42 protein-coding genes (2 of these 42 running past the window's edge) are annotated in these 57,671 nt (G+C 35.1%); 26 read left to right on the forward strand and 16 right to left on the reverse strand.

The annotated features are described in order from the left end of the window. Positions 1-220, forward strand: the final stretch of a protein-coding gene (locus tag K4L44_01025; protein QZE14482.1) for a CTP synthase. Its footprint begins 1,388 nt before the window's first position; the window shows 220 of its 1,608 coding nt (coding positions 1,389-1,608); the start codon falls outside the window, past its left edge; its stop codon occupies positions 218-220. Positions 221-233: 13 nt separating this feature from the next. Next, positions 234-2,165, forward strand: coding sequence for a membrane protein insertase YidC (gene yidC / locus K4L44_01030; protein QZE14483.1), 1,932 nt, complete (start codon positions 234-236; stop codon positions 2,163-2,165). A 70-nt stretch (positions 2,166-2,235) separates the two neighbouring features. Here yidC and K4L44_01035 read toward each other — a convergent pair whose 3' ends face one another. Further along, positions 2,236-2,601: a YccF domain-containing protein gene (locus K4L44_01035; protein ID QZE14484.1), complete on the reverse strand. Its 366-nt coding sequence runs from the start codon at positions 2,599-2,601 to the stop codon at positions 2,236-2,238. A gap of 122 nt (positions 2,602-2,723) precedes the next feature. Here K4L44_01035 and K4L44_01040 point away from each other — a divergent pair, with 122 nt between their 5' ends. Beyond that, positions 2,724-3,368, forward strand: coding sequence for a chloramphenicol acetyltransferase (locus K4L44_01040; GenBank protein QZE14485.1), 645 nt, complete (start codon positions 2,724-2,726; stop codon positions 3,366-3,368). A 24-nt stretch (positions 3,369-3,392) separates the two neighbouring features. Here K4L44_01040 and K4L44_01045 read toward each other — a convergent pair whose 3' ends face one another. The 3 genes from K4L44_01045 to K4L44_01055 form a co-directional block, all read right to left on the reverse strand. Next, positions 3,393-3,824, reverse strand: a complete 432-nt coding sequence (locus K4L44_01045; protein QZE14486.1) for a hypothetical protein — start codon at positions 3,822-3,824, stop codon at positions 3,393-3,395. A gap of 9 nt (positions 3,825-3,833) precedes the next feature. Beyond that, the gene (locus K4L44_01050) at positions 3,834-5,633 is read right to left on the reverse strand and encodes a long-chain fatty acid--CoA ligase (GenBank protein ID QZE14487.1); all 1,800 of its coding nucleotides are present in this window, start codon (positions 5,631-5,633) and stop codon (positions 3,834-3,836) included. Positions 5,634-5,761: 128 nt separating this feature from the next. Continuing rightward, positions 5,762-7,900, reverse strand: a complete 2,139-nt coding sequence (locus K4L44_01055) for a radical SAM protein (GenBank protein ID QZE14488.1) — start codon at positions 7,898-7,900, stop codon at positions 5,762-5,764. Positions 7,901-8,128: 228 nt separating this feature from the next. On the opposite strand from K4L44_01055, the gene purT reads away from it, so the two are divergent. The 6 genes from purT to K4L44_01085 all read left to right on the forward strand — a co-directional run bounded on the left by purT (position 8,129) and on the right by K4L44_01085 (position 23,637). Then, positions 8,129-9,301, forward strand: a complete 1,173-nt coding sequence (gene purT, locus K4L44_01060) for a formate-dependent phosphoribosylglycinamide formyltransferase (GenBank protein QZE14489.1) — start codon at positions 8,129-8,131, stop codon at positions 9,299-9,301. Between the two features lie 208 nt (positions 9,302-9,509). Beyond that, positions 9,510-13,445: a response regulator gene (locus K4L44_01065; protein QZE14490.1), complete on the forward strand. Its 3,936-nt coding sequence runs from the start codon at positions 9,510-9,512 to the stop codon at positions 13,443-13,445. Between the two features lie 306 nt (positions 13,446-13,751). Next, positions 13,752-16,838: a SusC/RagA family TonB-linked outer membrane protein gene (locus K4L44_01070; protein QZE14491.1), complete on the forward strand. Its 3,087-nt coding sequence runs from the start codon at positions 13,752-13,754 to the stop codon at positions 16,836-16,838. 11 nt (positions 16,839-16,849) lie between these two features. Beyond that, positions 16,850-18,448 (forward strand): SusD/RagB family nutrient-binding outer membrane lipoprotein, encoded by a 1,599-nt coding sequence (locus K4L44_01075; protein QZE14492.1) that lies wholly within the window; start codon positions 16,850-16,852, stop codon positions 18,446-18,448. A gap of 1,597 nt (positions 18,449-20,045) precedes the next feature. Then, positions 20,046-22,073 (forward strand): putative porin, encoded by a 2,028-nt coding sequence (locus K4L44_01080; GenBank protein ID QZE14493.1) that lies wholly within the window; start codon positions 20,046-20,048, stop codon positions 22,071-22,073. A gap of 127 nt (positions 22,074-22,200) precedes the next feature. Beyond that, positions 22,201-23,637, forward strand: a complete 1,437-nt coding sequence (locus K4L44_01085; GenBank protein QZE14494.1) for a transporter substrate-binding domain-containing protein — start codon at positions 22,201-22,203, stop codon at positions 23,635-23,637. Positions 23,638-23,672: 35 nt separating this feature from the next. Here K4L44_01085 and K4L44_01090 read toward each other — a convergent pair whose 3' ends face one another. From K4L44_01090 to K4L44_01100, 3 genes are read right to left on the reverse strand one after another with little or no spacing between them, the layout of a single operon-like run. Then, positions 23,673-24,308, reverse strand: a complete 636-nt coding sequence (locus K4L44_01090) for a CoA pyrophosphatase (GenBank protein ID QZE14495.1) — start codon at positions 24,306-24,308, stop codon at positions 23,673-23,675. Continuing rightward, positions 24,309-25,568 carry an ABC transporter permease gene (locus tag K4L44_01095; protein ID QZE14496.1) on the reverse strand — a complete coding sequence of 420 codons (1,260 nt, stop codon included), beginning with the start codon at positions 25,566-25,568 and terminating at the stop codon, positions 24,309-24,311. Beyond that, the gene (locus K4L44_01100; GenBank protein QZE14497.1) at positions 25,565-26,557 is read right to left on the reverse strand and encodes a flippase-like domain-containing protein; all 993 of its coding nucleotides are present in this window, start codon (positions 26,555-26,557) and stop codon (positions 25,565-25,567) included. Before K4L44_01100 ends, K4L44_01095 begins: the two co-directional genes overlap by 4 nt. Before the next feature lie 150 nt (positions 26,558-26,707). On the opposite strand from K4L44_01100, the gene rsmA reads away from it, so the two are divergent. From rsmA to K4L44_01140, 8 genes are all read left to right on the forward strand, one after another. Further along, positions 26,708-27,490 carry a 16S rRNA (adenine(1518)-N(6)/adenine(1519)-N(6))-dimethyltransferase RsmA gene (gene rsmA / locus K4L44_01105; GenBank protein ID QZE14498.1) on the forward strand — a complete coding sequence of 261 codons (783 nt, stop codon included), beginning with the start codon at positions 26,708-26,710 and terminating at the stop codon, positions 27,488-27,490. Positions 27,491-28,267: 777 nt separating this feature from the next. Further along, positions 28,268-29,791, forward strand: coding sequence for a bifunctional phosphoribosylaminoimidazolecarboxamide formyltransferase/IMP cyclohydrolase (gene purH, locus K4L44_01110; GenBank protein ID QZE14499.1), 1,524 nt, complete (start codon positions 28,268-28,270; stop codon positions 29,789-29,791). 23 nt (positions 29,792-29,814) lie between these two features. Continuing rightward, the gene (locus K4L44_01115; GenBank protein ID QZE14500.1) at positions 29,815-30,837 is read left to right on the forward strand and encodes a rod shape-determining protein; all 1,023 of its coding nucleotides are present in this window, start codon (positions 29,815-29,817) and stop codon (positions 30,835-30,837) included. Between the two features lie 129 nt (positions 30,838-30,966). Continuing rightward, positions 30,967-31,791, forward strand: a complete 825-nt coding sequence (gene mreC, locus K4L44_01120; protein ID QZE14501.1) for a rod shape-determining protein MreC — start codon at positions 30,967-30,969, stop codon at positions 31,789-31,791. 47 nt (positions 31,792-31,838) lie between these two features. Next, a complete protein-coding gene (locus tag K4L44_01125) occupies positions 31,839-32,294 on the forward strand; it encodes a hypothetical protein (protein ID QZE14502.1) in 456 nt (151 codons plus the stop codon). Positions 32,295-32,308: 14 nt separating this feature from the next. Next, positions 32,309-34,153, forward strand: coding sequence for a penicillin-binding protein 2 (mrdA, locus tag K4L44_01130; GenBank protein ID QZE14503.1), 1,845 nt, complete (start codon positions 32,309-32,311; stop codon positions 34,151-34,153). Continuing rightward, entirely contained in the window at positions 34,140-35,561 is a 1,422-nt protein-coding gene (gene rodA, locus K4L44_01135) for a rod shape-determining protein RodA (GenBank protein ID QZE14504.1), read from the forward strand. The genes mrdA and rodA overlap by 14 nt, the downstream gene beginning before the upstream one ends. Positions 35,562-35,789: 228 nt before the next feature. Beyond that, the gene (locus tag K4L44_01140; GenBank protein ID QZE14505.1) at positions 35,790-37,085 is read left to right on the forward strand and encodes a lysine 2,3-aminomutase; all 1,296 of its coding nucleotides are present in this window, start codon (positions 35,790-35,792) and stop codon (positions 37,083-37,085) included. A 37-nt stretch (positions 37,086-37,122) separates the two neighbouring features. Here K4L44_01140 and K4L44_01145 read toward each other — a convergent pair whose 3' ends face one another. Then, positions 37,123-38,109 carry a hypothetical protein gene (locus tag K4L44_01145; protein QZE14506.1) on the reverse strand — a complete coding sequence of 329 codons (987 nt, stop codon included), beginning with the start codon at positions 38,107-38,109 and terminating at the stop codon, positions 37,123-37,125. Positions 38,110-38,331: 222 nt separating this feature from the next. Between K4L44_01145 and K4L44_01150 the strand changes: the two genes are divergently transcribed. After that, positions 38,332-39,279 (forward strand): TonB family protein, encoded by a 948-nt coding sequence (locus K4L44_01150; protein QZE14507.1) that lies wholly within the window; start codon positions 38,332-38,334, stop codon positions 39,277-39,279. A 511-nt stretch (positions 39,280-39,790) separates the two neighbouring features. On the opposite strand, the gene K4L44_01155 is transcribed toward K4L44_01150, so the two are convergent. After that, positions 39,791-41,020, reverse strand: a complete 1,230-nt coding sequence (locus tag K4L44_01155) for an NCS2 family nucleobase:cation symporter (GenBank protein ID QZE14508.1) — start codon at positions 41,018-41,020, stop codon at positions 39,791-39,793. Between the two features lie 69 nt (positions 41,021-41,089). Continuing rightward, positions 41,090-42,811 (reverse strand): single-stranded-DNA-specific exonuclease RecJ, encoded by a 1,722-nt coding sequence (gene recJ, locus K4L44_01160; protein ID QZE14509.1) that lies wholly within the window; start codon positions 42,809-42,811, stop codon positions 41,090-41,092. A gap of 535 nt (positions 42,812-43,346) precedes the next feature. Between recJ and lysS the strand changes: the two genes are divergently transcribed. The 5 genes from lysS to K4L44_01185 all read left to right on the forward strand — a co-directional run bounded on the left by lysS (position 43,347) and on the right by K4L44_01185 (position 49,270). Beyond that, positions 43,347-45,068, forward strand: coding sequence for a lysine--tRNA ligase (lysS, locus tag K4L44_01165; GenBank protein ID QZE14510.1), 1,722 nt, complete (start codon positions 43,347-43,349; stop codon positions 45,066-45,068). Positions 45,069-45,090: 22 nt separating this feature from the next. Continuing rightward, complete coding sequence (locus K4L44_01170) at positions 45,091-46,086, forward strand: NAD(P)H-dependent glycerol-3-phosphate dehydrogenase (protein QZE15929.1); 996 nt, start codon at positions 45,091-45,093, stop codon at positions 46,084-46,086. 29 nt (positions 46,087-46,115) lie between these two features. Beyond that, positions 46,116-47,462 carry a glucose-6-phosphate isomerase gene (locus K4L44_01175; GenBank protein QZE14511.1) on the forward strand — a complete coding sequence of 449 codons (1,347 nt, stop codon included), beginning with the start codon at positions 46,116-46,118 and terminating at the stop codon, positions 47,460-47,462. 59 nt (positions 47,463-47,521) lie between these two features. After that, the gene (locus K4L44_01180; GenBank protein QZE14512.1) at positions 47,522-48,433 is read left to right on the forward strand and encodes a DMT family transporter; all 912 of its coding nucleotides are present in this window, start codon (positions 47,522-47,524) and stop codon (positions 48,431-48,433) included. A 69-nt stretch (positions 48,434-48,502) separates the two neighbouring features. Continuing rightward, the gene (locus K4L44_01185) at positions 48,503-49,270 is read left to right on the forward strand and encodes a transporter (GenBank protein QZE14513.1); all 768 of its coding nucleotides are present in this window, start codon (positions 48,503-48,505) and stop codon (positions 49,268-49,270) included. A gap of 16 nt (positions 49,271-49,286) precedes the next feature. Here the strand turns inward: K4L44_01185 and K4L44_01190 are convergent, their stop codons facing one another. The 4 genes from K4L44_01190 to K4L44_01205 are packed head-to-tail and all read right to left on the reverse strand — an operon-like array spanning position 49,287 to position 53,270. After that, positions 49,287-50,711, reverse strand: coding sequence for a hypothetical protein (locus K4L44_01190; protein QZE14514.1), 1,425 nt, complete (start codon positions 50,709-50,711; stop codon positions 49,287-49,289). Continuing rightward, a complete protein-coding gene (gene coaD / locus K4L44_01195; GenBank protein ID QZE14515.1) occupies positions 50,692-51,183 on the reverse strand; it encodes a pantetheine-phosphate adenylyltransferase in 492 nt (163 codons plus the stop codon). The genes K4L44_01190 and coaD overlap by 20 nt, the downstream gene beginning before the upstream one ends. 11 nt (positions 51,184-51,194) lie before the next feature. After that, a complete protein-coding gene (locus K4L44_01200) occupies positions 51,195-52,460 on the reverse strand; it encodes an aspartate kinase (GenBank protein ID QZE14516.1) in 1,266 nt (421 codons plus the stop codon). A gap of 27 nt (positions 52,461-52,487) precedes the next feature. Then, positions 52,488-53,270 carry a patatin-like phospholipase family protein gene (locus K4L44_01205; protein ID QZE14517.1) on the reverse strand — a complete coding sequence of 261 codons (783 nt, stop codon included), beginning with the start codon at positions 53,268-53,270 and terminating at the stop codon, positions 52,488-52,490. Positions 53,271-53,434: 164 nt separating this feature from the next. Between K4L44_01205 and K4L44_01210 the strand changes: the two genes are divergently transcribed. After that, a complete protein-coding gene (locus K4L44_01210) occupies positions 53,435-54,445 on the forward strand; it encodes an FAD:protein FMN transferase (protein ID QZE14518.1) in 1,011 nt (336 codons plus the stop codon). Positions 54,446-54,449: 4 nt separating this feature from the next. Next, positions 54,450-55,172, forward strand: a complete 723-nt coding sequence (locus K4L44_01215; GenBank protein QZE14519.1) for an HAD family hydrolase — start codon at positions 54,450-54,452, stop codon at positions 55,170-55,172. Here the strand turns inward: K4L44_01215 and K4L44_01220 are convergent. Together K4L44_01220 and K4L44_01225 are read right to left on the reverse strand one after the other, a co-directional pair. Next, the gene (locus K4L44_01220) at positions 55,167-55,658 is read right to left on the reverse strand and encodes a hypothetical protein (protein ID QZE14520.1); all 492 of its coding nucleotides are present in this window, start codon (positions 55,656-55,658) and stop codon (positions 55,167-55,169) included. The two genes, K4L44_01215 and K4L44_01220, sit on opposite strands and share 6 nt — an antisense overlap. 147 nt (positions 55,659-55,805) lie before the next feature. Beyond that, entirely contained in the window at positions 55,806-56,717 is a 912-nt protein-coding gene (locus tag K4L44_01225) for a proline dehydrogenase family protein (GenBank protein ID QZE14521.1), read from the reverse strand. A 392-nt stretch (positions 56,718-57,109) separates the two neighbouring features. Between K4L44_01225 and K4L44_01230 the strand changes: the two genes are divergently transcribed. Beyond that, a protein-coding gene (locus K4L44_01230; protein QZE14522.1) for an OmpH family outer membrane protein crosses the window boundary here: on the forward strand, positions 57,110-57,671 show its 5' portion. The gene runs 8 nt beyond the window's last position; 562 of the gene's 570 nt are visible here — the first part of the coding sequence; its start codon is at positions 57,110-57,112; the stop codon falls past the right edge of the window.

Genomic DNA, 57,671 nt, shown 5'->3' on the forward strand with positions numbered 1-57,671 from the left:
TCGTTATGAGTTTAATAACGAGTACTTATCTCAGTATGAAAAAGCTGGTATGATTGCAACGGGAGTAAATCCAGAAACAAACTTGGTTGAGGTAGTAGAGCTTCCTGAACATAAGTGGTATGTTGGAGTTCAGTATCATCCAGAGTATAAGAGTACTGTATTGAATCCACATCCTCTATTTGTTAGTTTTGTGGATGCTGCTCAAAAAGAAATTAAATAATTAGAATAAGTATATGGACAAGAACACGTTAAAGGCATTTGCGCTGATTTTTCTTATCCTGATTGGTGCGCAGTATTTTATGTCGCCGTCGGAAGAGGAACAGGCAGAAATGCAACGTCAACAAGATTCCATCGCAGCCCTAGATACACAGACTACTGTGAAAGGGGATGTGGTTAAGATGGAAGAATTAACCCCTGCCTTAAATGATTCTGCTCGCATCGCGATGCAGAAGTCACAACTAGGCTCTTTTGGTGATGCTGTAGTTGGGAAAGAGGAGTTTGTTACATTGGAAAACAACTTGATGAAAGTGAAGTTGTCGACCAAAGGAGGACGTGTATATTCAGTAGAATTAAAAGACTATAAACGTTTTGATGGTTCGCCTTTGATTCTGTTTGATGGCGATATGAACCGTTTTGGTTTACGCTTTAATTCCATCCAGAATGGTGCTCCTATTGAGACAAATAAACTATTTTTCACCTCTTCTGTACAAGGGACATTGGTTGCTTCAGGTCCTGACGTTCCTAAAGGCAAAGAGGCAAAATTAAAGTTTAACAAAGAGAATCCAGGTAAGAGTGTAGAGACTAATATGACACTAAAAACTGCAGAAGGTGCAGTGATTCAGTATCAATATAGCTTGCCATATAACACTTATCTATTAAACTATAAGATCGCAACGCATAATCTTCCTAAGGTAGCTACTGGACAGAACGGATTTATGCAGATCGATTGGAGTTCTCATATTCCACGTCAAGAAGCAAGTTCTAAATATGGAGAGGATACACACACTACCGTGATGTATCGTGAGCTTCTTAAAAAAGGACGTGGTGACGTAGATGATCTAGGTGTGTCGAAAGATAATAACGAAAAGATCGAGGGTAAGGTAGAGTGGATTGCTTTTAAGCAACTTTTCTTCTCATCTATCTTGGTTAATCAATCAGGTTTTACTCATTCGGATATGTCTATTAAGACAGAGGTGAATGACTCTACTGCCTATTTGGCACGTATGAATGCTGAGATGGATCTTCCTTTTGATGCGAGTAAGGCAAATAACAACTATAACCTAACATTCTATTTCGGTCCAAACAAGTACTCAATCTTGAGTCAGCAGAGTGATTTAGAATTTGATCATCTAATTCAGCTTGGATGGGGTATTTTTGGATGGGTTAATAAGTATCTTGTAATTCCAGTTTTCAATTTCTTAAGTAAGTATATTGGAAGTTATGGTGTTATCATTCTACTGTTGACTATCATTATTAAGTTGATTATTTTCCCATTTACTTTCAAATCATATAAGTCTCAGGCTAAGATGCGAGTGTTGAAGCCAGAGATTGATGAGATTCAGAAAAAGTATGGTAAGGAGAAAGCGATGGAAGCACAACAAGCAACCATGGCATTGTATAAGAAAGCGGGAGTAAACCCTATGGGTGGATGTATTCCAATGCTTTTCCAAATGCCTATTGTGATTGCTATGTTCCGATTCTTCCCGGTATCGATAGAGTTGCGTCAACAATCATTCTTGTGGGCTCATGACCTTTCAACTTATGATTCTATCTTTCATCTTCCTTTTACTATTCCTTTTTATGGGGATCATGTTAGTTTGTTCTGTCTATTAATGACTGTTACAAACATTCTCTATATGAAATATAATAGTGAGATGACAGGCTCGTCTAGTGCAATGCCAGGAATGAAAGGAATGATGTACATGATGCCAGTGATGTTCTTGTTCATGTTTAACAATTATGCATCTGGTCTATCATACTACTATTTCCTATCACTTTTGATCACTTTTATTCAAATGTTTTTTGTAAAACGAATGATCAATGAAGATGCTATTCGTAATCAGATTGCGAAGAATAAGAAGAAGAAAGTGAAGAAATCAAAATGGCAGACGAGAATGGAAGAGATGGCTCGTCAGCAACAAGAGACTGCTAAGAAAAGAAAATAGTAATATCCCTTGTTTATTAGATATAAAAAAACCTTCATCATATGATGAAGGTTTTTTTGTATCTAATGCTTTAGTTAATATCATAACTAAATGGAAGTATGGCCAATCGGGCTAATTTGAAGTGCTGTCTTCCCCAAGGAATTCCTATGATGGTAATGGATAGAAGAATGCCAAAGAAAATATGGGTAAGACATATGCTCCAGCCTCCAAGAAGTATCCATACAATATTAAGGAGTAGATTTAAACAGCCATCATTGGGCTTATAGCTTAATTCCGTTCCAAAAGGCCATAGTACGACTGCTGCGTATTTAAAACATTGAAGCCCCCAAGGAATTCCAATAATCGTTATACAGTAGAATATCCCAGCTAAAAGGTATTCTATTGCAGTGATAAATCCTCCAAAGATTAGCCATATAAGGTTCCCGATAATTTTCATCGTGATATAGTTTTAGTTTTTCTATATAAATATAGTAATAATCAGTATTTTATCCATAAATTAATTGTTGTTGGAGTATTTTTGTATTATCGTTGTGAAGTGCAATGTTAAAAAAAGACATAATGAATAAGGGGATAAAAAGAGAGGTTGATATCTCTCAATGGAACCGAGCCGAACATTTCAATTTCTTTTCTACTATGGATAATCCATTATATGGTATCTGTTTAGAGGTAGATGCAACTTTAGCTTTTAAACGATGTAAGAATCAAAAGATCTCTTTTTTCTTATTTTATATGCATGCGATGGGAAAAGCTTTACAAGAAGTGGAGAGTTTCCGTTATCGTATTGAGGATGGAAAATTGTTTTGTTACGATTTTGTGGAGTTGGGCTCTACCATCGGAAGAGAGGATGAGACTTTTGGGTTTGCCCTATTAAGGTATAATGAGAACTTTGATGTTTTTTGTGCCGATGCTTCCAAAGAGATTGAGCAGGTAAATGCCACTCCTGGTATCTGCCTTGATGCCAATCATGAAATGAATAATGTGGTGTTTTGCTCTACTATCCCTTGGTTGCGATTTACAGGTTTAACGCATGCAATGAATCATGATCCAAAAGATTCTGTTCCAAGAATAACATTTGGGAAATGTTCGAAGGATGGCGATTCTTTTAAACTACCTGTTGCAATCTATGTACACCATGCATTGGTGGATGCGATACATATTGGCAAGTTGGTGGATCGTTTTCAACACTATCTAGACTGTCCATAATGACAGTCTAGATGGTGTTGAAAGCTATTTTTTTAAGATGAAATCTTTCTCGATATATTTTGAGTATTGAGAAAGTGCTTCTTTTAATGATTCTTTTCTTGAATCCGATAGGAATTTAATACTATATACTCTTCTAGAGTTTTTGGTTTCAATAAATAGTGTCTCTTCTTCAATTCCCCATTGGTTCATATGGTTTAGATGGATCCATTCGGGTTTTAACTTCCCTTTCCACTTAATAACAATACTCTTTGGTTGAAGAATGATGTTACAGGTGTTTAAGTTGAAGAAGTTCGTATAAAGGATTACTCCGATCCAAATACAAAGTACTAGCACCGCATTTATTTCCCAATTGGTACTTCCTAAAACAAGAATTGCAATGGTGGATATTAAGGTTAGAATCCCTCCAATAATCTTCTGTTTTTTGAGATGGGGATTCATATTTATGATTGCTTTCATATGGTTTTATTAACTGTACATTTTGGTTATCAGAGCCTGGTATTTCTGACTCAATTGTTTACGTTTTAATTTTAATGTTGCAGATAATAGTCCATTTGCAGGAGTCCACTCTTCTGCTGTAAATTCAATTTTCTTGACCTGTTCGTGTGCCGAAAGTTTTTTGTTTAGTATGGAGATCTCTTTTCGTACTGCTTTAGACACGGTGACGTTTTGAAGAATTGTATCATCTGAAGTGTATTCTATACTGTTCTTTTTACACCATGTCTTTAAATAGGTGAAGTCTGGTTTAATGATTGCTCCTGCAACTTTTTCGTTTTCCCCGACAACAAAAGCTTGTTCTATAAAAAGACTTCCTTTTAGAACATTTTCTACGGCTTGTGGTGCCACATATTTTCCAGCAGACAATTTGAAAATCTCTTTTTTACGATCGGTAATTTTCATAAAACGATCCTCTACCAATGTTCCAATATCTCCAGTATGAAACCATCCATCTTTGTTAATTACTTCTTGTGTTTGTTCAGGGTTTTTATAGTACCCAAGCATTACACCAGGCCCTTTAATGAGTATTTCTCCATCTTCTGCTAGCATAAATTGAGTTCCATTGTTCAATACAGGACCCACTGTACCTAGTTTAACTAGCTTATCGTCATTGGGGTAGTTTACAAAAACAACAGGAGAAGTTTCTGTTAATCCATATCCTTCGTATACGCGCAGGTCAGCAGTCCAAAAGAACTTATGTATTTTTGTTTGCAGTGCTGATCCTCCAGAGACCATATACATCACTTCTCCTCCTAAAATCTCTCTCCATTTCTTATAAACAAGCTTGTCAAAGATTTTAAATTGAAGCTTCTCAATAGGGTTATATTTAATTCCTACCTCGAACTTTTGAGTGAACTGAACGGCTTGATCAAAAATAAACTTAGTAGGTCCTTTTAGGTCGTCTCCTACACTAAGTACGTTGTCATAAATCTTCTCTAGAAGACGAGGAACCGTGTTGAATATATGTGGTTTTACCACTTTAATATCATTGATTAGAGTTCCAAGGCTTTCAATATAGTATAAGGATAGACCACTGATTTGGAAGTTGTAGGTAACCATACGTTCGTAGACATGTGAGAGAGGGAGGAAACTAAGGGCCCTGTTGTTGATTCCCATACCTCTATCTCCCTCTTGAAATATCTTAGCACATGCTTTGGCATTACTTAAGATATTCTGGTGAGAAAGCATGACTCCTTTGGGTGTTCCCGTGGTTCCACTAGTATAGATAATAGAGAGTAGATCATCAGGAGTTATTTCATCTTTAATCTTTTCAATTTTGTCTTTATATGATTTGAAGAGTGATTCGGATTCTGATAGTAATGACTCCCAGTATAAGGTGCCTTCTATCTTGTCATTGATGCATATCGTTTGAATTATTTGCTCTTTTTTTGTGAATACCTCTGCATATTTACGATGTGTTGATTTATCGTTAATGAAAAGCATTTTTATATCTGCATGATCTAATATATATTCCACTTCATTGGTGTTCAATGTAGTGTATATTGGAACGTGAATAGCACCAATAATGGATGCCCCCATATCGATCATATTCCATTGTGGAGAGTTTGAAAGAATGGTTGCGATTTTATCACCTTTGCGTAACCCTTGTGCATAAAGCCATGCAGCAACTCGGTAAGAGTAGTCTACGTATTCTTGGGAAGTGTTTTTTATCCATTTCCCATTTTTCTTTTTACAAAGGGCATCTTTTTTTGAACTAAAGATCGTTTGATATAGTCCTAGTATATCGAATAATCGGGTAACTTGTTCCATTATTTTAGAAATGTTAAATTTTATTGCACAAATCGACCTAGATTGTATCGATTAGATATGAAATTCAGTATCGTTGGAAAATATAAAAAAAAAATGATTGACAAAAGATTCCATGTTGTCGTATGCAACTACTTAATAATCTCCCAGCCAGACACTTTTAGATAGGGCCACACTTTGTTTATAAATAGTGATCCCATATCAATATGAAGATTTTCTTCTATCTCTTTTAATAGGACAGGTACTTGTCTTATTTGAGGGAGTGTTAAAATATCTTCAATTATTTTTATTATTTGGTTCTCAACTTTTACTTGAGCTATCCCATGATCCGATTGTATCGTCAGAAGCCCCTTCTTTTTATTTCTTGTCAAGACCATATCGAAGTCGGGATTGATCCATAACTTAGCTCTAGGGTGGTCTTCTAGAATCACTTCTTGCATTAAAGCATTGGAAATAAAGTTTGATGGAATCGAAGGTTTGGGTGTTTTGTGATCAAACCATTGATTAAGAGGAAAGTCAATGCCTACTTGGTGCATGTAATTAAATAGAGATCTCTTTAATCCATCGCTGAATATGGAATGGCTTGCTCCTTGAGGGTCGTTGTGATGACAGTCGTTCTCTGCAAATTTTTTATCAGAGATATCAACTCTTTCGACACCAAATGCTTCTGGGTTCTTTCCAACTGGACTATGAACAGTCATTGCAAATTGATGCCAGAAACCAGAGTCGATACATCGTTGCTCAAAGAGTTGACGTACTACTTCTAAAGCATCGATGGTCTCTTGTTCTGTTTCAGTAGGAAAGCCATACATAAGATATGCATGTACAAGGATCCCTGCCTGTTTCATCCCTTTGGTAACCTTTGCTACTTGTTCTAAAGAGACTCCTTTGTTCATCATTTTAAGGAGACGATCAGATGCTACTTCTAGTCCACCAGAAACACCAATACAACCAGCTTTTGAGAGAATACGAGACATGGATGGAGTGAAAGCTTTTTCGAATCGAACATTTGTCCACCAACTGATCTGTAGTCCTCTTCGAATAATCTCTAGGCTAAGCTCTAAAAGAATTTTAGGTGGTGCTGCTTCGTCTATAAAATGGAAGGATCTAATGGATGTTTGTGTGATCACTTTTTCTATTCGATCACATATTGTTTTTGCAGTCGCTTGACTATATCGTCGAATGTAATCTAGTGTCGTGTCGCAGAATGAACACTTATGCCAATAACAACCATGAGCGATCATCATTTTAACCCACTTGCCTTCAGTCCACAATCGATGCATGGGATTGGTCATCTCTACCATCCCCATATATTTATTCCATGGAAGATCGGTATAGTCTGGAGTTCCTATATCTTCATGACTAAGAGGATAGTCTTGACTATTATCGTGATATACAATCTCATTGTTTTCCATTAGGAAAGTTCTAACCCATGGTTTTTGATCTTCTGATCGTAAATTGTACAGTAGATGTTCTAATGGTTTCTCCCCATCATCTAGTGTAAGAAAGTCGATATAGTTAAATAGGCGTTTCTCTTTGATACTTCGAAGTTCTGTATTGACAAAACCTCCACCCATAATGAGTTTTATTTTAGGGTATTTTGTTTTGATGTAGCGACAGCAATATAATGATGAGATCAAATTACCTGGAAATGGAATAGAAAAAGCAATGGCTTTCGGATTGATGTCACGTATATGTGTATCTAAAGTTTCTTCGAAAAGATCTGTCACCAATGTTGGATTAGAAAGTTCTGTTTCTATCTGATCGAATGGAGCAGAAAAAGAAGATATCCTTTCAGCATACCTACTGAAACCAAACCTTGAGTCTTCATATTTCACTATGAGATCAATGATCTCCTCAATAAAAACTGTAGCCCTATATTTTGCTTGATCATAGATAGTCTCTTCAGAAAACACTTCGATGTTTTCTTCTAATTGATCTGCACGAGATCCCTTGGGAAGTGCCCCTAAATTGATGCGATATGCAAATCCGTCATTATCCCCTTGTAAAAAAGATTTTACTGGATTAACAAGTTGAAGGTATTTGTTCCTGTTTAGATAGAATACGGCATCTTCTTCCGGAATTTTATCTATGATAGTTTGAAGAAATAGAGGATTTAATATTTTGTCTAAAACTTCGATGCTAAGGTCGAGGTGTTGCGTATGGTATCCTTTTTCATTCAAATAGCCTTTAAGAAAAGCCGAGGCTGGATACGGCGTGTTTGGTTGACAGAAAGGTGCAGTGACTATCAGTAGATCGTGCTGGTTCATCTCTTCGATTTATACAATATTTTCTTTGCAAAATTACGATTAATTCATGAATGCTCCTCATTTTAATGGGCTGTTCCATCGTGATATTGTCATTATTGATTCATATCATTTGTTTTCGTATCTTAAATTATTGCTATGGATATGGTTATATTGGTACACGTATTTAAGGAAATTTATTGCTTGGTATATCTTTGTTCATATACCAAAATTTAATTCCCGTATTTAGTTATGAAACAGAGAATACTTCTATTGGGTTCAGGTGAACTAGGTAAAGAGTTTGTGATTGCTGCACAGCGACTTGGACAAGAGGTTATTGCAGTTGATAATTATCATAATGCACCTGCAATGCAGGTGGCTGATGAAAGTGAAGTGATCAATATGTTAGATGGTGAACAGTTGGATGCTATTGTTGAAAAATACCAACCGAATTTGATTGTTCCAGAGATCGAAGCCATTCGTACTTCTCATCTTTATAAGTATGAAGAGAGTGGGATTACAGTAGTTCCTTCTGCAAAAGCGGTTAACTATACGATGAATAGAAAGCAGATTCGTGATCTCGCAGCTGTGGATCTTGGTTTGGATACGGCGAATTATCGATATGCAACTTCATTAAACGAATTACAAGAGGCTGTCTCAGTCGTTGGGATGCCATGTGTGGTGAAACCTTTAATGTCGTCTTCGGGTAAGGGACAATCTACAATAAAAAGTGAAGATGACATTCCCTCTGCTTGGAATAATGCTCAAGAGAAAGGGAGAGGAGATGCTATTGAAGTGATTGTGGAAGCTTTTGTGCCTTTTAATTACGAGTTCACTCTACTTACTGTGACCCAAAAGAGTGGACCTACACTTTACTGCCCTCCTATTGGACATAGACAAGCTAATGGGGATTATCAAGAGAGTTGGCAGCCTGTAGTAATGAATCCTGAAGTGTTGAAAAAGGCACAAGAGATGGCTTCTTTGGTAACTTCGGCTCTAACAGGAAGTGGGCTTTGGGGAGTAGAATTTTTTGTTGTAGGAGATGAGGTTATTTTCTCTGAGTTGTCTCCAAGACCACATGATACAGGAATGGTAACCCTTGCAGGTACACAAAATTTAAATGAATTTGAGTTACATTGTCGTGCCATTCTAGACCTCCCAATTTCAGAGATTCGGTTAGAGAAAAAAGGGGCGAGTGCAGTGGTATTGTCCCATATTGAATCGAATCTATTTGATTTTAAAAATATTGGGAGTGCAATGATTGATTCTTATACTGATTTTCGTATCTTTGGGAAAGAGAACGCTCGAGTTGGTCGTCGTATGGGAGTGGTTGTTGCTTGGCAAAAAGATGCCGAAGAATCGCTTGTCGACATCATAGAGAGAGCTAAATATGCTAGCAATCTAATTGAAATAAAAAATAGATAAAAAAGATTTTATTTCCTCCGCATAAGGAAATAGAGTGTTGTATGTTCTAAAAGCTCCATTGCTTCACTGCATGGAGCTTTTTTTTGTTTTTTGTATTTTATTCTTTCTTTTTAAGTGCTAATTCTCTTTTTCCCAACTATATATTCTGTTTTGGTTAGAAATAAAATGATAATTTGCAAATAACAATCTTTACCAATAGCAAACGCAGATGAAGTTACTTCGTAGTATTTTAACCATGGTTTTCATTATTTTGCTCTACTTCTCTGTTCAGGGAAGAGGAGGTGCTTCTTTTGATCGATATACCATGATGGAAGGGCTATCTAACAATACTATTTCCACTATTTACCAAGATCACAAAGGGTATATGTGGGTTGGTACATTTGATGGGTTGAACCGATTCGATAGTTATCAATGGTACTCTTATAGAAAAGGAAGGAGAGAACACTCTGTACCGAGTAATAGGATTGAGAAGATTTTGGAAGTGAGAGATACTTTACTTGTTGCTACTGATGCAGGGCTGTCTTTCTATAATCGAGAAATGGATCAATTTGAGGTACTTCATGTATTGAATACTGAATCATATCCTATAACAGATGTTGTCGAAGATGCTAGTGGAAATATTTGGTGTTCGATGCTTTCAAAAGGTCTCTTTCAACTTGATGATAACATAAAAAAAGGTCAATGGAAGTGGTGTTCCAAAATGAAAAACCTCATTGCTATTTCAACGGATCAAACCACTGGACAGATGTGGCTTGCGGATAGGGATGGAGATTTTATATGCTACTCTCCTTTATCGGATAGAGAGCAGTTGTTTCATCTCGACGGGGTACAGGTTGTGGATATTCATGTTAAGAATAATATTGTTTGGATTGGGACTGAGTCTAATGGGGTTTACTTGCTTGATATAGGAAGAGGCAAGTTTATACCATTTGACTTAGGGCAAAATGATGTAGTTGTTCGAGAAATTCAAGAGAGTACTTCAGGAAATATTATCATATCAACTGATGGGAATGGTGTTTTTGTTTGTGACCAATATGGGGTCGTAAAGAACGAGTTTAATATTTTGTCCTCTGTTGGTATTCTCACCACTTTTGTTGATCAACAAGGAACGATGTGGTATGGTACTGTAGGGCTTGGACTATGGGCACGAAACCCTATCCGAAGTTACTATGGATACCATAAAATAGAAGCAATTGATCCTACAATGAACCTTCAGGTTAATAATATTATCTCGATGAGTACTTGGGGAGACAATATACTGCTTTTGGGCACAGATGGAGGCGGCTTGGTTGCTTATGATCTATTGGAAAATAGATGTCTTCCATCTCTTCCATTTGCTACACTTTCGGCTAAAGTAATTAAATGTATGACCAAAGATAAGGATGACAACTTGTGGGTTGGAACTTACAAAGAGGGAGCATTCTTTTTGAATAAAAAGAAGAACCAATGGCTCCATTTCAAACATTCAAAAGATGATAAAACCTCTATCCCAAATAATAATGTTTGGAGTATCTCTTGTGCAAACGATACTACATTTATTGGAACTCTTGGGAGTGGAATTGTCTGCTTTGATTCGGAAAAGGGATTTGTCCCTGTATCTATTACCGAGGGACTAGATGGAGATCTGAGTAATTATATCTTATCTAGTACAAAACTCCAAAATAATAATTTATGGTTTGGGTCGTCTAATGGTGTTTATGTGCGAGATTATCATACTTCGCAATGGTCGAGGACCCTTGTGGATCCAATTTCAGGAGATGGTAGAGGTAAAGCAGCGATCACTTCTATATATGAATCAACCAATAGTAATGTGTGGATTGGATCTAATGGAGGAGGAGTTGGAAGAGTTAAAAGGGATTCTATTGAATGGTTTGATGAGACGGATGGTTTAATTAATAATACGGTACATGCCATTTTAGAGGATTCAATGCAGAATATTTGGTTTATGACCAATAGAGGTGTCTCTATCTTTGATCAACAAAAAAAACATATTACAAATATTGATGAGAAGAAAGGGCTAAAATCACTTCAGTTTACCTGTGCATCAAAATTAGTGGATGGTAGAGTTGCATTAGGTACAGTGAATGGTTTCTATGTTTTCGATCCAGATCAGATGCATCATCAGGTGCCACCTCCTAAGTTAATACTCGAGTCATTGTCGCTTCTTAATGGAAATAAGAATGAACGAAATGAGATAAAAGTGCAGGAACAAGAGGTGAAGTGGTATCCGGACTATCATGCTTTGCAAGCAAGGTTTGTTGGTATTGATTACCTCCAGGGAGATAAAACTACGTATAGTTATCGTGTGGAAGGATTCTCGAATCAATGGTATGATATTGGAGAGCAGAGAGAGATCACATTAATGGGATTACCTTATGGTTTTTTTACACTTCAAATACGAGCGGAAAATAGGGAGACAGGATACTTTAGTGATATTATCTCTATTCCTCTTTTGATATTAAGGCCTTGGTGGCGTACAAGAACAGCTCTGTTTATATATATTGTAATACTTATTGTCATATTTTCAATCTATCAGAGGCTATCTAATAGATTTTATCTACTGAAGAAGGAGGCTGAATTAAGGTCTATTACGAATAAAAAGAAACAAGAGTTACATCGGATAAGAATCCAGATGTTTACTAAAATGGCACATGAATTTATGACTCCTTTGACATTGATTATTGCTCCTTTGCAAGATATCATAGAACTCAATGAGTTGAGTCCTTCTATCAAAAGAAGGCTTGATAGAGTGTTTGGTCAGTCTCAATATCTTAAAAAATTGGCTGAGAATATTCTTGCATTTCAAAAGCTCAATATTCAAAAGCCGAACTTGAACCTTGCTTATGTTGATGTTCATGAAATTGTGGCACATCAGGTAAAAGTGATGGATGAACTAGCACAACAGAAAAGTATCTCTATAGAATTTTTGGTAAATATTGGTGACCATTTAGTGGAGGTGGATGCAGAAAAGTTTGAGTCAATCGTTACGAATTTGCTCTCTAATGCGATTAAATATTGCAATGAGAAAGGACAGATATCCATTCTCATTGACCTATTGGATGGACAGACTGATGATACCAAATTTGTGCTCCATTTTAAGATCTCTGATACTGGAATAGGAATTCCTAATTCCAAATTGTCACACATCTTTACTCCTTTTTATCGTGTGGATGAGGAGAGTCATGAGGAGGGGTCTGGAATAGGATTAAGTATTGTGAAAGATTTTGTGGATATTCATAAAGGAAATATCCAGGTAGATAGTCAAGAGAATGTTGGAACCAGTTTTTATATAGACATTCCTTGTAAGATAAAAGAGTCTACGGATGTTCTTAATGAACCTATGATACTTAGTCAAGAGAAACATTCCGTTCGTCCTAAAAAGAGAGATCATGCGCTTAAGTTATGTTTGGTTGTCGATGATAACTTAAGTATGCTACAGTACCTGAATGATTTATTGTCTGATGATTATCAAGTGCTGTTGGCAAAGAATGGGAAAGAAGCTTATGATAAAGCAACCTCCGCAATGCCAGATATAATTGTAACGGATTTGATGATGCCACAGGTGGATGGTATCGAGTTGCTTACGTTACTGAAAGGAAATATTCTTACTTCTCACATTCCTGTGGTGGTTCTATCAGCAAAACATGTTACGGAAGCAAAGATTGCTTCTGTTGAGGAAGGGGCGGAACTATATCTATCAAAGCCTTTTGACTCAAAACTATTTAAAAGTTATTTGTCATCGATATTGCATAATAGAGAACTTCTTGCCTCTAAAAGAAATGGAATGCCAAAGGTGTTGGAAAAAGAGACCCTTTCTGTAATGGATAAGAAGTGGTTAGATTCGATAAGAAAATTGGTGATAGATAATCTTCAGAATTCTCAATTTGATATTCCATTTATGTGTGAAAAGAGTCATATGAGTAGAAGTTCTCTTCATCGTAAATTGAAAGCAATATGTAATATGTCTACCACTGAATTTATAAATTCTCTTCGTTTAGAGAAAGCGGTAATACTCTTAGAAAGTCGGAAATATCAGATAAATGAAGTGGCCTATATGGTTGGTTTTAATAATGCATCTTATTTTACTCGTGCTTTTAGTAAAAAATATGGGATGTCTCCAACTTATTTTGTGGAAAGAATGTAATAGTTTGATTAAGAGTGTAGTATTAAGTGTTTGTGACACAATGGTTCAATGTTTATGAGACATTGTTGAATGGTGTGACACAATGGGATTAGACGGTGAAACAATAGTGAGCGTATCTCTTTGACTGTTTCAATATATTCGAAATATGAAAACAGAGAACGAGATACATGAAATGATGAGACGTGTTAGAAAGGCTAGATTTGTTGTATTAGGAATACTCTTCTGCCTTGTTGCACTACTTCTCTTTTTCCTTCTCTGAATTCCCTTAGAGAAGGGTTTATTATTACTAACTAACACTTATCCGCTATGATGAGACAATTAATGCATGGAAAACGGATATGGGGGCTTTTGATCATTCTTATGATGGCTTCCATTTCAGCTTTTGCTCAACAAAAGAACATAACTGGAACAATTATTGGAGATGACAACCTTCCAATTCCTGGTGCAACTATTGTAGTAAAAGGTACTTCTAACGGTACAATATCATCTATTGATGGGAAATATTCTATAAAAGCGAATGAAGGAGATCTCTTACAGTTTTCATTTGTCGGAATGGAGACACAAGAGGTGAAAGTGACAAATCTAAATACAATTAATATTGAGCTGAAATCTGCTACGATTGGTATGGATGAAGTGGTGGTCACCGCCCTTGGTATAAAAAGAGAGAAAAAATCTTTAGGATATTCGGTTCAAGAGGTTAAAGGGGATGAATTATCTAGGGTGAAAGATGCCAATGTGGTAAATAGCTTGTCTGGTAAAATTGCTGGGGTTACCATTTCTCCTTCAAGTACAGGAACAGGTGGTGGTAGCCGTATTGTAATTAGAGGAAATAACTCAATATCTGGAAATAACGAACCTTTGGTTGTTGTGGATGGAGTTCCTATTACTGACAATTCATCCAATACGGATGATCGTTGGGGGAATAGAGCTATCGATAGAGGTGATGGTATTGCAGATATTAATCCTGATGATATCGCAACCATGTCGGTTCTCAAGGGTCCTGCTGCCGCTGCATTATATGGATCGCGTGCTGCAAATGGTGTCATTCTGATTACTACAAAATCGGGGACTAAGACAGATCGAGTGAAAGTCTCTTTAAGTTCTAATGTTGTTTTTGAATCACCTCTTACTCAACTAGATCTTCAGAATGAGTATGGACAGGGTACTGGTGGTGCTTTTGTAGAAAGAAGTGGAGCTAGTTGGGGACCTAAGATGGAAGGGCAGATGATAAAGGACTGGACAGGTGAGAGTCGCTCTTTTTCTCCTTATGATAACAACCTAACCGACTTTTTAGAGACCGGTGTTAATATGACAAATAATATCGATGTAACAGCTGGTTCTGAGAAAGTGAAATTTCGTGCAGGTTTTAGTAGAATGGACTACTGGGGACAACTTCCGAATAATAAACTTAATAGAAATACCTTGAACTTAAGGTCAACTATAGACTTTTCACCTAAGTTGTCTTTAGACCTGAAATTTAATTATATAAAGTCTAAAGGAGAGAATCGACCAAAACTAGCAGGAGACCCTGACAATGTCTACTTTAATATGGCTTTGATGCCAAGAAGTATTCATCTTTCAGATATGAAAGATTATCGTAATGATGACTTGACAGTTCGAAGATATTCAGATAATGGTGGAATGATTTTAAACCCTTATTGGACTGTCAATATGAATACGAATTGGGATGACAAGAATCGTGTAATTGCGATGGCTAGCTTAAACTATAAGTTTGCAGATTGGTTGACAGCAAAACTTCGTTATGGTACTGACTATACAACGGTTAGAGGCTATGATCAGCTTGGTACAGGAGTTCCTTATTGGCAACCAACAGGGGATGTGAAGCAAGATGTGTCTACTTTGAGAGAGGATAACACGGACTTTCTTTTGACTGCTTCTAAAACAGAATTAATATCTAAGCTCTCAGCAAACTTAAGTGTTGGTGGAAATATTATGCGTCAAAATAATATGAGTACAACACAGTGGGCTAATGGACTTATTACACCAGATTTTTACTCTATTAACAACGGAAAAGCACCACGTACTGTGACGAATTATTATGAGAAGGGGATAAATTCTCTTTATGGTATGGGACAATTAAGTTGGGACAACTACCTTTTTGTGGATCTGACAGCCCGTAATGATTGGTCTTCTACTTTGCCATCTGATAACAGATCTTATTTCTATGCCTCGGCAGGTTTAGGTTGGGTTCTATCTGAGATGGTTACGCTACCTGAGTGGATTAATTTTTTGAAAGTTCGTGGTTCTTGGGCTCAAGTAGGTAATGATACCGATTCTTATAAATTAGATCAATATTTGACAATTGATTTGATTGGTGAATCGGGAGTTCCTGGAGCTACGTTACCTTCCGATCTCCCAGCTTCGAACTTAAAACCAGAGCAAGCCACTTCTTACGAAGTTGGGGCGGAAGGCCGTCTATTTAATGATCGTTTAGGGTTTGATCTTACCTATTATAAAGTAAATACGAAAGATCAAATATTAGCCTTGCCAACCCCCCCTGCTACTGGTTATGTAAATCAGTTTATCAATGCTGGTAATATTGAAAATAGAGGAGTTGAATTGATGATCAGAGGAACGCTAATAAAGAACGAGAACTTCCAATGGGATATGACTTTAAATTGGGCTAAAAATACCAATAAGGTTATCGATCTTTATGATGGAATTGATACTTATGTAATCTCTCCAAGTACTTCTCAAGTATCTGTAATCACAAATGAGGGTGGATCTTATGGTGATTTGCAAGGAACCCATTATGTTCGTGACGATCAAGGAAGAAAAGTATTAGATGCTGAAGGGCTACCTGTTATTTCACAAGATCGCTCTGTAATTGGGAACTATTTGCCTGATTGGACCGCAGGATTGTCAAATACTTTTGTTTATAAGAATCTTTCGATAGGGCTACTTTTTGACATTCGTAAAGGTGGTGATATTTATAGTGGTTCAGTTAATGCAGCTGCAGCAGCAGGTACTCTAGCAGAAACTTCAGAAGGACGTGATGCGTGGTATAATGGAACTGGGGGTTATGTGGTCTCAGGTGTGGATGTAGATGGAAATGCTGTGACTAAAACAGTTAATCCTGAGTCGTATTGGTCAAGAGTGTCAGGAATAGATGAAGAGTGGATATATGATGCAACCAATATACGTCTTAGAGAGCTGTCTGTTGGATACTCTCTTCCGAAAACAATTCTTTCAGGCACTCCTTTTACTGGTGCACAAGTTAGTTTTGTAGGAAGAAATCTTTGGCTTATCTATTCTGAACTACCTGGGTTAGATCCTGAGTCTTCATACTCACAGAGTAATGCTCAGGGGTTAGAATTAGGAGCAGTGTCTACTCCTCGCACTCTTGGTTTTAATATTAAGTTAGACTTTTAAATAATCTATCTATGAAAACATTGTTTGCAATATATATTGTTCTGCTTGGCCTTATTATGGCAAGCTGTTCAAATTTTGATGAGATGAATTTGAATCCGAATCAGCCTGGTGTCACAACAGGAGACCCATCTCAACTTTTCAGTAAGATGACCAAGGAGTCTACTTTGACAGCTTATCTTCATCAACGTATTCATAATCTAGGAGTGGATGCTTTCTCTCAATACTATTCTGCTCCAGCTTTCTCTACCGAAAGAGGGACGATGAATGATGTGTGGGCTCAGGACTATTGGAAAGCTTATTACGGTTGGTTAAACTCTGCGAATACGATTATTCGAGTTACTAAGAATGATCCTACGAAGGTGAATACATACCAAATGGCTAGAATATGGAAAGCTTGGATGACACAAAGAACTACTGACCTGTTTGGTGATATGCCTTACTTTGAAGCAGCCGATGGAACTGGAATAAATCCAAAATATGATACACAAGAGAATATCTATTTAGATATCTTAAAAGAGCTAAAGGAGGCTGCAGCAGGGCTTGACCTTTCAAAACCCAATATGGGTACGCAAGATTTTATCTATGGTGGTGATGTCGATCTGTGGAGGGGTTTTGCCAACTCATTACGCCTTAGAGTTGCAATGAGAATCTCCAATGTGAAACCAACCATTGCTAAAACAAATGCTGAGGATGCTGTTGCTGATGGGGTTCTTACTCTTAATGCAGAGATGGCTACAATGCAAAACTGGTCTGCTCCATGGGGGAATGGCTACTCTACAAAGTATTATTTTGATTGGGGCCCAGGTAATGGGGTTGCTCTTTCTACTTCCATGTATAACATGCTTGTAGGTCTTGGAGGCATTGCTTTCCCTAGTTCCGATTTCTTTGGACCAGATATCACATATCGAGATGTTCCTTCTGTTGTCGATCCTCGTGGTCCACACTTCTTCGGAATCTCTGATAACAATGGACCTACCTTAACCGATAAGGAACATTATTCTGGGCGTTGGACATCTATTGACGTAGGGTTGACAGAAGACCAAAGGGCAGAACAGGTAAATAAACCAGAAAATAACTCTCGCGTTGGAAAAGAGATGCAAGTGATTACTAGACCCTTTATTATTATGCCGGTTTCTGAAGTCTTTTTCCTTCGAGCGGAAGGAGCCTTAAAGGGTTGGAATATGAATGGTACTGCTGAAGAACTTTATGAGGATGGAATAAAGAGATCGATGGAGCAGTGGGCAATATCTCCTATTGTCTATGGGGATTATCTAGAATCTGAGGCTATGAATATTAATGGTACTACTGTTCATTTCTCTTTTGATAGTGGGACCAATGATAGTCCATTGGATAAAGTGATGACACAGAAGTATATTGCTGGTTTCCCAGACAATGGATGGGAAGCATGGGCTGACTACCGTCGTATTCAAAAACCTGTTCTTAAAACACCTGGTACTCTTGATGAAGGGACAGGATTGAAACCAGGCGAAGTTGTCCAAAGACTAAAATATCCTCAATTGGAGCAAAATGTAAACAAAGACTTTTATGACGAAGCTGTGAAGCACCAAGGAGCAGACCTTGTAAGTACAAAGTTGTGGTGGGTTGAATAGCCATATTAATTTAAAAGAAAATATAGTGTGAGTTTAGTGTCCATTGGAAAGGTGGATTTATATAGTTGGTAAACTGTTGAGAGATATTTCAACAGTTTGCTGATTGTATATTCTTGTAGTGATAACTTGAACAAATAATATTCGTTTAATCGCAAGTATATGTTCCGATACCTATGATCTTATTTTACTAAGGTCATGCTTTAAGTCAATCAGAAGCGTTTATTGACATTCGTTTAATCTATAATGAACAAATTAAAAAATATTATCGTAATTAATGAGCATTACGCTGAATGCCCATTAGAACACTCTGTATAACTTCTTTATAAAACGATATATCCTCTATCAGATCAAGCTATCCTTGAATGAGAAGATATCATACGGGAATTTTCTCTAGTTAATGTCATCTGAGTTCGATGTTTTCAATCTCTTTGTAAGAATTAAATTTTAAAAGCGGAGATTACAAGATACAGATCTATTAGATCTCATTCACCATGCTAAATTTCTTCGAAAATTGTTGTTTATGAAGATTACAAGGAATGATTTTAACTAAAAATAATGAAGATGAACTTGAATAAGGGATCGATTATTACTTCAATTTGACAATGACTTTTCTTGATAATGAACCTCATCGTTTACTTCCCTCTATTCAATCATTAATCTAAAGCATCGACAATCATCGATACGGTTCATATTTTTTAAATTATTAATGAAATAGTAGACCATACTAGATGTAAGGAATCTAAAGAAGCGTCTTCTTTAGAATGTCATCAACATTTGTTTCTTATGAATATCGAAAACGATACTACGTGACAAGAGAAGTCATTTCGTGATCATAAGTATGTCTTTATAGATAATTTCAATGCATTAGGGCTTTATGACTATGAGAACGATTTCAAGAAATCTATGTCAATGTGAACTCAATCGTAGCGTTTGGGTGCTTGCTAGAACACAGGTGTTGTTTGGATAGACAATGTACACTAGAACTTATTAAAAACGTAGTAAGGATCACAAAAAAGTCTTGAGATGACCTTTTTAAGTAGATGGCTAACAAGATAAACAGCGGTATTTTAGAAAGTCACAACACATTGACCAATTTGCCAAAAGAAGAGCGTGTGATTTCATAAAAACGGATAATTTTATCACGATGGTATATCTATTATTACAGGTAAGTGATATTCTAGATATATAGACACGTGTTTTTCCTTTTTTTATGATTACTCACCAAAGTTTGAAAAGATCCTATTTTTTATCGATTATAGATTCCATTTTTCATTCACGACTCATTTCGTATTGTATTTTTATTGTTTTGTTTAATAAAACTAAAACCATTTTCTCTTGTTCTATGAGTATAATAAATGATAAAAGAATAATTATATTACATTTACTATGTACATAATAGAGCTGTTATAGAGTGTAATAACTGCTATTTTAAGTTATGTTAATAGTCTATTGATAAAAAAAGATCTTTTCGTTTTATTTTATAAGCACTTGTAATTTAGATAGTTGCTGTTTTGGTTTCTGAAGTTAATGTTATTGTTGTATGGGTTTCACAATCAAAAACATGGAGAACAAGATTTAAATATTTACTTTTGCACCGATGAAATTTTTAAATGTCATATTGCTTATTGTTTTAGGAGCTTGTTTCACTAGTACAATTGTACATGCCCAAGAACCCTATTCTTCATTAGATGGACCAACCTCAAAAGAAACTGAGAGTCATTCCGAATCTACTGATACTATCTCGTCGTATATTGAAACATGGCATTTTGATAAGTCTTTTACAGCTAAAGAATCTGCCATCATGGACACTAGCTTGACACATTTTCATCAAAGACGATTAGATCAAAAGCATAATATTTATGTCCAGAATACAGGAAATCAAGGAACTGCTTATCAGTCATATTCTTTTTTTGAAAGGGATATGTCAGAAGATCGCTTTCAGTTTTTAAAGAATTTTAAATCGTTTATTTCGCTTCCATCGTCGATAGTATATTATAATACTACGACTCCGTACACTCTTTTGGATTATTCACAATGGTGGAATAATAGACCAAAACAGCAGATGACTTTTCATGTTATTCATACGCAAAATATTACTCCTGATCTGAACTTTGCATTAGATTACGATTATAATGATTCAGATGGTCGTTATGTAAATCAGAGTAGTAAAGATCATGCATTCTCTTTTGCAATGAATTATGAGAAAGAAAGATATAAGGGATATTTTAGTTTTTCACAAAATAAAGTTACCCAGCAAGAGAATGGTGGGTTATTACACTCTAGTGATATACATAATTCCGATTTAAAACCGGAGGGTTATGTTGTTTGGATGAGTGGAAGTCAAAATGTTATAAAGGATTTTAATGTCTCTTATAATCAAAAGTATGATCTAGGTAAATGGGAAGAGGTGAAAGAAAAAGATGGAGTATACGAGACGTTTGTTCCCAAGATCTCTTTGATGCATACCATCCAATATCGTGATGATTCTAAAAGCTATACAGAAACGGAGGCAAATCCCTCATATACCAATAAATCAAATGAGATTTTTTACTATTATGGTGAAGATGCAACTTTCAACCTTTCGGATAGTAGAACTGATGATGTTGCCAAAGAGAGAGTTCTAACGAACTTATTTCAAATGAAATTTTTAGAAGATAGTACACGTAAATATACATTTTCGAAAAGAGCCTTCTTGGGTATAGACCTGATGAATGAAAAGTTACCCAAGGCAGATAAGGTGCAAACTCCTGAGGGCCTACAGTGGATTCCAGGGGTATTAAACAGTGAAAATTTATATAATCTTTATGTAGGAGGAGAGGTTTCAAGAGAGAATGGCAAATTCTGGTCCTGGAATCTTGGAGGAAAGTATTATGTCTCAGGTTATCGATCGCAGGATTTTTCTCTTTATGGTACGATGTCTAAACCAATTCGAACATCTAAAGACACCTCATTCTTAACACTGAATGCTAAGATGAGCCTTACGACTCCCAATTATTATATGAACGATTATATGTCGAATCATTACTCATGGGATAATAATTTTGATAAAACTTATAACCTATCATTACATGTAAAATATGAGAAGCCATCGAATCACTTCGTAGTAGGAGCAGATATGGCGTTTATAAATAATTTTGTTTATTATGGTACTAAGATAGCGCCAGAACAAGCGAATAGTGAATTTTCTGTATTGTCGTTACACTTACAGAAGGATTTCCACTTTGGACCATTGGTTATAGAGAATCAATTGGTTTATCAGAAGAGTAGCTCTGATAGCTACATTCATTTACCGTCTTTTGTATTTAGAAATAGCACTTATTTAAATGGAAATATATACCCTGTACTTCAGGGACAGATCGGTGTTGATACCTATTTTGCAACAAAGTATTATGCAGATAGTTATTCTCCATCGTTGAATCAATTCTATCTACAAAATGATGAGAAAATTGGAGGATATCCAGTTTGTGATCTTTTTCTCTCGCTAAAATTAAAGCGAGTGAGACTATTTATGAAATATGCTTTTGTTAACCAATTATGGGGGAACACTGATTATTTTACATCACCAAATTATCCAATTCAACCTGCACTATTGTCTTTTGGCGCCTCATGGAGCTTTTATGACTAGAAAAAACAATTAACTTTTCGGAGAGACCTTATACGAGATATAAGGATAGATAACGGATGAACCAAACTACAAGGAATTTGTTCTTGTTGTATGGATCTTGTCCTATTTATGAACCAATACATATTTTATGAGATCGTATATCAAGCATTTGATATTGATGTTGTTTATTTTCGCTTCATGTAAGGGCGATAAAAACTTACAAAAAGAAGTTGGTCAGGCACAAAGAGATGCTGCCATCAAAGAGCTTGAAAATATTCAAGCGAACGGAACCTTAAAAGTAGTGATTGATTATAATTCAATAAACTATTTTATCTATAGAGGTTTGCCTATGGGCTTTCAATACGATATTCTACATTTATTAGCCGATGACATGGACGTAGATTTAGATATTCGTGTAAGTAACAATCTACGAGAATCATATGATTTATTAGAGAGTAGATCTGTGGATATTGTTGCAAAAAATCTTACCATTACAAAGTCCTTAAAATCAAAAGTTTTATTTACTTATCCAATGATGTCCAGTCGACAAGTATTAGTCCAACCAAAACCTCATGGGTGGGAAAAGATGGACAGTACTACTTTGGAAAAATCATTGATTCGTGATGTGCGAGATCTTGCAGATAAGACTGTTTATGTTCAGAAAAACACAGCCTATTTTCGTCGTTTAAATAGTTTGTCTGATGAGATAGGTGAAGATATCAATATTGTCACTGATTCTATTCATGGAGTAGAGCAGTTAATTGGCATGGTTGCTAAGGGAGATGTGCCGATGACAGTGTGTAGTGAGGAAGTGGCACGCTTGAATCATGCTTATAATCCAAATATTGATATTTCAACACCAGTGAGTTTTACACAAGATATGGCATGGGCTGTTCGTAAAACTTCAACAGCATTAAATGAGTATGTTAGTAAATGGTTGTTAGACTTTTCTAAGACTCGTAAGTATCGACGTCTGTATACAAAGTATTACACATCGAGTAGATCGAAGCGATATACTGCAAATGTGTCTAATGCAATTCATGACAATAGACTTTCTGCATATGATGAGCTAATCAAAGAGGCAAGTAAGAATATTCGATGGGATTGGCGTCTTGTTGCATCTGTTGTTTATCAAGAGTCTAACTTTAATCCAGAGGCCGAGTCGTGGGCTGGGGCTGTTGGATTAATGCAGTTGATGCCTGAAACGGCAGATCGTTATAATGTGGAAGATTTAACCAATCCAGCAGAGAACATTCATGCCGGAACTCGATACTTAGGGTGGCTTGATAGTTATTTTAAGGATCAAATAGATGATCCTAATGAAAGAATCAAGTTTGTTTTGGCTTCTTATAATATCGGTTTAGGGCATATTTTAGATGCTCGTAGACTAGCGAACAAATATGGTAAGGATATGAATATATGGGATAATAATGTTGCTCCATTTCTTCTAAAGAAGTCATTGAGTAAATATTATAAAGATCCTGTTGTGAAGTGGGGCTATTGTAGAGGTACGGAAACAACTAATTATGTAGAAGAGGTTGTTGATCGTTACCAAAGTTACTCGAACTTGCTTCTTCCTTCTTAATTTAGATATCTACAAAAGGGTGATTTTTATGAAAATCACCCTTTTGTTTTATTAATACTATGCCATATTGCTTCTAATTCAGACAATATCATTGCTGTTGCTCCCCATATTTTAGTCTCATTATAATTGTAACAAGGGACTGTAACTTTTTTGCCTTTGATATCTACTTCCATGCTTCCTTTCGAATTAAAAAGCGTTTCTAAAGGTATCTCAACAACCTCTTCCACTTCATCTGGATTTGCGTTAAATGAAGGGTGTTGGTGTCCAATAAAAGCGATATATGGGGTGATATAGAAAGCGCTTACGGGAATATAGATTCTAGATAATGAACCTATCATCTGTTTTCTACTCAAAGAGACTCCAACTTCTTCAAATGTTTCTCTAAGGGCTGTCTCCTCTAATGTTGTATCTTCTAGAGGATCAAACTTTCCTCCTGGGAGTGCGTATTGTCCCGCATGGTTACGCATTTTAGAATTACGTTTAATGATACATATTTTACATGAATGGTCTATCCATAGGAGAATTAGAACGGCACTCTCCTTTGTTTCAATATGACTTCCAAGGGGTTTAAGTTCTCTGACATATGGTAGCATCTTAAGCTGTGCATCTTTGCCAGGAAGATTATATTTAATTTGATGTCTTAGGTTATTCAATGTGTTACTACTATCCATTTAGTCAAATTTTATTGCTTTATCTGGTGAAATTCTAGAGATAACCATCGAAGGAATGATAAGCATTATCAGTGTAATGATTAGAGTTGCCACATTTAGAATTATTAGATAAGTGAAATTAAGTTCTATAGGGACTGTATCAACGTAGTAAGAGCTTTTATCTAGAGGAATTATTCCAAATTTTTTCTGGATAAAACAGAGAATAAGTGCAATAGCATTACCCCAGAAAAGACCTTTCGTAATAAGAAGTCCTGTTATGTATAAGAACAATTTACGAATACTTTTGTTTTGAGCTCCTACCGCTTTTAGAATTCCGATCATTTGAGTTCTTTCGAGAATAAGTATTAGAAGTCCAGATACCATATTAAAACCAGCCACAGCAATCATCAATCCTAGAATGACCCAAACATTCATATCAATTAAGTTGAGCCAATCGAATATCTCTCTATATTTTTGTGTGATACTGACAGGTCGTATGGTAGGAACATTCTCTTTGTAGTTTAGTATGATATCTTGAATACGGTAGTTTGTTTCATCTAGATTATTAAAATCGTGTAGGGTGATATCAAAACCACTAACTTGATTTGGAGCCCATTTGTTTAGATGTTGAATTTGACGAATATCGACTAAAGCAAATGCTTTGTCAAATTCAGTAAGGGAAGTAGAGAAAATACCTTTAATAATAAATTTTCTCATTTGTGGGACAGCTTGTGCTTGTTTCATAAAGTACATTCGGATAGGGTCTCCCTCTTTTAACATCATCCGATCTGCAATTATTTGAGAGATCATAATTCCATTCGTAGCCTTATCTTTATTTAGATCTAACACTTTCCCTTGAATTAGATGTTCTTTAAAAAAGTTCCACTGGTGATCTTTGTCTAATCCTTTTAGTACAATTCCTTCAATCTCTTTCCCTGTATGGATTATTCCCGGTTTTGTGGCAAATGTCTCTATGTGTTTGACGTTCGGAAGAGAATTAACGAGAGCGACCCAATCTTCATCGGAGAGGATTGGGATATTATCATAACTGTTGCTTGTGCTATAATTCAATAATTGTATATGAGATCCGAATCCAACGACCTTATCTTTTACCTCTTTTTTAAACCCAATCGTAATGGAGACAGCAAGAATGATCACAATAATTCCGATTGAGATTCCTGCAATAGCAAAGTTTATAATGTTTTTACTAAAATGATGTTTTTGATCTTTACTAAAGAAGAGTTTCTTTGCAAGAATAAATTCATATCTAAGTTTCTTCATTTTATCTGCTTTGAATTTGGTTTTGAAAAGGTGATAAGAAGTGTACAAATACCTCCAACAGCAAAGGTTATGAATGTGATTGCAGTGTGAACGATTAATGCAAACATTAAGCCATTGCTTTGATCTATTCCATATAGTGCAAGTGCTTCTACTGTCATAAAGTGCCAAGGTCCGATCCCTCCTTGTACAGGCGCTACCATTCCATAACTTCCAAAAACAAATACCGTTATTCCAGCCATCACACTTAAATGATTTGTGAAATCGAAAGCAAAGAATGAGACATAATCCATTAAGAAGTATAAGCCCCAAATGGCAATGGTGTAGATGACAAATAAGAAAGGATTTTTCATCTTTTGAATGGATATGATCCCCTGAATAAAATTCTGTATAATAGAGATTTTTTTCAATCGTTCAGATATGAGTATTTTGTAGGATATCCAACCAAATAATGAAATCAAAATAATACCTATAGGAATGCTCCAATTACTGGAAGTTATATTTTCCCATCTGTTTGTTATGTCTGGATGTTGAGAAAGGAAAGTTGTTAACTTCTTTGTTTGGGATAGGATCACAAGTAATGTTAATGAGAGAAGCATAATCATGTCAATAATTCTCTCAGTAACAACAGTGCCAAGTGCTTCGCTGAATGTTACTTTCTCTTTTTTTGCAATGGTAGCACAACGAGTAACTTCTCCCATTCTTGGGATGATAAGGTTCATGAAATACCCTGACATAATAGATTTAAAAGAGTTCGATAACGATACGCTTCGGATGTCATTATTTATCACAAGGTTCCACCGCAGTGCACGTATAAAATGACTTAATATCGTCATGCACATTGCCACAATAATCCACCAATAATTGAAGTTATTGTTTAACTGTTGTTTTATCGTGTTGAAATCGAAATCTTTATAAATATAGTAGAAGATTCCGATACCAAAAGTAAGAAACAGAATGTATTTAAGGGTTTTCAGAATTATCTTTCTCAACGGCTGTTAATTTATGAGGGTTATTGAAACAGAAGTTTCACTAAGCTTGTTATATTTGCAACCTTAAACTAGTTTGTGCAAAAATACAATTTTAGTGTTAAGCTAAGATATCTCTTTTGGGTGAATTCCAATATTAATTCGAATAAAAATATGTCGCAGGTAAGAGCAAAGAAGAATTTAGGTCAACACTTCTTGACCGATTTGAACATTGCAAGAAGGATTGTAGATAGTGTTCAGCACCGTGAGGTGTCAAAGGTTTTGGAGGTCGGACCAGGTATGGGTGTTCTAACCCAATATCTTATTGGTGACGATTTCCCAAAGGTGTATCCTGTTGAGATTGATGTTGAGTCTGTTGTCTATTTAAAGGAGCATTATCCCATTCTTTCGGATAGAATTTATGATGGAGACTTCCTGAAAATGGATTTTAAGGCCTTTTCGAATGAACCTATTGTTGTGGTAGGTAATTTTCCATATAATATATCGACACAGATATATTTTAAGATATTAGAAAATAGAGATCAAGTTGTTGAATCTGTTGGAATGATACAGAAAGAGGTGGCAGAACGTATCTGTTCTTCTCATGGATCAAAAATTTATGGAATCCTGTCGGTTTTGTTGCAAGCCTTTTATGACGTGGAGTATCTATTTACAGTGGGAGAGAATGTTTTTAATCCACCACCAAAAGTAAAATCAGCTGTTATTCGTATCACTCGAAATTCTAATGAGTCGTTACCGTGTGATGAAGCACTATTTTACCGTGTTGTAAAGGCCATATTTAACCAAAGAAGAAAGGCCATTAGAAATAGTTTAAAATCGGTTTGTGCAAATGTGTCAGATCTTGATACCGAGATGTTACAGCGACGACCTGAACAGATGAGTGTCAGTGATTTTATTGAACTGACTTGTATGGTCGAAAAACTTATAGCAAAATAGATCCAACCATTCTGCTAATAGAATACATCGTATATTTAGAGACATAAAATGAGTGTAGCTCCTAAGAGAAACACTCATTTTGTGTATCCTGATATTCTCTTATTCATCCATATTACTCTAGACAAAAGGGAATTATGGTCGCCATTATCTTCATTCTCTCTATTCGGAAGTAAATGTTTTATTTCTGTTTATGAGTAGGAATCATAACCATTTATCTCTCTCTTTTATTTCTTGTTTGTTGGTGTGTTTGTATACATTTCATGTATTCTTTGGTTAGGGTTTGGTTACTCTAAGAGTAACCAAACCCTAACCAAACCCTAACCGAAGGGTATCTAAATTAATACGGAAGGGTTACAACGAGGGCGATGAATTTCCTTTATAGAAACTGTCTCGAAAAGGGTGTGAGTACTATTGATGTATATTTTCCTCCACTTTAGAACGTCGATAATTCTTTTATTTTTTTGTTGAATACTCTTCCTTTTGTCATTATAGAAAGGTTTTTTGTCTTGGTAATAATAGTTTGTTCTTTGTTATGTCTTAAATAAAAAGAAGTTTGATTATTGACGGGAGTCTATTATCTCTTTTAAGGTGAAATGAAATGGAAGTATTTTGCCTTTCGGAGTTAATAAATAGTTAATAGAAGCAAAATAGGATAGCTTCGTTTTTATGACTGATTCATTGTGTGTTGTGTCTTAAATTTGGGGTAGTTTACAAAAAGTTAATATTTGAATGCGGATTTAATATATTAATTTTAGGGTATCATTAAAAATCCTAAAGATGAACCGTTTAAAAAGTATTCGTAAAGCGTTAATATCTGTTTTTGATAAGACGAACCTTGAGCCCCTAGTTAAGCAATTAGCATCACAAAATGTAGAGATTTTTTCTACAGGTGGAACCCAAAAATTCATTGAGTCTTTGGGCATTCCAGTGACTGCAGTTGAAGATTTGACTTCATATCCATCGATTTTAGGTGGAAGAGTAAAGACATTACATCCTAAAGTTTTTGGTGGGATTCTTTCACGTCGTGATTTAGAGAGTGACCAACAAGAAGTTTCGCAATATGAGATCCCTTTTATTGACCTAGTTGTAGTGGATCTTTATCCTTTTGAGGAGACTGTAGCAAGCGGAGCTACCGAAGCTGAAATTATTGAGAAAATTGACATTGGAGGAATATCTTTAATACGAGCTGCTGCAAAGAATTTCAAAGATGTAACAATCGTTTCGGATAGAAGTCAATATGAAGATTTGGTTGCTTTGTTACAAAAACAAGATGGAGCAACGACTTTAGGGGATAGAAAAGCGTTTGCCACTAAAGCATTTTCTGTTTCTTCGCACTATGATACTGCGATACACGAATTTTTTGCTACCGATGACTCTGATGCGTTGAGAATTTCACATAATCAAAGAAAATCTTTAAGATATGGTGAGAACCCTCATCAAAAGGGATCATTCTATGGTGACTTTGATGCAATATTTGATCAACTACATGGTAAAGAGATCTCATATAACAATTTATTAGATATTGATGCCGCACTAAACTTGATTGATGAGTTTGAATCTACTACCTTTGCAATACTAAAGCATAACAATGCATGTGGATGTGCATCTAGAGACAATTTGAAAGAAGCTTATCAAATGGCATTATCTAGTGATCCAGTTTCTGCCTTTGGAGGTATTTTAATCTCAAATAAAGAGGTTGATTTAGAGACTGCTGAAGAGGTGACCAAATTGTTCTTTGAGGTGATAATTGCACCTTCATATGCAGAAGATGCATTAAAAGTGTTGTCTACTAAGAAGAATAGAATTATCTTAGTACGCAAAGAAGCTGAAACTAGTACAAAACAGTTTCGTTCTGTCCTAAATGGTATGCTTGTTCAGGATAAAGATACTAAAAAAGAGTCTTCTGAAGATCTTACTTTAGTAACAAAAAAAGCAGCCACTCAGAGCGAGATTAAAGATTTGCTTTTTGCCAATAGATTGGTAAAACAGACAAAATCGAATACTATTGTCCTTGCTAAAGATGATATGTTGATTAGTAGTGGTGTTGGGGAAACTTCGCGTGTTGATGCTTTGAAACAAGCGATAGACAAAGCGAAGAATTTTGGATTTGATTTGAATGGTGTTGTGATGGCTTCGGATGCTTTCTTTCCATTTGCCGATTGTGTTGAAATTGCGTGTAAAGAAGGTATAAAGTGTGTTATTCAACCAGGAGGATCTATTCGTGATAAAGATTCCGTACAGTACTGTGATACAAATGATATGACAATGGTAATGACAGGTTTCAGGCATTTTAAACATTAAAAAATTAAAAGCTTGTCAATATAATGGGGATTTTCTCTTTCTTAACTCAGGAGATAGCAATTGACTTAGGTACAGCAAATACGATTATCATTCATAATGATAAGATTGTAGTTGACGAACCTTCTATTGTTACAATGAATACCAAGACTGATGCGATGGAAGCCATTGGCGAAAGAGCTCGTCAGATGCAAGGTAAAACGCATTCAAACTTAAGAACTATTCGTCCGTTGCGTGATGGGGTGATTGCAGACTTTGATGCTGCCGAGCAGATGATCAGGGGAATGATAAAGATGATTCCTCGTAGAAGTCGCTTTTTTTCTCCCTCTCTTAAGATGGTGGTTTGTATCCCTTCAGGAAGTACTGAAGTTGAAAAACGTGCGGTACGTGACTCATCACAACATGCTGGTGGACGTGAGGTTTATATGATTTATGAACCGATGGCTGCTGCAATAGGTATTGGAATTGATGTAGAAGCTCCTGAGGGAAATATGGTAGTGGATATTGGAGGTGGTACAACTGAGATTGCTGTTATTTCTCTTGGTGGTATCGTGACCAATAAGTCTATACGTATTGCTGGAGACGATCTGACTGCAGATATTATGGAATATATGCGTCATCAACACAATATTAAAATAGGAGAGAGAACAGCTGAAGATATTAAAATTAATGTAGGAGCTGCCTTAACAGAGCTTGAAGAGCCACCACAAGATTATATTGTCCAAGGTCCGAATCAGATGACTGCTTTACCAGTAGAAATTCCTGTGTCGTATCAAGAGATAGCACACTGTTTGGAGAAATCGATCTCAAAGATCGAAACAGCCATATTGAGTGCATTGGAACAAACTCCTCCAGAGTTGTATGCTGACCTTGTAAACAAGGGTATCTATCTTGCTGGAGGTGGTGCATTGCTTCGTGGTCTTGATAAGCGTTTGTCTGATAAAATCAATATTCCTTTTCATATTGCAGAGGATCCTCTACGAGCAGTTGCTCGAGGAACAGGTATTGCATTGAAAAATGTTGATAGGTTTAAGTTCCTAGAAAGCTAGGTTGTTATCTAAAGCCTTTAAAATAATAACCAAGGTGAATGTAAAGGAAACTTTACATTCACCTTTTGTTGGTTTTTTTGTTGTTGATAATTCCCACTCTATTTGTAATCTTTTAATGGCTGTAATAAGGTGAAGAACCTAATTAATTTTTTAATAAAATACCACTTTGGATTTCTATTTCTATTTCTAGAACTCCTTGCTTTCCTGATGATTGTCAATTTTAATGACTATCATCGTTACTCTTTTTTGAATTCTAGTAATGTAGTCACAGGATCGATCTTCTCTATGGTTGATGGGGTCAAGGAGTATGGTTATTTATCGAAGGAGAATAAACGTTTGGTAAATGAAAATGCTCGGCTTAAGGAGATGTTGTTACATTTTCAATCCCAATCGAATATATTACAAGATACTCTCGTCATGCATTCAGATTCATCTATTATCTATGAGATGAGAAATGCAAAAGTTATCAACAATAGTATTGATAGAAGTTATAATTATATGACCCTAAATAAAGGGGTTAATGATGGCTTACAAGTTGATCAAGGGGTTATTAATGACCAAGGGGTTGTGGGAGTTGTTACTGCGGTATCTGACCATTATTCCGTTGTAATATCTCTACTAAATAAACATTTCAAGCTGAGTTCAAAGATTAAGAAGAATAGTTATTTCGGATCATTGTCTTGGGATGGAAGTTCGTTTATGCATGCAAAACTTAATGAAATTCCATTTCATGTTGATATTCAAGAGGGAGATACCATTGTAACGAGTGGCTACTCTTCTATCTTTCCTGAAGGGATTCCTGTCGGTGTTATTTCTACTTTTGAGAAAAAAGGGGGAAGTAACTTTTATAATATTGATGTACGTCTATCTACCGATTTCAAGGAGTTAGGGTATGTGAATATCATAAATTATAAAACGAAGGAAGAGAGACTAAAATTGGAGGATAAAGAATGATCAAAGATTATTTGAAATATTTATACCTGTTTTTAGGTTTAATTTTAGTGCAAATTTATATTCTAAATAATGTCTATTGGCTTGGTTATGTGAACCCCCAAGTCTTCTTGCTAGGTTTGCTTTTACTCCCTTTTCAAGTAAGTGGGGGCGTATTGCTGTTGATCTCTTTTTTCTTGGGGCTATTGATTGATGTTTCGACCAATACTTTGGGATTACATACAGCAGCAACCCTTTTGGTTGGTTTTATTCGACCAACGGTCATATCATTAATTTCTTCACGAGATGTATATGAGAAGGGATCTTTACCAAGGATTAGATATTATGGTTTACAATGGTTTGTGAAGTATTGTTTTATTCTGACCTTTGTATACACGATGTCTCTTTATTTGATTGAATCTTTTTCATTTGCCAATTTTGTAGAGATTATTCAACATAGCTTAATAACCACTTCGATCACGGTATTAATAATGGTTTTAAGTCAGTTTATTTTTATTAAAGATTAATCGATTATCATTATATGGAATCAGATATTCGAAGAAATAGGGCCTATGTTATTGCATTGATTTTTTTTGTAGTTACTGTTTCCATAGTCATACGTCTATTAGACCTTCAGATTCTAGATGATAAGTGGAAGCTTTCTGCTGAAAATAATGTAGTCCGCAAAGTTGTAACTTATCCTGCTAGAGGTTTGGTTTATGATCGAAATATGGAGTTGCTGGTTTATAATCAAGCAGCTTATGATTTTTTAGCTACACCAAGAGAGATACAAGAATTTGACACCTTATCCCTATGTTCCATTTTGGGAATTGAGAAGTCAACACTAATAAATGGATTAAAAAAAGCAAAGCGTTATTCTCGATATAAGCCCTCTGTGATATTAAAACAGTTATCGGCGAATCGTTATGCTTCATTGCAAGAGCAACTATATAAATTTCCAGGATTTTATGTTCGGTCTCGTACCTTAAGACAGTACCCTTTTCCTATCGCAGCTCAAACTTTGGGATATGTAGGAGAGGTAAATACACGTAATATAAAAAAGGACGCTTATTACACCTCTGGAGATTATATCGGAAAGCGTGGTATTGAGTATACTTATGAAAAAGAGTTAAGAGGGAAAAAAGGGGTTTCCTATCGTCTTGTGGATGTTCATAGTCGAATTAAAGGAGAGTTTAAACGAGGGAAATATGATACTACAGCCGTAACTGGAAGCAATCTAATCTCTACATTAGATGCGAAATTACAGAGATATGGTGAAGAGTTGATGGCTGGAAAGGCTGGAGCTATTGTTGCATTAGAACCGAAAACGGGTGAGATTCTTTCGGTTGTGAGTGCTCCAACATTTGATCCAGGCCTCTTGGTTGGTCGAGTCCGAAGTGTAAATTATCAAGAACTTCAGAAAGATCCGAATGAACCGCTATACAACCGTACGGTATCTGCTGCTTATCCTCCAGGATCAACATTTAAATTAGTAAATGGGTTGATTGCCCTACAAGAGGGGGTTATTACTCCACAAACAAAATTTGTTTGTCATGGTCGATCTACTCGACCAATAATGTGTACACACAATCACGTCAACCCTATTAGTATTGTTCCAGCTATACGAGAGTCATGTAACCCATTCTTTTGGCAAACATTTAAAGCTTGTTTATCAAAATATTCGTCTACTAAAAAAGGGTATATTGAGTGGGCTAATTATGTGAAGCGCTTTGGGCTAGGACAGAATATTGCCGCTGATATTATTGGAGCTAATGGAGGTAATGTTCCTTCAGCTAACTATTATGATAAAGTTTATAGAGGTTCTTGGAATTCTTTAACAGTACGTTCTCTTGCTATTGGACAAGGGGAACTATTGTGTACCCCTTTACAGATGGCTAATGTTGCTGCAACGATTGCTAATAAAGGGTATTATATATCTCCTCATATTATTAAAAAAGAGGTTACCCCTCAGGGGAAAGAAAAAATATTGAAGTTTGATCGTCATGAAACAGGTATTGATACGACCTATTATAACTATACGACAAAAGGTTTAAGGGAAGTGATTCTTAATGGAACAGCTCGGGTTGCCTATATCGACTCAGTAAAGATCGTTGGTAAAACAGGAACTATTCAGAACCCTTCAGGAGTTGACCATTCGGCTTTTATTGCCTTTGCCCCGATGAATGATCCAAAGATAGCCATATTCGTATATGTAGAACGTGGAGTATGGGGGTCTAGATATGCTGCACCTATTGCAAGTTTGATGGTTGAGAAATATTTAAAAGGATATATTTCTCCTAGAAGGCATTACTTGGAGAAAAAGATGAAAGAGAGTGTTCTTTTAGTTAAAGAAGAAAAAATAGAAGAAAATAATGAGGCAAACTAATATACTCGCAAAACTAGACTGGATCTCTATTTTAATATATGTATTATTAATGTTGATCGGCTGGGTTAATATCTATGCTGCTGTTTACAATGCAGAACATCATAGTATTTTTGATATGACCCAACGTTACGGAAAGCAGCTAATGTGGATATGTGCTGCACTAGTTTTATTCTTTGCCGTGATGCTTATTGATAGTCGTTTCTTTACAACTTTTGCCTACTATATCTACGGCTTTGCCATATTTTTACTCTTGATACCCTTGTTGACAAGTGCTTCTGTTAAAGGGGCAAAGGCATGGATAAAAATTGGCAGTTTTGCTCTACAACCTGCCGAAATAGCCAAATTTGCGACTAATCTTGCTCTAGCAAAACTGATAAGTCAATATAACTTTAATGTGAATACTTTTAAGTCCTATCTACAGGTTGGTTTGCTCTTAGGACTTCCAATAGGGATCATTCTTTTGCAAAATGATACTGGATCCTCTTTAGTGTTTTTTGTTTTTATATTAGTTTTATATAGAGAGGGCTTGCCTGGAATATATTTGTTCATAGGTTTCTTGATGGCTTTAATTTTTGTTGTTACTCTCCTATATCCTGGTGGAATAAATCTGTTAATATTAGGTGTTCTATATGCTATAATTTATTTGGCTGTTCGTAAGAATTACAAGCACTTTATTACTTTTAGTGTAGGTCTATCTTTGTTGTTTTATATCCCTTATTACATGAATCAAGCAATGGGATATGACTTAAATTTAGGACACATTATGCTTCTTGGGCTTTCGTGCTATGCAATGTTTTTTTCGTTAAGAGCCATATTTCATAATTATCTTAAGAAGAGTATTTTATTTTTAAGTTTATTGGGTTGTATTCTGTTTTCTACCTCTGTAGATTATGTGTTCCATAATATTCTTAAAGCCCATCAAAGAGCTCGTATTGAAGAGTTATTAGGTATCAGTAATGATCCTCTTGGTATTGGTTATAATGTAAAACAATCAAAAATTGCTATCGGCTCAGGAGGTGTTCAAGGGAAAGGCTTTTTGAATGGAACCCAAACAAAATTCAACTTTGTTCCGGAACAAAGTACTGATTTTATTTTCTGTACTATTGGTGAAGAGTGGGGGTTTATTGGAACTTCTTTTGTGATTCTTCTTTTCTTTCTCCTTTTTATTCGATTAATATTTCTAGCCGAACGGCAACGATCCTGCTTTAGTCGTGTCTATGGCTATGGAGTAGCCTGTATCTTATTTTTTCACTTTGCAGTGAATATAGGAATGACTATTGGTTTGGCTCCTGTGATAGGTATCCCTCTTCCGTTTATTAGTTATGGAGGCTCTTCGTTATGGTCTTTTACGATTTTATTGTCTATTTTTCTAAAATTAGATTCAAATCGAATGGATGTTTTATGGTAAAATTTACAAAAGAGTATAGTTTAGCTACCATTTTGTGATTAATTAAAACAGATCAATTTCATTTTGGTTTATTTGGTTCTGTATTTGTGTTAAATTAGTATAATTTGCTGGTTTTGTGTAATTTAGGTATATTTGTTTCTAATTGGATGAGCGTTCTCTCGTCATTTTTAAACCAAAATTATACATGCTACAGAGTTTATAGTATGTGCTAAAATATATTTAATTTACATGAAATATCGTTCTTATACACTTGCAAATTACCATACCTTACCACAAATTCAAAATCTATCAGAAGAAGACCGGTTTGTTATAGAGGTAGTTGGTAATGTTTTGCCTTTTAAAACCAGTAACTACGTTGTTGATGAATTAATTGATTGGGAAAACTGGGAAAGTGATCCATTCTTTAAACTGACATTTCCTCAAAAAGGGATGTTGTCAGAGGAGCACTTTAATCGTGTTGCAAGTTTAATAAAGAGCGGTGCTGATAAGAGTGATTTGAGAAAAGTGATTGATGAAATCCGATATGAACTGAATCCAAATCCAGCAGGTCAAGCTCATAATGTACCTGAACTGAATGGTGTCAAGCTAGAGGGAATGCAGCATAAATATCGTGAAACAATGCTTTTCTTTCCTTCTCAAGGACAGACATGTCATGCTTATTGTTCTTTCTGTTTTCGTTGGTCACAGTTTGCTTTAACAGAAGAGAAGTTTGCAATGAAGGAAGTTGACTTAATGGTTGATTATCTACGTGCACATCCAGAAATATCCGATGTTCTTTTTACGGGAGGTGATCCTTCTATTATGAAAACAAAGTTCTTCGAGAAGTATATTAATACGCTTCTTGATGCAAATCTATCAAACTTAAAGACTATTCGTATCGGAACAAAAGCTTTGACTTTTTGGCCTTATCGTTTTACTACTGATGAAGATGCACCACAATTATTAGAGTTATTCAAAAAAGTGACTGATAGTGGCATTAACCTTAGTATAATGGCTCACTTTAACCACTATGGTGCATTAGAAACGAAAGCAGTTCAAGATGCGATCACTGCACTTCGTTCTACTGGAGCACAGATACGTTCACAAAGTCCATTGATGAAGCATATAAATGATGATGCGAATGTATGGGGTACTATGTGGCGTAAACAAGTGGATTTAGGTATTATTCCTTACTATATGTTTGTTGCTAGAGATACTGGTGCACAGGACTATTTTGCTGTAACTTTAGAGGATGCTTGGAATATATTCAAAGATGCTTACCAATCTGTAAGTGGTGTTTGTCGTACTGTAAGAGGTCCAAGCATGTCATGTGATCCTGGTAAAATTCAGATTGTTGGGATTGCAGAGGTTAAAGGGGAGAAGGTTTTTATACTTTCATTTATCCAAGGACGTAATCCAGAATGGGTAGGAAAACCTTTCTTTGCTAAGTATGATCCTGATGCTATATGGATTACAGATCTTAAACCTGCATTCGGAGAAAAAGAATTTTTCTATGAAGAGGAATTAAATAATATGTATCATTAATGATATTTAAAAAAGGATGCTTTAAAAGCATCCTTTTTTATTTTATTCCTCGCCCATACATATTAAAAACAACTCCACATTGAAATAGATTCCCGTTAATATCTCCAGGAAGAGATAGATTGCTGAATTGGAAAAAACCTCTAAGGCAGATATCTTGAATCTCCTTTCCCCATACTGAAATACAAGGTAATAGATTTAATCTTCTTGAAATAATATAGTCTACATTGAATCCAATACTATATTTATTGTACCCGTTCAATTGGTTGGTGTATTTATCGTCAAATATATCAGAGACTATAGCGTAATCATATCTTATTATTGGAGAGAGCCTCCATTTATGTCTATCTAGTACAGGATAACTTATAGAGGATCCAAATTCTAACTTATCTGTGTTATTGTTCTGCTTATTTAAGTCAATTTTGTTTTTAAGTTCTCCATAGTTTAAATGAATATCTCCTAATATCTCTTTGTAAGAGATTCCAAATCCCGCTTCTAAAGAGAGACAGTTGTGATAAAGTCTTGAGATCTCTTTATCATATACCTCATATTTAGTTCCAAAATAGATGGATGTTCCAAATCTCTTTTTAGTAAAACTAATATCTCTTCCTTTTTTCTCTTTTGAAATCTCTTTCGATATATTGTTGAGGTATTTGTATCTTTTGTTTGTACTATTGAGTGTGTTGTTATAAGCTATTAGAGTATCTATTTGAAGTGTCGCATTGTTTAGGATGCTTTGAAATTGTTTTGTCGTTTTGCAAGTGTCGATTTTATTTTGAGTTTTTACTCTAACAAGTTCATTTATACTTTGAAGGACTTGATTATGTAATTTACCTACTTTCACATTTTTTTCTAACGTGATTATACTTTCTACTTCGTATAGTGATATGATTGTATCATTTCGAAGATAATTTTTTGGCGTAACATGTATGTTATATTTATAATTTTCATTTTTATCTTCTGCCTTAATGTATAGAGGTATTGTTTGTAAAAATAGAAGGATAAATAGTATTTGTTTAGATTTCATAAAAGTTTGATTGTTGCTTTTTGTGTTGTTGTGATTTACTTATTTCTTATAAAGGTAAAAATAAGTTATATAAATATATATTTATTAAATGTATTATGTTATAATACTATTAAAAAACAGCTATATTTGAGTATTGTTAATGAGTTATATATCTGTATTCAATTTTCATAATAAAATGTAAGCTCATCTATTTGTTATAAAGTATTTGTTAAATAATGTATAATGAAAAAGTTTTTACCATTATCAATTTTCCTTATTTGCGTCGTGTCAAGTGTTTTTGCTTCCCCCTTTGATACGCACATATTTTATTATAATAAAAGGAATAAAGAGGTTAAACGAAAAAGAGCAACTCACTACTATCGAGTTCAAAAAGATGATTCGACAAGTGTGTATTCATTGAAAAGTTTCAGTATGGTTGGAATTCTTCAGTGGGAATGTGAGTGTCTTGCTTTAGATCCGGATAATATCCAGTGGGGTAAATTTAATAAGAAATCCAAGGATATCATAAAACAAAAGATGCCAAGAGGCATGGTTTTGCATGGAAGATATAGACAATATTTTCATAATGGAGCACTCGTCTGTGAGAAAGATTATGATAATGGTATTGAGCTTTCGTTTAAGAAATTCTATGTAAACGGACAGGTTATGATGGAGAAGAAGTATCACGACGGTTTTCTTAAGTATTATAAAGTCTTTTATCCCAACCTTGTTCCAAAGTTATTTCGTATATATGATAAAGGGAAAGAAATAAGTTTCTACTCTTATTATGAGAATGGGAAGGTTCGTATTCATCGAGAATTTAATAATGGAGTTGTTGTAATGTATTCTGAACATGATGAAAATGGAAATTTGGTTAAACAACTTGATCAGCTTCCTCGATATATACATGGTGATTTAAATGATGCACACCGTTTTATTACAAGGTCTATTGTCTATCCTTCCGATGCACAACGAAAAGATATAACAGGAGATGTTATTGTGATTGTCGATATTGATACCAATGGGGATGTGTTTAATACTCGAATTGTTAAAGGTGTCTGTTCGTCTATTGATGATGAGGCCTCTCGAGTGGTTAAGTTGTTAAAGTTTCATCCAGCAAAATCAAATAATAAAACGGTAGAATCTGAATTACGTTTTCTAATACGTTTTACCTTAGATAAGAAGGTGTAAATGGAGTAAATCTATTTATGCTTGTGAGATGTATATTATCCACATAATAAAAGGACAAAATAAGCAGTGAGATTAAAGTACAATTCTTTAATCTACTGCTTATTTTTTTTGAATCGTTTCTAGTAATACTCCTATTCAACTGTTATCCTTTTATTTAATGAATATTGAGACAAAGGCTCTTTAAGTGTAGTCTTCTCCTCATCCCTATATCTTAGATTCTTGGATAAGCATCTTTCGTTCGAGGTTTTCTTATTTAATTTACTCTATTGATTTGGTGTTTATGCTTTATCAGTAATGAAAATGATACTCCTTTATAATTGAATTACGGACATGTTTGGAAAGGAAATATAGGTGTATAATTAGATGTTCTATTAATTTTTGACTAATAAAAAAGGTTGTAGTTCTTAAAGAAAGAACTGCAACCTTTTTGTGTATTATTGCCTCGTATATATAATAAAGGCAATCCATTAGTATGGCTTTATTTAGCCAATTTATTCAGTTGATTATGATTTTATATCACAATATCATCCTTATTTGTTTTTTTAACTGCTTTTGATCTTCCTGGAAGTATAAGGTTTAGAATAACTCCAACAAGAGATGCCAAGCCAATTCCTTGAAGAGCGAAGTCTCCAATTTGAAATACTGCTCCACCTATTCCCATTGTAAGAACAACAGAAATAATGACTTGATTTCTGGTGTTATTCATATCGATTCTTGAATCAACCAATGTTTTGATTCCAACACTTGCAATCATACCAAAAAGAAGTAGCATTAAGCCTCCTAACACCGCTTGAGGGATAGTTTGAAGGAATCCACTAACTTTCCCACATAAAGAGAAGACAATTGCAGTAACTGCCGTAATACGAAGAATAGCAGGGTTTGTTACTTTTGTAAGTGACACTGCTCCTGTAACCTCCGAATAAGTTGTGTTTGGTGGTCCACCTAAGAAGCCAGCAAGCATCGTCGCGATACCATCGCCAAGAAGAGTTCTGTGTAGTCCTGGATCTTTGATGTAATTTTTGTTTACCACTCCACCAATAGCATACATATCTCCAACGTGTTCAATGATTGGTGCAATTGCTACAGGAATCATATATAACATTGCTTGCCATTTAAATTCAGGAGCGATAAATTCAGGAAGTGCAAACCATTTCGCACTTAAGATTGGAGTATAGTCAATGGTCCCAAGAACCATGGATAGAATATATCCGAAAGTTAAACCCACAAAAATGGGGATAAGTTTAAATATCCCCTTCCCTGCCATAACAGTAAAAATTGCAACCATGAGAACCGATCCAGAAACAGCCCAATTCGTTTTGGCCATGTTCACTCCATTGGGAGCAAGTGAGAGTCCGATAAGCATAATGACCGGCCCGACAACTACGGAAGGAAAGAGAAGTTCAATAAAACGAGTACCTCGAAGTTTAATAATTGTAGAGACAATTGCATAAATAATACCAACTGCAATAATACCTCCAAACATGGCAGGCATACCATAAAGCTTACTACAAGCAATCATTGGTGCAATAAAGGCAAAACTACTACCAAGATAAACAGGAACTTTTCCTTTGGTGATAAAATGAAAAATTATGGTTCCTACCCCTGCAGAGAATAAGGCTACGGATGGGTCAATCCCAACAAGAAGGGGCACAAGAACAGTAGCACCAAAGGCTACAAATAGAAATTGAATTCCAAGGATGGTTTCTTTCACCCCTATCGACGTACGAGACGTTGAGTTCATAATACAGCAAAAATGGTTACAAAAAAAATAAAATATTTACGTAATCATTTTAAAACCGATCTGTTCCTTTTAGGACTCATGAGAACGAATATCTTTGACATTTAGTTGTGTCGTGACTTTCCCTCTAAACTCATTTTCTGTTATCATATAACATATGTCAAAAGGCATGGCTTGTTTTATTATATTAAAATAATGCCCCTGTGAAAAAGCAATTCCAGAAAACACTGCTGTCGTTCTGTTTGGTTCAACAAGATCTAACTTAAGGTGTTCAAGGCTTTTTCCAACAAGTCTACTTGTGCCATGATCTAAAACATCTTCTGTAACAAAAATTGGAGCACTGTTATGAGGTCCTAGAGGTTCAAACTGCTTCAAAATTCTTACAAATTTAGGATTTATATCGGAAAGTGAAACTTTTGCATCAATTTCTATAGTTTGAACCATATCTTTTTCACTTAATGTCTCTTCGACAATGTGATTAAATCGACGTCTAAATTCTCCGACTTTATCTATTTTAAGTGTCAGGCCTGCGGCAAACATATGGCCACCATATGATTCAAGAAGATCGGAACATTTGCCAATTGCTTCATATAAATCAAATGATCCAACACTCCGTGCCGATCCAGTAGCCAAACCATTTGATTCGGTAAGAATAATGGTAGGTCGATAAAATTGTTCAGTCAAACGGGAGGCAACGATACCAACAACACCTTTGTGCCAATCTCTATTATATAAAACGGTACACTTTTGCTGTATCATCTCTTCATTGTCCACAATCATTTGATACGCTTGATTGGTAATATCTCTGTCGAGTGTTTTGCGTATCTCATTAAAAGAGTCAATTTTGCTACCTAGAAGAGATGCTTCTTCTTCGTTTTCACTTAGAAGAATGCGAACAGATTTATTCCCATGCTCTATTCTTCCAGAAGCATTAAGACGCGGACCTATTTTAAAAACAATATCATTAATTCTAAGTTCTTGACCTGAAATACCCGCATTTTGAATAATGGTCTTGAGGCCAATAGAAGGGGCACTATTCAGTTTCTGAAGTCCCCAATATGCTAATACTCTATTTTCACCAGTGATAGGGACAATATCTGCAGCAATACTGACAACCACAACGTCTAAATAGTCGTATATTACATCGAGAGGAATATGGTGACGAACACAATATGCTTGGAGGAATTTAAACCCAACTCCACAACCTGATAGTTCTTTGTAAGGGTAGGGGCAGTCTTCTTGCTTTGGATTAAGTACTGCAACTGCTTTAGGGATGACGTCGTCAGGATTATGGTGATCACAAATAATGAAATCAATACCATAAGAAGTGGCTAAATCTACTTTGTCTGCCGCTTTGATACCACAGTCCAATACAATAATAAGATCGAAGTTGTTATTTTTAGCATATTCAATTCCTTGAGTGGATACTCCGTAACCTTCTACATATCGGTCTGGAATGTAGTATTCATAATCTTTGATAAATTTACGAATGAAGCTGCACATCAATGCAACAGATGTGGTTCCATCCACGTCATAGTCTCCATAAACTAAGACTTTCTCTTGGTTTTCAATTGCTTTATGTAGCCTTCCAACCGCCTTATCCATGTCTTTCATTAAGAAGGGGTCGTGAAGATCACTTAACTTTGGACGAAAGAATTTCTTAGATTCTTCAAAGGTTGTAATACCTCTTTGAACCAGTAAGTTTGCTATAGCTATATCTACACCTAAGGCAGCAGATAAGTTTTTGACCTTATTCGGGTCACCAGGCTCTTTATTTTTCCACTCTTTTTGCATTTACATTGTCTCTTTCGTCTATACTGATATCAATAGAATTCAAAAAAGGGTATCTTCTCCGAATCAATAGTATAGGTATTCCAAAGATACGAAAAGCACCTCTTTTTGCAAGTTGATTTTATATCGAGATAAACGACTAAAGATTATAATTTTCCCGATATATTGTATTTTAGGTTATATTGTGTTGTTATTTATTTATTGTGTAATAATCTTATCCTTAGATGTATATGATTTTGTGTTGAGAGTTGATTCACTCGTTTTAAAGATGAAATAACTTAAAAAAGGTGTTTGTAGATAAAAGGTGTTAAATGTCTACATATAAGAGACTTATTAAACTTGAAAAAAAAAGAAAAAAACATCTTGCATAAAGAAAAGGATTAAAATAGATAGAAGTAAGCAAACATTTTTTTAATTTTGCCATTTTACATAGGCAGGCAGATCCTGAAAAAGAGCGATATATATTTTGAATAAAAGACTATATCAAGGGAATTCAATACCTAGGAATTTGCCGATTTAAACATCTCATCATTACAAAATGAGCAGAATAGAGCTAAGCGAACAAGAGATAATTAGAAGAAATTCTCTTCAAAAATTAAGAGATTTAGGTATCGAAGCATACCCAGCAGAAGAATTCAAGGTCAACACTACTAGCAAGGAGATCAAAGAAAACTTTGTGCCTGAAAAAAATAACTTCCAAGAGGTCGTTGTTGCTGGTCGTATCATGAGTCGTCGTATCATGGGTAAAGCTTCTTTTGCTGAACTACAAGATCATGACGGAAGAATTCAGTTGTACATCAACCGTGATGAAATCTGTCCTGAAGACGATAAAACGCTTTACAACGATGTGTTTAAGAAGCTTCTTGATATAGGCGATATTATTGGTATTAAGGGATTTGCTTTTGTAACTCAAGTTGGCGAAATTTCAATCCATGCTAAAGAGCTTGTTGTATTGAGTAAGTCATTGAAACCGCTGCCAATTGTAAAAGAGAAAGATGGTAAAACTTTTGATGCTTTTACCGATCCTGAACTACGTTACCGTCAACGCTATGTCGATTTAATTGTAAATCCACAGGTGAAAGATACTTTCGTGAAGAGAACAAAGATCATCAATACGATGAGAAATATGTTCAATGAGAATGGTTACTTGGAAGTTGAAACTCCTATCTTACAACCTATTCCTGGCGGTGCTTCAGCAAGACCATTTACCACGCATCATAATGCCTTAAATATGCCTTTGTATATGCGTATCGCTAACGAGTTGTATCTTAAGAGACTTATTGTTGGTGGCTTTGATGGGGTGTATGAGTTTGCTAAAGATTTCCGTAATGAAGGAATGGATAGAACTCACAATCCTGAATTTACTGTGATGGAGATCTATGTTGCTTACAAAGACTATAATTGGATGATGGACTTCACTGAGGAGATGATCGAGAAAGTAGCTTTGGATCTTCATGGAACGACTAAAGTTCAGGTTGGTGACAAAGAGATTGACTTTAAGCGTCCATTCAAGCGAATCTCTATGATTGATGCGATTAAAGAACATACAGGTATCGATATCTCTGGGATGAATGAAACGGAACTTATTGAAGTTTGTAAAACTTTAGAAGTAGAAGTGGATCCTAGTATGGGTAAAGGAAAGCTTATTGATGAGATTTTTGGTGAAAAATGTGAAGGAAATTATATTCAACCAACATTCATTACTGATTATCCTGTTGAAATGTCTCCATTATGTAAGAAACATCGTGAGAACCCTGAGCTTACTGAACGTTTTGAATTGATGGTAAATGGGAAAGAACTTTGTAATGCTTATTCTGAGTTGAATGATCCTATTGATCAATTAGATCGTTTTCAAGATCAATTGAAACTATCTGAGAAAGGTGATGACGAGGCTATGTTTATAGATATGGACTTTGTAAGAGCCTTGGAATACGGAATGCCTCCTACATCGGGTATGGGTATTGGTATTGACCGTTTGACAATGTTGATGACTAATTCACCTTCGATTCAAGATGTACTTTTCTTCCCCCAAATGAAACCAGAGAAGAAAGTAACTATTGATTCTGATGAAAAATTTGCTGAACTCGGTATGGTCCCTGAATGGATCGAAGTGATCAGACAGATGGGGATTCAGAAGGTGTCGCAACTTCACGAATTGAAGCCAGGAAAACTATTTAATGATCTTTGTGGTTTCAACAAAAAGAATAAACTAGGTCTGAAAAACCCATCTGCTGATGAGGTGAAGAACTGGTTCAACTAAGTTTAGATGCTAAATGGCTGAAATAGATAAAAAACAAAGAATTGCAATCATTGGAAGCGGGAGCTGGGCTACAGCTCTTGCTAAAATGCTTATGCATAATGTCGAAGGCTTTAATTGGTATTTTCGTTCAGAAGATAATATTAAACTTTTCAAAAAATATAAGCATAACCCAAAATATTTGCGCGCTGTTGAGTTTGAAACAGAAAGAATTGACTTTTATTCTGATATTAATGAGATTGCAGAAAACTCTGATATCTTAATTTTTGTTATTCCTTCGGCATTTCTTAAAGATGCAGTTAAAGACTTAACTGTGGATATATCACAAAAGTTTATTGTCTCTGCAATTAAAGGAATTGTGCCTGATGATAATACTATTGTGGGAGAATTCTTTCATGAACGATTCAATGTCCCATTCGAATCAATTGGTGTTATTGCTGGACCTTGTCATGCGGAAGAGGTTGCGAGAGAGCTTCTCTCTTACCTTACGATTGCATGTCCTGATATCAAAAAAGCGAGACAATTTGCTTTTAATTTAGAGTGTCCTTTTATCCGTACACACATTAGTGAAGATATTTATGGTACAGAATATTCTTCTGTTATAAAAAATATCATCTCTCTTGCATCGGGTATTGCTCATGGTCTACGTTATGGCGATAATTTCCAAGCTGTTCTTATTTCTAATGGAATACAAGAGATTAAACGTTTTGTGGATACTGTTCACCCAATTACTCGAGATATCAAATCAAGTGCATATTTAGGAGACCTGTTGGTTACTGGTTATTCTCAGTTCTCTAGAAATAGAACTTTTGGTATGATGATTGGTAAAGGTTATTCGACTAGATCAGCCATGTTGGAGATGCATATGGTGGCAGAAGGATATTATGCTGTCAAATGTATAAAGGAGATTAATGAGAGATATAATGTAAATATGCCTATCACTGATGCTGTTTACAATATTCTTTATGAGAACATCTCTCCTTCCATTGAGCTAAGACTTCTTACGGAGCATCTTAGATAAGAGACTTATTACAATAAACGAAATATAAGATGGAAAATATCTCGCTTGATTTTAATCGTACCCTTGGTTTTATTAGCCAAGAGTCAATTGATAGCTACAAAGCAGATGCTGAAAAATTTAACCTTGCTCTTCATGATAAGACGATGCGAGGAAATGATTTCTTAGGTTGGGTTAACCTTCCTTCAAGTATCTCTAATGAACATATCGAAGATGTTGAAGCTACAGCTGCAAAATTGTCAGCTAAAAAACTAGACATCTTAGTAGTTGTAGGTATTGGTGGTTCATACCTTGGTGCGAAAGCAGTCATCGATGCTCTTTCAAACAATTTTCAACAATTTCAGGATACTGATGCTCCTCATGTTATCTTTGCTGGTCAAAATATTAGTGAAGATTACTTAGCAGAACTAAGAGTTCTTCTTCAAGGTAAAGAGTATGGTATTGTTGTTATTTCTAAATCAGGAACTACAACTGAGCCTGCTTTGGCTTTCCGTGTACTGAAGAAAGATATCGAAGACAAGTATGGCAAAGAAGAAGCTGTAAACCGTATTATTGCAGTAACGGATGCTTCTAAAGGAGCTCTTCGTCAACTAGCTACAGAAGAGGGATATAAAACATTTGTTATACCTGATGATGTTGGAGGACGTTTTTCTGTTCTTACTCCTGTTGGTTTGATTGCAATTGCTTGTGCCGGATTTGATATCAGAGCTTTAATTAATGGGGCAAAAGATATGGAAGCACAAACATCTCCTGAAGTGAAGTTTGAAGATAATATTGCTGCTCAGTATGCAGCGGTAAGAAATGAGCTTTACAAGAAAGGAAAGAAGATTGAAATCTTAGTAAACTATAATCCAAAATTGCACTATTTTGCTGAATGGTGGAAGCAATTATATGGTGAGAGTGAAGGAAAAGAAGGCAAAGGTATTTACCCTTCTAGCGTAGATTTTTCTTCTGACTTACACTCTATGGGGCAGTATATTCAAGAAGGAGAAAGAACTCTTTTCGAAACAGTACTATCTGTTAAGAGTGTAGACAATACTGTGCTTGTTCCTAAGGATGAAGCAAATCTTGATAGCCTTAATTTCCTTGCAGGTAAACATGTGGATGAGGTTAATAAGATGGCTGAATTAGGAACTGTTTTGGCACATGTGGATGGTGGTGTACCAAACCTTCGTGTTGAAATTCCTAAAGTAGATGAGTACTATCTTGGACAAATGATATACTTCTTTGAGAAAGCTTGTGGTATTAGTGGTTACATGCTTGATGTAAATCCATTTGATCAACCAGGAGTAGAAGCTTATAAAAAGAATATGTTTGCTTTACTGGAGAAGCCAGGATATGAGCAAGCAACTGAAGAGATCAAAAAGAAACTTAAATAAGAAGTTTTTTGAACTTATAATAGGTCACATGTAACCATGTGGCCTTTTTTTTCCTCTATATGAAAAACACTAGAACGATTGGTTATATCTTGTGTGTTTTAGCAACTATCTCATTTTGTCATATCTTTATCTTCTCGAAGAAAGCAATGGAGACCTCTACGCTAGAACAATTTTGCCTTTATTGGTTTGGCTTCTCTTTTATCTTGAATGGTTTCACAATGCGATTGACCAATTCGAGAAAAAATATTAAAACAATAATTATACACAATTATAAGGTTCTGATAGTGCTAGGAGTGCTTGAGATTATCATTTCTACAATGCTCTTTAGTGCAATTCATTTCATTCCTAATGCTGCTGTTTCTGGAATGTTAGGCAATCTATTCCCAATATTTACCGCAATATTTGGTGTTACCCTTCTCAAGGAAAAATTATATAAAAAAGAATATATAGGACTTGTTGCTGCATTTGTTGGTATTTTGATCACCTCATTTCCTGACAATATGGTAATCTCCGATTTGTTGAATAAAGGGACAGTGCTAATGGTTGGGCATTGCCTAATTGCTGCTTTTGAAACGATATTGATCAAAACAAAAATCAATAAGATTCCCCCTTTAGTACTCAATACCAATCGAGCTATATTTCTTTTGATTTATGCAATATGTTCTATGTTTTATACAAATACCCCTTGGGCAATATCCATTGAAACGTTGAAGAATATTGCAATAGGTGCGTTTATCGGTCCTTTCCTCGCAATCAATCTTGTCTATTATAGCCTCAAGTATATGGATGCATCTAGAGCCACAGTTATTCAAAGCAGTAAAGGTCTAGTTCTTATTTTATGTACATATCTCTATTGGGGAGAAGTTCCTAAATTATATCAGGTACTTGGAGGTGTTACAACTCTTTTAGGATTGGTTTATATGACATGGGTTGAAGTACGTATGAAAAGACTTGAATTAAAAATAAAATAGGGGGTTCATGTAATCTAGAAGAATTGTAGAACTAATTGGTAATAAGGATGTTTTAATAAAGAAAACCTTATGAAACATTTTGTTCTTACGATTATAATTTCATGTTTAACACTTCAAGTATTTAGTCAAGCGATTAGTACGGATCGTCCTGACCTTACAGAGTCCTATTTCACGGTCCCTAGGAATGGACTTCAGATTGAAACGGGGTATACATTTGAAGAGATATCCAATAATCAAATCAAGACTCATACTTACAACTCCACCTTACTTCGCTATGGTGTTACTGACAACTTTGAGTTACGGTATAATATTGCATATCTTCATGAAATGGGGACAGGTTCTAATACAATCGATAATAAAGGTATTGGGGATATGGAAATAGGTTTTAAAATGAGTGCTTTTGAACAAGATCGATTTATCCCTGCTCTCTCTTTTCTATTCCATGTGGTATTACCCGTAGGGGATAGTAATTTTTCTCCAAGTAAATCAGAGCCTTTATTTAAACTTATTGGAGGTTGGGAGTTTGCTAAGGGGAATTCACTATCCTATAATTTAGGGGTCTTATGGCCTGATGGAACAGATGAGGTCGACTATGATGTATCCATTGCCTACTCTCATCCTATAATAAAAGACAAGTTATCCCTATATGTTGAGTATTTTGAGACATATAATGGAGATACAGATACTATAGAACGTAACTGCGATGGAGGCTTTACCTATTTAGTAAAAGATAATTTTCAGTTAGACCTCTCTGCAGGTGTCAATTTAAAAGGCTTTGGTCGAGGATATTTTATCTCAGCAGGTTTCTCATATCTTTTGGATTTAAAAAAGAGGTAGCAATGTAGGAATGTCCTTATTGGGCATTCCTATATTTAGATCTTTGTTCTTTAATATATTCCTCTCTATAGTATTTTAAGAAATATTCTTGAAATCCTCTGTTTGGTCGCAAGGCATTATTTTTTACGACTTTAAACTTCTTATTTAATAAGACAAAAGTAGGAGTTGCTACTACACGACATTTTTTCTTAAGATTTGTCGTTTTATTATGATCAATAATAAGAGTTCCATGGAAATTATTAAATAGACTATCTGTGCGATTCTCTTTTGTAGTTACGATGGATACATTCAATATCTTTCCAAGATTGTGTGCTAGATTGTTTAGCTGGTCAATCTCCTGTTTTGCATTTCCGTTTTGTAGATCAATAAAAGCCCAATATTGATATTTCGTTCTAGGAGCTTCTATTGTTGAAGCGTGTAAATTATCAATCTGAACCTCTTCTGGGGATACTTTAATGATTTTACTTATCTGTTCATGATAATTGGTCAAGATATCTTTAGCATCTTTTGAGGTATGATGATTCTCAGAATGAGTCATCATATTGATAAGTTGTAAAAGTGTCTTTTTCTTAAAACTATTACTGTAGAGTGCATCTTTTATACCTTTAAGGATATAAGGATCAATTAATTGGTTTGTGATGCCACAGGATTTAAGCGACTCTCGGATGGTGTTAATATTACCGTTATTAATGGCATTAAAAAGCTTTTTCTGATCTGTAGAAAGAGCCAACTTATATAGATCGTTATTAAGAACTGTATTAAAATATTGAATATATTGATCATGAGTATATTCGTAAGGCAGTGTTGAAAGATTCTCTTTTACAATTTGAAGACTGTTGTATCCATAAACAGAAGCTGTCAACTCTCTCTTTTTTAATTCAATAAAAGTGTGCAGATATTTATTGTTTGGATCATCTAGTGAGTCTATACTAGCAACGATCTTTTTTAAACGACTTTTACTGTGTTGATAGAAAAGTTGTTGACCATATTTTTGACATTTTGTTCGATAGACATACTCCACCTCTCCGATAGCGATATTTGAATCTTTGTGTTGTAACTTTTCAAAACCTACTTGATATGGCTGTCTTTTAAAATAGATACTATTCTTAAAGTTGTTACTTTGTTTCTTAAATAAGGGCAACTTAAGTGTGTAGTTTTGGTCTTTATCTAGATAAAATAGAAATTGATATATTCCTAGATCGATGTATGCTTTGATTGTTTCTTTGAGAGGAATCTCTGCATGAATATAACCTTTGGAGTCAAATTTTCCTTCCCAAATTACAACCTTGTTTATATTAATAGGGCTCTGTATCGTATAAATTTGAACTTGCATATTAGCATAGCTCTCATTTTGAATAGAGATTTCGGAAGCCATAAGAGGGATTCTAATGGCTATTCCGATTACTGTTAATAGAGAGTGTTTAATGATTCTTTTCCACATATGATGCTAGGTCTTGCATTGTAATGTTCGATGGAAGAAACATCGAAATATCGCCGTTATGTCTTAATATATCTCTTACGATAGTTGAGGTCACAGGAGTGTGTTCGGGAGTTGTTAGTAAGAAAACGGTCTCCAAATGATCCTCCATTTTTTTATTCACTTGAGCAATTGCTCTTTCATACTCAAAATCAGCAGCGGTTCTCAACCCTCTTAATATGTGGTTTGACTTTACTTTTCTACAGAAATCAACAGTAAGCCCTTCATGTGTCTCTACTGATACTTTAGGTGTATCGCAAAAGACTTTTTTAATCCATTCAACTTTCTTCTCAAGAGGGAAGAATGTTCTTTTATCCGAATTATATCCAATCATAATGACAATGTGATCGAACATTGGTAAGGCTCTTCGAACTATTGATTCGTGACCAATTGTAAAAGGATCAAATGATCCTGGAAAGACTGCAATATTTGACATGTTGATTATTGTTATTGTTTTACTAAGTACCTTGATGTTTTTCTATTATGTTGTTCTATCAAAAGCTCTTTATGGCTAATGTAATCTAAACTGTTTCTTGTTGGATTGCTATTTTGAATTGTTAGAAGCTCTAATCCATCGTTATATTTAACTTGATATTTCTGCATCAGTTGTTCAATAATAGCAGAAAATTTACGATCATTTTTATCTATCACAACGGAAAAATAGAGTGCAGATTGTTGAACAAGATTAGATTTTGCTTGGTGAAAAGCCAATGCTTGATAGAAGAATGCAATATCCTCTTCTGTAAGAAATGATAAACCTCTATCTGCGATAGTAATTAACACTTGATCCTTCTTAAGTATATATATAGGAGGAAGTGGTTTTACCTTCTCTTGTTTGCCGATCATTGTCCCCTCTCTAATGGTATGATGAAAATTCTTTACAAATAGAGGAATCCCGATGTCTCTTAGAGGCTTGAGCGTTTTAGGGTGAATCACTGATGCCCCAAAATAGGCTAATTCAATTGCATCCCGATAAGACAGAAACTCAATTTTTTCAGTCACGGTAAAATATCGTGGGTCTGCATTCAATACCCCATCAACATCTTTCCAAATCGTCAAAGAATCTGCTTCTAAAGACTTTGCAACGATGGCAGCAGAGTAGTCAGATCCCTCTCTACCTAATGTGGTTGTTAGGTTGGTGTAGGTCGATGCAATAAACCCCTGTGTTATATACAAAGAGACATTATTAGTTTTGAAACGGAATTTTTGACGAATATTTTGTTCACTTATCTGCCAATCCACCACCCCTTCACGATAATTTTCTGACGTTCTAAGAAGTGGACGTATATCTACCCAACTATTGTTAAGTCCAGCATGGGAGATATATTTTGAGATGAGCTTTGTTGATAACAGCTCTCCAAAACTAACAATTTGATCGTATTCAAAATCAAAATTCAGAGAGGGTGAATCTGCTATTTTTGTTTCGATTTGTTCAAAGAGCTCTTCTATTTCAATCAGACTATCTTGATTAAAAAGTTCAGATATGATATTGCTATGATATTGATAGATATAGTCAAAAGCGTCTTTTTTATCCTGACTGTTTTGTTCGAAATATGCATTTGCAAGTCTTTCAAAGGCATTCGTCATCTTACCCATCGCAGAAATAACAACCACCTTATGAGGGTACTGATCCTCTTTTAGTTGATTTGCCAAACGGATAATATTTGTTGCATCTTTAACCGAAGCACCACCAAATTTATATACTTTAATCATATTAATTAATATCAGCGTGGTCAATTATTAGGTACAAATATCGGGAATAATTTTATTTTTAATAACCTTCTTGCCGTAATCATATCCTATTTGAAATATTTCCTCTTTTTCTAAAAAGGCAAAAGTACCATAGTTTCTGAGCTCTTTGGGTTCAACAAGCCAATTGCAGTGTTTGACAGAGTCTTTTACATTGCTTCCAATGGCAAGTTGGAAACATCTTTCTGCTACAGCTTTTACACCACTTTCTATCACTCTCTCTCCATTATAATTGACATGCACTCCTAGTATCGATGCGCATGAATCTAAAAGGGACTTCGCTGGTAGATTGTCATAAAGACCTCCATCTACATAACATTGATCATTAATTATTTGAGAAGGGAATATGACAGGAATGGCACATGATGCGATTACATATGGGAGATACTCTCCGTGATGAACTACTTCTAGTGCTCCTTTGGTTATATTCGAAACAGATATAAACAGTGGCAATTCGAGCTCTTCAAAAGTTTTGGCTTTAAATATATTACTAAGACCATTCTCTTTCAGTGCCACTTTAATCAATCCATGACTTTTAATCTTTGGATGAAATAGATCTTTCACATGTTTTTTATTAAATAGATCTAACATCTCTTTGGGAGAGTATCCACTAGCATACAGTGCACCTATAAAAGCCCCCATACTCGTTCCAGAGATTGCTTTAATGGATATATTGGCCTCTTCTAAAGCTTGAATAACTCCAATATGAGCGATTCCGCGAGCTCCACCTCCGCTAAGTGCCAGCCCTATACTTTTTTTTGTCTCGTCTTTCATAATCTTTGTGATTGCGTTAAAACTTTATAGGATATAAAAAGAGTTAATTGTAGTCGATGAGTTTTCTAAACTGTTAATTTAGATACAAAAATGAATATAGGTATTGTTTGATTATTTACCTTTGTAACTTCTAAAAAAACACTTAATTCAAAACTATTTTTCTGATGAATAAAATTAGATTTTGGTTTGTTGTATGTTCTATAATATTCTACTCTAGTTGTAGTAACAAAGCTCCTCGATATGTGTTCAACACTGGAGCAGTATATGGAACACTATACCATATTGTATACGAGAGTCCAGACGGTAAAGATCTGCATAAAGAGATTAAAAAAGAGATGGCGAGTTTTGATAATTCATTATCTACTTTCAATCCCAATTCAACGATCTCGAAGGTAAATAAAAACGAGGATACTTCTTTAGATCCATTTTTCTTGAAGTGTTTCAAGAAAGCGGTGTCCGTATCTAAAGTCACTAGTGGTGCCTTTGATATGACTGTAGCTCCAATGGTCAATGCTTGGGGATTTGGTTTTAAGAATCGTGAGAATATCTCTGCAGATGTCATTGATAGTCTAAAATCGATTGTTGGTTATCAAATGGTCAAATTGCAAGATGGTAAGATAGTGAAAGATGACCCTCGAATAATGCTTGATGCCAGTGCTATTGCAAAAGGCTTTTCTGTGGATGTGGTTTCTGATTTTCTTAGACGTAAAGGTTGTAGAAATTTTATGGTTGAGATTGGTGGAGAGATAGATGCACAAGGGATTAATGAAAAGGGTAATATCTGGGTGATTGGAATAAATAAACCCAAAGAAGATATGTCACTTGATAACCAAGAGCTTCGAGCTACAGTCATGTTGAAAGATTGTGGTTTAGCCACCTCTGGTAATTATCGTAATTTCTATGTGAAAGATGGCAAGAAGTATGCACATACCATTGATCCTCGTACTGGATATCCTGTACAACACTCCCTTTTAAGTTCTAGTGTCTTAGCTCCAACTTGTATGGAGGCGGATGCTTATGCTACATCTTTTATGGTAATGGGGCTTGAAGAGGCTAAAAAGATTGTATTAAGCTCTCCTGATTTAGAGGCTTTCTTTATCTATTTTGATGGAGAGAAAAATAAAGTTTGGAGCTCATCTGGATTCAAACGTAATATTAAAGATTTAATAGATTAAGTACATGATTAAATATATCGCTTTTGATGCGGATGATACCCTTTGGGAAAACGAACCCTATTTTAGAGAAACTGAAAAAAGGTTTGTTGAAATGTTGGCACCAAATTCAGCGTATGATACAACGGAGTTAAAGGAACTTTTGTATGATTATATCGTAGAAAATGTTCCTGCATATGGCTATGGAACCCGTTCTTTGATGCTCTCTTTAGTCGGATTCTGTAATCAATATGCTACATGTAATGTTTCCGAAATGATTGAGTCAACCATCAAATTAGGACAAGAGCAACTGAGTAAACCGGTTGTGCTACTTCCAGATGTAGAAAAAACATTGAAGTCGTTATCTCAGAATTATGAATTGCTATTGATAACCAAAGGCGATCTTAAAGAACAGAATAGAAAGATTGTAGAGAGTGGTCTGACTCCTTCTTTTAAACATGTTCGTGTATTAGAAGAGAAGGATGAGGCTAGTTATCTAAATTTCTTCCAAGAGTTAGGGATTGAGATGTCTGAGGTTGTGATGGTTGGAAACTCATATAAATCCGATATTCTTCCTATTGAGGCATTAGGTGGACACGCTATTTTCATCCCTTACAAGTCTACTTGGGCTTTTGAAAGTGCCCCTAAGAAAGATTCAAAACGAATTTTCGAACGGGGAAGTATTGCTGAGGTTCCAATCCTAATATCCTCAATTCAATATGATCAAAAGAATGTGCCCCATAAATTATAATGGAGAAACACATACTTTGTCGATGACCAAATTGTTCTTATGATTGCGGAGATAAATATGTTGTAAAAAGGTGTATAGCGAGCCTAGACGGTCTTGGGTTTGTGATAAATATCTTTTTGCGAAAAATACATATCTATCTTTGCTTTCATGGTTCATCACATATGGTGGTTTAGAGAAATTACTATAGATACTACGTTCTGTATTAATAAACTGTTTCCATTTCCTTTGATCATTCATGATCAATATCTTCTCTTCTCTATTGAGATTCTTGAATAGAAGCTTATAATATTCCTTAACAAGATTACTGTATTCATTTTCTGCCTGATTAATTGCATTTAGTTCCATTGCAGAGTTTGGTGCATTGACTATTGCTTGTCGATATGTCCTATTAATTTGTGTCGTATCTTCTATGTAACACGCCTGTATATTGTTTATTGTACGTTCTATATCTTGCGTATGGTCTTGAGCTTCTACTGATTGACTCATAAATAAGAAAGAAAAAAACAAAATGAGTATAGTTTGCTTCATTTTTTTAGAATTAAGTATTTTAGATATTTTCTCTAAAAATATGAAAACAAAGATAAAACCTATTCTATTATTCTTGAAATATGTAAAACAGAATAGGTTTTATTGCTACTTGCAAGAAAAAAATGATTTGATGATATCATTTACCATTTTGGGATTTTCTTTTAGTCTACGTGTGGAATAAGCAAACCAATTCTTACCATAAGGTATATATACTCTATTCTTTATATTTTTCTTTATAATAGATAGCTTAAGATTTTCTTTTACTCCACAAAGACATTGAAACTCGTAACTCTTTGTCGGTATATTATTTTCCTTAATCCACTGAAGAATCATGTCCACAAGCCAGCTATCATGGGTCGCAATACCTACATAGCAACCACCTTTTAACATGGATTTTAAGATTCTAAGATAGCTTTCGCGTACTTCTTGCTTGTCTTGATATGCATGCTCTGGAGTTTCAACATAGATTCCTTTACACAACCTAAAGTTTAGATGATATTCAGGATATTTTTCCATTAGCTGAAGAATATCTTTGTGGGACCTATAGAGGTAAGCTTGAATGACAAGCCCTACATTTTTAGGATATTTTTGGAGAAAGTGTTCATACAATTCAATCTCGATAGAGGTATAACTAGAGTCCTCCATATCAATGCGGACGAATCCACTTTCATGTTGCGATATATGAGAAAGTATCTGTTCGTAATACTGATAACATCTCTCTTTATCTAGTTTTAATCCGAACATAGATGGCTTAATAGATATATTCACATCTATATTTTTATCTGCAAGTTTGGGGATTAATTCCATATACTGATCAAAGAAGTAGGCTGCTTCTTCGATATTTTGAATCTCTTCTCCTAGAATATCCACTGTTATATTAGCCCCCTTCTCATTTTCAATTTTTGCTTTACTGAGTAGGCTCTCTTGATCTTTTCCTGCAATATATTTTTTCGAAAACCGCCATACAAACGACTCTGGAAGCTTCGGTAACAACTTTGCAATTGTAGTTTGAAACATATTAAATACGTTTAAGGTTAATACTTAGACATTATTTGCCTTTTTAAATATACATAATGTCCAATTTTAAACATATGACCTTGATCATGTGATGATTTGTAGGTATAAGTGGTAGTCTTGTGATAATATATAAGGGCTCTATTGTTTTTCTTGTGATAGACAATTTTTAATATCTAACTAAATATGGATCTTATTAAAGGCTCTCTTCTCCTTCGATCACTTTTTATTGAATGTTATATTCGTTAAAATGTATTGTTACTATTTTCTCTCCAATATTTGTTGTCTTGCCTTTAATTCTTATGCTTTTTATGCACGACTGCACTACAAAATCTTATATTTGTAGTTAAAGAATAATAGATAGAAATAGGAATACCATTTATTTTAACTTAGTTATGAATAATAAAACACGAAACTCTCTGTTGATTGCTCTTAGTCTTATATTGACTCTCTCTTTCAATGCATGTAACCCACCAGCCAAAGAAACTACTGTATCTCAAAAAACAGTAAATAATGGTAGAATTGCTTTTGTAAAAATGGATTCATTGGTAATGAACTACTATTTAGCAAAGCAAATGAATGAAGAGCTAAAATTAACCCAAGAAGGATATAATAAAGAGTTTGCAACGAAGAAGACAAAGTTTGCTCAAGATGCTCAATCATTCCAGTCTAAGCTACAACGTGGAGGTTTCTTGACCGAAGCTAATGCAAGAAAAGAACGCGATCGCATTGTTGCAATGGAGAGTGAAGTGAAAAAAATGGATTATGAGCTTTCAAATAAACTTTCTAAGATACAAGGCGATAATAATAAACGTATTTTGGATAGCTTGAATGCTGTTCTCGATCGTTTTCAAGCAGAACATCACTATAAGTATATTCTAGATGGTGCTGCGGTTCTACGCTCTGAAGGTGCAGAAAATATTACCGATGATATTTTAGCTATTCTGAATGCAGGAC

The sequence above is a fragment of the Prolixibacteraceae bacterium genome (assembly GCA_019720755.1).
Taxonomy (GTDB): Bacteria; Bacteroidota; Bacteroidia; order Bacteroidales; family Prolixibacteraceae; genus Halosquirtibacter; species Halosquirtibacter laminarini.

Excerpts from the sequence above, each read along its gene's own strand:
- yidC (QZE14483.1), top strand. The coding sequence starts at position 234 with ATGGACAAGAACACGTTAAAGGCATTTGCGCTGATTTTTCTTATCCTG.
- K4L44_01035 (QZE14484.1), bottom strand. The coding sequence starts at position 2,601 with ATGAAAATTATCGGGAACCTTATATGGCTAATCTTTGGAGGATTTATC.
- K4L44_01040 (QZE14485.1), top strand. The coding sequence starts at position 2,724 with ATGAATAAGGGGATAAAAAGAGAGGTTGATATCTCTCAATGGAACCGA.
- K4L44_01045 (QZE14486.1), bottom strand. The coding sequence starts at position 3,824 with ATGAAAGCAATCATAAATATGAATCCCCATCTCAAAAAACAGAAGATT.
- K4L44_01050 (QZE14487.1), bottom strand. The coding sequence starts at position 5,633 with ATGGAACAAGTTACCCGATTATTCGATATACTAGGACTATATCAAACG.
- K4L44_01055 (QZE14488.1), bottom strand. The coding sequence starts at position 7,900 with ATGAACCAGCACGATCTACTGATAGTCACTGCACCTTTCTGTCAACCA.
- purT (QZE14489.1), top strand. The coding sequence starts at position 8,129 with ATGAAACAGAGAATACTTCTATTGGGTTCAGGTGAACTAGGTAAAGAG.
- K4L44_01065 (QZE14490.1), top strand. The coding sequence starts at position 9,510 with ATGAAGTTACTTCGTAGTATTTTAACCATGGTTTTCATTATTTTGCTC.
- K4L44_01070 (QZE14491.1), top strand. The coding sequence starts at position 13,752 with ATGATGAGACAATTAATGCATGGAAAACGGATATGGGGGCTTTTGATC.
- K4L44_01075 (QZE14492.1), top strand. The coding sequence starts at position 16,850 with ATGAAAACATTGTTTGCAATATATATTGTTCTGCTTGGCCTTATTATG.
- K4L44_01080 (QZE14493.1), top strand. The coding sequence starts at position 20,046 with ATGAAATTTTTAAATGTCATATTGCTTATTGTTTTAGGAGCTTGTTTC.
- K4L44_01085 (QZE14494.1), top strand. The coding sequence starts at position 22,201 with ATGAGATCGTATATCAAGCATTTGATATTGATGTTGTTTATTTTCGCT.
- K4L44_01090 (QZE14495.1), bottom strand. The coding sequence starts at position 24,308 with ATGGATAGTAGTAACACATTGAATAACCTAAGACATCAAATTAAATAT.
- K4L44_01095 (QZE14496.1), bottom strand. The coding sequence starts at position 25,568 with ATGAAGAAACTTAGATATGAATTTATTCTTGCAAAGAAACTCTTCTTT.
- rsmA (QZE14498.1), top strand. The coding sequence starts at position 26,708 with ATGTCGCAGGTAAGAGCAAAGAAGAATTTAGGTCAACACTTCTTGACC.
- purH (QZE14499.1), top strand. The coding sequence starts at position 28,268 with ATGAACCGTTTAAAAAGTATTCGTAAAGCGTTAATATCTGTTTTTGAT.
- K4L44_01115 (QZE14500.1), top strand. The coding sequence starts at position 29,815 with ATGGGGATTTTCTCTTTCTTAACTCAGGAGATAGCAATTGACTTAGGT.
- mrdA (QZE14503.1), top strand. The coding sequence starts at position 32,309 with ATGGAATCAGATATTCGAAGAAATAGGGCCTATGTTATTGCATTGATT.
- rodA (QZE14504.1), top strand. The coding sequence starts at position 34,140 with ATGAGGCAAACTAATATACTCGCAAAACTAGACTGGATCTCTATTTTA.
- K4L44_01140 (QZE14505.1), top strand. The coding sequence starts at position 35,790 with ATGAAATATCGTTCTTATACACTTGCAAATTACCATACCTTACCACAA.
- K4L44_01145 (QZE14506.1), bottom strand. The coding sequence starts at position 38,109 with ATGAAATCTAAACAAATACTATTTATCCTTCTATTTTTACAAACAATA.
- K4L44_01150 (QZE14507.1), top strand. The coding sequence starts at position 38,332 with ATGAAAAAGTTTTTACCATTATCAATTTTCCTTATTTGCGTCGTGTCA.
- K4L44_01155 (QZE14508.1), bottom strand. The coding sequence starts at position 41,020 with ATGAACTCAACGTCTCGTACGTCGATAGGGGTGAAAGAAACCATCCTT.
- recJ (QZE14509.1), bottom strand. The coding sequence starts at position 42,811 with ATGCAAAAAGAGTGGAAAAATAAAGAGCCTGGTGACCCGAATAAGGTC.
- lysS (QZE14510.1), top strand. The coding sequence starts at position 43,347 with ATGAGCAGAATAGAGCTAAGCGAACAAGAGATAATTAGAAGAAATTCT.
- K4L44_01175 (QZE14511.1), top strand. The coding sequence starts at position 46,116 with ATGGAAAATATCTCGCTTGATTTTAATCGTACCCTTGGTTTTATTAGC.
- K4L44_01180 (QZE14512.1), top strand. The coding sequence starts at position 47,522 with ATGAAAAACACTAGAACGATTGGTTATATCTTGTGTGTTTTAGCAACT.
- K4L44_01185 (QZE14513.1), top strand. The coding sequence starts at position 48,503 with ATGAAACATTTTGTTCTTACGATTATAATTTCATGTTTAACACTTCAA.
- K4L44_01190 (QZE14514.1), bottom strand. The coding sequence starts at position 50,711 with ATGTGGAAAAGAATCATTAAACACTCTCTATTAACAGTAATCGGAATA.
- coaD (QZE14515.1), bottom strand. The coding sequence starts at position 51,183 with ATGTCAAATATTGCAGTCTTTCCAGGATCATTTGATCCTTTTACAATT.
- K4L44_01200 (QZE14516.1), bottom strand. The coding sequence starts at position 52,460 with ATGATTAAAGTATATAAATTTGGTGGTGCTTCGGTTAAAGATGCAACA.
- K4L44_01205 (QZE14517.1), bottom strand. The coding sequence starts at position 53,270 with ATGAAAGACGAGACAAAAAAAAGTATAGGGCTGGCACTTAGCGGAGGT.
- K4L44_01210 (QZE14518.1), top strand. The coding sequence starts at position 53,435 with ATGAATAAAATTAGATTTTGGTTTGTTGTATGTTCTATAATATTCTAC.
- K4L44_01215 (QZE14519.1), top strand. The coding sequence starts at position 54,450 with ATGATTAAATATATCGCTTTTGATGCGGATGATACCCTTTGGGAAAAC.
- K4L44_01220 (QZE14520.1), bottom strand. The coding sequence starts at position 55,658 with ATGAGTCAATCAGTAGAAGCTCAAGACCATACGCAAGATATAGAACGT.
- K4L44_01225 (QZE14521.1), bottom strand. The coding sequence starts at position 56,717 with ATGTTTCAAACTACAATTGCAAAGTTGTTACCGAAGCTTCCAGAGTCG.